A 57,671-nucleotide genomic window follows, 5' to 3' on the forward strand; every position below is an offset into this window, starting at 1 on the left:
CGTTGACTTCCATACCAGCGTATTTACTGCGCCAGTTGTAAAAAGTGCCATTGGATATGCCTAGGCGACGGCAAATGTCCTCGACCTTGGCTCCAGCCTCGTGCTCTTTGATGGCCTTGATGATTTGATCTTCGCTGTAACGTTTTTTCATTTTGAGATCTCCACTTGACCCATTTTAATGGAAATCTCATCGATGTCATGGTTCTATTCGTGGGGGAGAGGTCACATAGACTCCAGCAATAACAACGAGGGTACATACAAAGTACACCGGTAAATTTAGCGATTTCGTTAGCTTAATTTCAGTCATTTATTAACGGGTCTCCTACCCAAATTCTGATATAAAATCTATTTCTCAATGAGCGTTACCCATCCTAGCTCATCGATAATCAACTTTAGATCTTTTGATGCCAACTCACAGCCATAAAGTGCTTGAGGAAAGAAAATTGAAGTACAGCCCCTAAGGTGACCATTATTCTGCTCAATATTTAAGCTAAAAGAACCCTCTTTTGCAGTGATAACCAATCGTTTCTCGTCCACACCTAATTTGATTTCAGCTGAGTCTGTCATTACTAATCGTCGCTTAAGATCTACTTGAGCTTCATCCGGCGCCGTCCAATAATGGTAAAGAGACCGAATCGTGAAGATAATCAAGAACGGTAGTGCAAATGCGGCAATTAGAGGACCAGCCCGATACTCAGGGGGTGGAGGGAAGGTCATAAACCAGTATAATATGAGCAGATAGAGTACAAAATACCCACCAACCAACTTAGGATTAAGCTTTTTGTTAAACTTAATTTTCATCATAATTGAATTTCAGTTGCGCATTCATGTTGATGGATTCCTTTATCACTTGGCTATTTCCTTCAACCAGAGCTTTGTTTCTGAAGTCAATCTTGCCCAGTGAAATGATTTATTACAACAAAAAACCAAAGCCCTTACCTTATTCTTCGTACTAGATTAATTATCAACCAAGCTATATAGGTAACGACCAAGAAAACGGTTCCCCATAGAAAATATATGATTTCAACCATGTACAAACTACCTGGTCTAGCTGCGATTAATAACAGGGTGATAATTAAAACAGGCGTCACTATGCCTACTTTAATCACCACATTTTTACTTTTATTCCGTAGTATAAAGGCCGTCAATAAAGGCAGTGGAAAGCAAAATACTATCAGTAAAGCATAGTCAAAATAAGTCATCTCACACCCTGCCTATAAGCTTTTCATGAATTAAAGTAATATCGCCTTCGCGAAAATCCGTTATAGAATATCTACCTTAAGTTTCCCCGGAGCCAGCGTTCCTTTGCATTAAATTGATCTTGGAGAATTGGATCTGGCCTCACCGAAACCGCCGCCGAGTCCGATCTTAGTAAAATCTCTGGTAGAGGTCACTGGCTACAAGGTGTGACCTGTATTTGAGCAAACTAAGGGACTTAGTTCTGAGCTAGGGTGTTGAATAAAAAAGGGCGCTAGGAGCGCCCCCTGATTTAAGTCAGTAATTAGTATGGGCGAATAGCGACTGGACAAGTTGGGCAAGCCTGCCAAGTCTTGTCAAGTGGTATAGCGCCTGATGACTCTCGATAAGCAAACCTGCGCTGTTGAGGGCGAAGCGTATCAGTAACTCTTATAACTACTATCAGCGGCTGCGAATACGGGTGGTAAATACCAGTATCTTGAATTATTTCGGTAGCTCCCAATCTGACGGAAAGCGAACTGCTTCCCCAATCATCAACCTGATGAGCTCTAACCTCAATTATTTCAAAATCCTCCTCCTCTTCTTCGTCGTCGCTTAGTATCACAAACTGAGTTGTTTCTAGTTCGCTTTGCGCTTCCACAAACTCAATATATCGGCGGTAATTATCTAATCTAACTTCAACTTCGTCCGGCTCTACACCCAGTGCACTAGCGAGCAGTTCCTGTCGACTCTCGAATACCGCCTCCATCTTAGTCGCAAGTTCGGGTGGAACTGCTTGACCACGGGCGACATACTCTGAGGCTTCAATAAATTCCTCAGTTTCGTAAATAGGCTTAATATCAACTGCTGACTTACCGGTTGCTAATTCACGCTCAACAACTTCGACGAAATGGAGATATTGAGGCAAGTCGCGAAATCCCAACAGCCGAGCACGGTTCTGATCCTCCCTACATTGCTGTGCATATTGCACAGACTGATTACATTGCCTTTCTGCCTCCGCTACGGTGAGGCTCTCAAAAGCTTGTGCGTTAACTCCGCTCGTCCCTAGAACAAGCAAGCTAAGTGGTAGTGCTGTTAAACCTACTTTAATCAACATGATGAAATCCTTTATAATCATTTTGAAATATGACATTCAATTGAATGCAGACACATAATTACAACAAAAAAGCAACAGTTCAAGTTTTTATTTATATCATTTATCGTTTTTTGTTGTGTTTATTGCGTCCACCATTTAAAACTAACTTCAGGCTGCAGTGGTTTATTGAGTTCTGGCGATTTTTAATCGTTACAAGCACATCCCCTACCCTTTGTGGCAGATTTTACTTTTCGCTATAAAACTGTCACCGCAGGCCTTACCTGTAGTACAAGTTCGACAGCATCGTGTTTGCTAGATTTGAGAACCGTCAGTTAGTTGGCTTACGGTTTCCCCTGCGAACCCAGCGCAGTCACCAGCATCCAGCTGAACAACAGTCTGATCGATTTGGAAGGAATTGATTGGGTTGGTTTCTTCGGCTTAAACTGCCGTCATCGTGAACCAAAGTGCGAGACTCAAAACCATGAGTGAGATTTTCATGTTGTTTCCTGTCTTTGTGTCGAACGCAAATCCAGTACCACACTCGTGACCTCAGAGTGCCAGCCTTTTTCTCACCTACCTACTATTTAACCATCACCCTGTATTTTCAACGAAATCTTGTGTGTAGTACTGCGTATAAAAAACCACTTCGCGAACCATGCCTTTTTTATGCCTGTTTCATTAACACATGTGTCCCCATAAAAACTCATTAGCCCCCCAAATTAGACCTCGTAATCGCGGCTACTTGGTTGCTGTGAGTGTAAAAATAAGCAGGCGGGTTTGGCCACCCGTCTTAGGAAGACCGGTCTTCAGTCCTTTCAACTAAAATTAGGAACTGAAATGAAAAAATGTAAAAGCGACGGTTTTGTGATAACTCACCGAGTTCATACGGACAAGGAACCAAGACAATTCGAGCTACCTGGCACCCGAATCTAACGCGGACAAAGAAGTTATAAACTCCACGATTGAGGAAAGCAGCGATAAATTGCTCATCATTTACTCTGAGAAAAACTAGCGACTAATGTTAAAGCCGAGGGCCAAAGCTGCGCTAATCTCATTTACCAAGGTAACTAGAGAATAAATAAAAACAAATGATATATATATGTTGCAATATAGTTTTTTAGTTGTTAAAAAACTATAGAGTCAATGATGATTCGTATACTTCAAAGGAAATTTTGATGAAATTATTAAAGACAGGACTTTTATTTCTATTCATAGCTAGCGCGACTGCCGCAGCGTACGAACCTGAACGCAATGCCTCATGCTACGCCTGTTCAGCTTACGAAAAACAAAACATAGCTCTTACTAAAGCATATAGCCTAGGGGCCGCATAAAGTAGGATAAATGTTATTGACCTATCAAATGCTTCTGTAATTACTTTTCGTTATCAAAGCGCCTCATATCAAGACGGATTTGGAGATGTCTTAGGCCCTGGAAGCGAAAGCATACTTATAGCCCCTTCTAGTCAGTCGGTAAGGAATGCAACCCGAGAAGCGGCTGACTTCGTCGCAAGTCAAGGGATAGTATACCCAAGTGGAAGAGAAGGCATTCGAAATTCTGCCGATTTCGTAAATCACGCTCAAAAAAACAGAGTGATTGATGATTGGATTAATGATGAAAATCGATTTACTTGGTACGCGACTAATCTGCTTTCAATATTTGGAGGAGCTGCCTTTGATATTCTCAAGGGAATACAAATCCGAGTAAGATTTGAAGATGGATCCGAAATAGAAATCAAGAGCTTCGACTGGAATGGTCCAAATAAGACCTTTAATATGGTATATGTCGAGGGTTCAGCTTTAGATGCTGATAGTAACGAAGTTCCAACTAGGATCGGTGATTATACCAAGACTTTTTTTCTAACTGAAAGGCACGTAGAATCCTGGATAGAGAATGCCCAACGCAATGGCGTAAGCGTAGTACGAAGCTATACTCGCACGGGCACGCCTGATCGACCACTTCAAACGTCATGTCCGCCAGTCGGGAATAACAGATATAGATGTGAGATAGTCCCTCGTTCAGAAGATGCTATAGGACCGGAGTAATTAATTTATGAACATTATTGAATTAACTAGAAGCGGAGACATTTCTTATCTATGGTTATGGCTTATTGGAAACTTAATTTTTATCACTCCAATAGCGCTACTCGTAGCAAAGAAAAAAATCGTTTAACTCCGAGTATTATATTATTAACTGTTTTACCTGGAGTAAATATATATACGCTATTTTTCCTGATGCTAATGAGGAAAGCTCCCAAGTCTAATAATGAAGTGGCTCCGCATTAGCGATAGTCGTGCTTTTAAAATGATCTATATATGACTTATTAACCCCTGAATTCAGGATTAATAGCTTTATCCCAAACATTTTAGGCAAACAAGATTAGTATTTTAGCTCTTTAAATAATGCCGCTGCATGCGGCATTATTTTTGGGTTTTCTTAATATCACTTAACGAATCCCGAAACGCCGCATGATGCAGGCTCAAGACTCGTTGAAGGAAAGCGAAAGCGACACCTAAAGCTGGGTATCAATTTTTCAGATAGTCCGAGATCCCCCCAAAATCCCCCCCCAAAAAAGTAGCTAGGTTTGGCTGTTCTACATAAGACTGTATTTTACTACAGGCAATAAAAAACCCAGCAATTACGCTGGGTTAGTAGACAATATAAGACTTGTCTGGTCTTTGATATGGTGGAGCTGGCGGGATTTGAACCCGAATACGAATCCTTTTAACGACGATGCATTCGAGTTCTTATTCTCTAGTTTCAAGGAGCCATGTTACTTGGCGTGTTACTTTTGGCTGGCGCGTGTTTCTTTTAACGTGTCGGAAAACACCCTTTGCTTTTAACGGCCTAGCCTTGTTTCCATATTGCTTTTATTGAAGTGGTACTCTTTAACTTTTCTTTCAGAGTCGAACCAAATTTGTAGCATTTCGATATCAGTATTTGAGCCGCCAGCAAACAAACCAACTACAGGAATAAATGTCGCTGCATTAGTGGTCGAACGTGCAAAGGTGTAGACGTAAAAAAGCTCACCTTCTGCTGTAATCCCGCTTGAATTGGGGCTGCCAAACATGTTTTTCACTTCCTGCTCAGTCGTAACTCCCTTTTCAATATCTTGGATTTGAGCAGGATCAATTTGAACACCTGCGCTAGCGCATCCTGTTAGCCAAATAATAGTGAGTATTGCGATTATTTTCTTCATAAAGATTCCCTTCTGCTTAGTTGTTAATTTTTCTGATTGTGAATGCTTAACTTCAAGCCATCCTCTCACTTTTTACGGGTACTGAAAACACCCATTTTTTATAGTCAGGAAACTAACCCTAAGATAACCCTAAGGGTGCTAAGGTTTCACTAAGGGTAGCTCTCGCGCGTAAAGATGTCCGAAAACACCCGTTTGGCTCGCGTAGTGACTCTGCAAAAATCTTCACTTGGCTTTTGCATGACCTCTGAAATGATCCAAAGCATTGAGGTAATCTTGAGGTACTCAGTCACTCCCGCGCGCGTACTGGTAGTAAAACACCCTTTTTCCATCGCGTAGCGGCTTCCAAAAGCCTTACCCCTGCTTGTTGACTTGTCCATCCAACTCAGCTTTAACCCCGTGTAAACCTGAATAACCCAGCCGTTGTAAAAACCTTAACAGGCGTTGCGGTGTCCATTCGTTACCCCATGTTGTTTTTAACTGCTGAGCATTGAGCGCGGCGGCGACTTGTTTGTAACTTGGCGGGCTGTATTGGTGTGAACTACTAACGATCAATTTAACCGCGCTCAGAGCGGCATCACGGCGTCTTAATTGCTCATCCCTTGTCATGCTTCACCTCAGAATAAAGGCGCTCAGCGTTCGCCTTGCGCCGTGTGTTTACTTGGTGGCTTTCAGTAACCAGCTATTAGCAGAGAATCGGGCTTTACCTTCTTTCCGTTGCTCCAGCGGCTCGGTATCATAAACGGCTTTGAAGCGCTCGGCATATTCAGCGGCGAGCCTAAGCCTCTCTGCTTTGCTTTGGATTCGTCGAAGTTTTCCAGCTATCCATTCACGATCACCAAAACGCCAGCCGTTTGAGCCTCCATCATAGAAATGAACAGGCATTCCATCATGGGTAACTAAGTCGTTTGCTAAGTCATCATTAGCGGCGCGCTCAGGTTGTCGGATGTGTCGATTTGTCGGAAACGCTGATTTATTCGCTGCTGGTAATGTCGGAATGGTGTCGGAATGTGTCGGAAAGTCAGTAAAGCCGTTACCTTGCTTAATTTTCTGAGCGATTTTAAGCCCCATGATTCACCTCACTGGCTGGCGCGCTGTGATACTCCAAAGCCAGCTCGAAAGCTGGCGATAAGTCTAGCGGTGGTAACCTAAAATCTAACGGCTCGAAAGTGGTTAAGTCGATTTGCGGCAGCGTTTCAAAGTCAATCATTAGCGGCCTCCAATGCACGGCGATTCAATCGCCAGGCTTCGCGCGCCTTTTCACCATTCAAAAGCGTGTCACTCGATAACGGAAAAAGCCAGCCGTTTTCCTCTAGCAATCGCAATGTTTCGCGCGCGTGCTGTGCGCTCTTAACTTTGCGTGTTCCCTTGTTTACTTGGTTTACTGTGATCACGTCCAAGCCCTTACTCATGATCCATTGAATAACATCCTGAGCGGCTACATACTCAGCGCCAGCATTGCCTTGCTTAGTTAATCTCAGCGCCTCGGTTAAATACCAGTCACCCAGAATAATTGCGCGGCTCATGGTGTCACCTGTAACCCGTTCGGCGTTCTGGTTGTCGATAATCGTTAGCACCCCAGCAATGCGTGCGATTTGCTCGGCCACCTTTGCAGCGGTTGCTTTAATCTCGGAGTAGTCACCCGACGGAGCAAGCGCCAGCTCGATCTCGTTGTAAGCATCCACCCAAAGCGCTTTAGCTTCGCCCGTAACTTGCAGATCGCGCGGCTCTAATGTTCCGTCTGTATCTTTGGGTTGCTCAGCTTCCAGTAAGCGCGTCATAAGCTGCTGGTAGCGCTTAACTGTTTGGTTGGTAGTTAGGTCGATTTCTTGGTATTTGCGTCGTCCTGCGAGGCTCTCAGGGGCAGCCATGAGAAAGCGAGCTAAGAACCCTTGACCAGACAACAATCCATCAGAGAGAACTCGCTGAGCAATGACAGGCTGAACCATTAAATGAATGCTCAGACGCGGGTTTTTGATGCTCATGCTTTCACCTTCGCCAGCTCGCAAGCGGTGAATGTCTTTTCCATCCCAAAAGGTTGAAAGCCCAGCAATGCTTTTTTGTGCGTTATCCTTGTTCATGGCATGGCCGCCGAAAAACGTACCGCCTTCATCACTGAATAAACCTTGCGAGCTTTGGCCGCCTGAGAAGCTCTTTTGCAATCCTTCCAGCGTCGGCTCTTGGCATATCAAAGTAGGTGCAAGTGGTGGCTCAGGCGGTGCGCCCAGCTCCATGAGCGCTTTTGCGATTTCCTCGCGCCCTTCCTTACGCTTGGTTTTCAAAACCTCTTGGCGGGCTGCGCTAAAAGCCTCTCGCTCATTCAAATAATAATCGTAACTTTCCTTGTAGCTCTCGAATAATTCGCGCTGGCGCTTGGCATGGGGTTGCGTTGCGACGTTATCCGTTCCGCTCTTTCGGTCGCCGCTCTCACTGATTGTCAGACAAAACAAATTGAGCGGATAGGTGCGCCCGTCAATAATCACGTTTGCGAATGGTTGCGCGGCCAATGCAGCGGCAGCCAATACGCTTTGACCCGCCGTTGCTGGCGCTACCTGAACACCATCAGCGATTGCATGAGCGGCATCACCCAAAACAGCGCCCAGAGCTTCCAGCGGGTACGGCTCAGGCTTCAATTTTTCAGGCGTTAATGGTTGCGGCATCGGATCGTTAAATTCGCTTGGTGGTTTAATAACGGCTGGCTGATTCATGCGGCCACCTCCATAAAAACTTTAGAAATAACCTGTAATCCTTTTTGCTGAGCCAGATCGTTAAAATCCGTTCCCTCGTCGGTGTCGAATTGCGGAATAACAACAAAAGCGCCAGCATCACGCGCGGCAGCCTCGGCTTTTTGAACGCCCACGTTACCAATACTGGTAAAGCGGTCATTGTCGGCGGCTATGATGATTTGAGCGGCTGGCGCTCTCATGCGTAGCGACGTCGCAACGGGATTTAAGTTATTAGCATTAAACGCCACCAAAACAGGTAAACCTGTCGCCTCATGGATGCTTGCGCCAGTAGCAAAGCCCTCGCATACAATCCAAGTTTTTGAATTGGCATGCGTCGAACCTCCCAACGGGCAGAATGAGCCGCTGATTTTTCCACCCTTGCGGAATGTCTTACCGCCGTTCGGGTTGATGAATTGCAGGCTGGTAATCGTCATATTGAAGTCAACCAAAGGGATCACTAATGAATCATCCCAGCAACGGGCAATATGCGGCTGAATGCGTTTAACGGTTAAATAGGGATGCAAGTCGGCGCTTGCCAGTGACTCCCATATTTGCGCGCATTTCTCGGCCACCTCGCGCTGCTCCTGCTCTTTTCTCAATCGCGCTTGGCGTTGCGCTTGCTCGATAATCTGGCGCGTTTCAGGGGCAATCTGAGAGCCTCCACCCTCGATAACGGTATGACTTGCGCCAGCCTTCCACGATCCAAAAACGTGAACGGTAGGTGCGTCGGTATTGTAGTAACTAACCAGCCAGCCGTTTCTTGTTCCGCGTTTGTCGCTCGCTACTTGATAGCGTTGCAGCTCGCCACTATTGAGAACTTCGAGAGGCTCAGCGGGAACTAATCCCGCCGCCTCCATTTCTTGCATTAGTTGATTATTCATCATTGATTGGCCGCCTCCATGTGCTTACGGATGGTGCGGCGCAAGTCTTTGCGTATTGGTTTTTGTAAAGCGATGTAAACAGGTTCTAAGTACCAGCGCCAGCTTTCACTTGGTTGGCCTGAGCGGTACTTACTTATTACCCATCCAAGCCGAATAATTCGAGGGTTAAAGGCTTGGGTTACATTGTGGTGGTTATTCGATTTGTAGCCGAATTTTTCGCCTAACTCATGCGTTAAAATCCCTTGATGCTCCCATACCAGCATCAGAATGCGGCATTCTCTCGATGTGCGAGCCACGCGCATAAGTTGAGTAGGCGGGTAGTCCATCGACGCTTTACAATCGGCAAAGTTTAGTTTAGTGTTATTCATGATCTGTAGCCTCCTTGTAGGTCAGGATCGCTTGGAGAGAAATGAAAGCCAGTAATAGTGTTCCCGCACTAGCTGGCTTTTTTCTTGTCTGAGTTTTCATGCGGCTTCCTCCTTCGCCTTTTCGATTTGCTCCCGAATAAAGTCCTGAATCTGTGTGCGTACCCAGAACACGGAACGGCCACCCAAAGTAATAGGCTTTGGGAACTTGTTTTCATTCATTAGCCGATAAATTGAAGCGCGACTGTAACGCACGGCGTCCATCACTTCATTTAATCGCATCAGCTCGTTTTCAGGTTGGTTTTGCATAATTTTCACCTTCTTGTAAGTAATTCAGAACACCGAAAATCTCGATGTATGAATAGACTACCTAGCTGGTCAGACCAGATCAAACATAAAACATGATAAAATTAGCGGTTATGATACCGAGGGATGCTGCAAAAGTTTTCATAAAACAGAGGCTTTAATCTTGAATGCACGTATGCTTTGGCTTACAAGCTAAACGCTTGTTTAAAAAAAATTAACGCAATTTCAATTAGAACATTTTGGAATAAATGTGTACTTTTTTATTTCTTTGGGTTTTACCGACACCCACCCGACAAGCTCCCGACACAAAAAAGCCCGCATAAATGCAGGCTTCCGACGTTTACGACACTTCCGACGGGTTAAACGGCTTTCAAATTGCGTCGGCCTTTACCGATTGCTAGTGAGCCCTGAGCGGCTTGCTCGATAAACTCACTCCACCATTGCATCATCAGGCGTCGGCGTTGCAGGTAATCGGCGCGATTGTATGCGGCTCTCACTGAATCTTTATCGCGATGCGCCAGCGCTGCTTCGATAATGTCAGGGTCAAAGCCCTGTTCATTTAACGTCGTACTGGCAATAGAACGTAATCCATGAGCAACAAGGCGGTTTTTATAGCCCATACGTTTCAGCGCCATGTTTGCGGTTTGCTCGTTGGTTGGCTTCATTGGGTTTCTGTCACCTGTGAAAATAAACTCACCCGCGCCGCTGATTGGTTTCATTTCAGCCAAAAGAGAAAGCACCTGCTCAGTGAGCGGTATGCTGTGATCATTTCGCATTTTCATGCGGCTGGCAGGAATTACCCAGAGCTGGTTTTCAAAGTCGATTTCATCCCAGCGCGCGCCCGCTGCTTCACTTGGTCGTGTCATGGTGTGAAGTTGGAACTCAATTAAACAGCGGGTAGTGAATTTAATGCTGGCGCGCTGAAGTGTGTGCATCAGCTCAGGCAATTCATCAGGCTTTAAGGCGGGTTGATTTTTGACGGTAGGTGCGTCAAATGCTTTGGCGATACCTTGCAGCGGGTTATGGTGGATAACGCCCGTATTGGTAGCCCAGATCATAATCTCATTGATGCGCTGGCAAAGGCGGCGCAATGTTTCCAGAGAGCCTTTAGCCTCGATTGGTCGCAAAGCCTCAATGACTTGCGGCGCGGTCAGTTTGGCAATCGGGAATTTACCCAGCTTAGGGAAAGCGTGATTTCTCAGTGAGCGCTCTATGTCGTCGGCGTAGTCGGCCGTTACCTTTTTCCGCTTCTTGGTCATCCAATCCATAGCGACGGTTTCAAAAGTAGCTTCATGTAGCTTCTTGTTAGCTTCCTGCTGCTGGCGCTCATGCTCCTGTGGATCGATGTTATTACCTAGCAAGCTGGCAAACTTTCGGCGGCGCTCTCTCGCTTCACTCAGTCCAGTTGCAGGATAATCACCAATCTTTAAGTTTGCGCGTTTTTTGGTGTATGGCCGATAGTAATTAAACAGCCAGATTTTAGCTCCCGACGGTTTAACCCTAAGGTAAAGCCCGCCACCATCAGCAAGGTTAAACTCCTTTTCTTTTGGCTTGGCGTGTTCAACCTGTTTCGCATTGAGTAACTCTTTTCCTCGCGCCATTTCCTTAGCCCCTTAGTTGATTTGGTAACACGGAATTTAGTAACACGTTAGCCGTGTTACCAGTTATGTTACTAAAAAACTAAGAAATAGCGAGGCCAAATAAGACCTTAAAATAGCAATATGGACTGTAAGTTATTGATTTTACTTTCTATTGGGCACAAAAAAAGACGCCCTAAGACGTCTTAATTTGTCGATATGGTGGAGCTGGCGGGATTTGAACCCGCGTCCGCAATAACTCCGCTCTCGGTCCTACATGCTTAGCCATCTCATTTAGTTAACTGCGTAAGTCGCCGAGTGGCAGGCTACTTAGCAGCGATCTCGATTAGTTTTAATGCTTCAGCTACGAGAGAAGCTTCCACACGAGTCTGATTTAGATGACTATCCGAACCTCGTCTCCCAGACTAAGCGCGAGTGGATAGTTAGCGGGTCTTAGGCCGCTAAAGCGTAGTTGTCGTCGTTTGCAACTATAAAGTTGAGGCTTTTTACGAGGCCAGCCTCACCTCGGCATGCACCTTAAGTTTCATTTATCCCGTCGAATCCAGATCAGCCCCGAATTCTGGTATAACTTACTTAAGACTGGTCAAGTGTACCTGAGCGCCAGCTATAACGCCAGATGATTCCGCTCAAGTGCATACTCTGTAACCGTATATATGGACTATAAATTGCCGTTCAAGTTCCATTAGTAAATAGAATGGCGAAAAAATAACCTTGGCTCACAAACTGCAGTCATCACAGCGCGACTGGCCGGTCAGCAAACGGGAAATTTTGTAGCGGTTGCGGGCGAAGAACAGATAGGCTTTATCTGCCAGCCAGCGGATCCCGGGCCAACGCAAGGGAGCAGTTAACCAGCCCCGGCCAACCAACGACCAGGCGGCGTGGGTTACATCCAGACCGTAGAGCATCTCAGCGTTGTCTGTCTTGCCATGCAAAATGCTATCCGCCGCCGTTTTGTCGATGTCCGGATAGCGGGCAGCAAAGCCGTCGGCGTGAATATCTTCAAATGCCATCTGACTCTGTGTGTCCAGTTTGCGTAACTTACGCATTTCATGCACGCACAGCGGGCAACCACCGTCATAGAATATAGTTAATCGGCTCATACTACCTCGCCATCCCCTCCCTAGTCAGAGAGGTTGATTTTACGCCAATTCAGCTCATGTTGGAGTGTTGCTTTGGGCTCCAGCATGGTCGGGTCCAACTCATGGATATCAAGACCGTCTTTTAACCGTAGCGGCAGGTCCTGATGCACCAGGGCTTTACGAGCAACCGCAAGCAATGCATCCGGGTACTGCTCTGCCAAATCTTCCATATTGTTCTCGGTAATACCACCATTGATAATCAATGACAGCCCTTCCACTTCGGAGGCTACTTGCGCCAGCGACTTGTCACTGTCTTTAAGGGCTTTGCGGTTGACCGCTGTATCGGTGGTGTGGACATAGGCCAGCCCGGCATCACGCAATTTCTCTAGCAGGTAACGGAAACCGTCTTCACCCTCTGGCCATTGATAATCGTGGTCAGTGACCGTAATCTGGCTCAAACGCATACCAATTACGAAATCTTCGCCACAGGCATCATGCACGGCTTTCACCAGCAGCAACAAGAAGCGCATGCGGTTGTCGAGGTTACCACCCCATTGATCTTTACGATCATTAAATTCCGTGCTTAAAAACTGGTTCAACAAATAGCCATTTGCCGCATGCAGTTCAACGCCATCAAAGCCAGCGGCTTTTGCGCGTTTAGCCGCACCTACAAAGCCATTCATGATCTGGTTGATATCCCCTTCATCCAGAGTTTCCGGCTTCGTCCAGTGTTCGAGCTTGCCATACATCGACAAGGGCACACCTTTGGGGCGAGCTTCGGATACTCCTTTAGGGTGCTCATAAAACCGGTTGTACTGCATTTGCGCCCCAGCATGCATCAACTGGCAAATAAAAGCGGCACCCGCGCCGTGCACTTTTTCGACCACGTTTGCCCAACCTTCCTGCTGGCTGTCGTCGGTAATACCTGGCTGGTACTGATAACCCTGACTGGCTTTGCGGTCGGTGTACACGCCTTCACTGATGATAAGATCGAAACCACCATCCGCGAACCTTGTGTAGTAGTCTTCCATTAGCTCTGTGGGTTCGCCTTCATGCTCTGCACTGATGCGGGTCATGGGGCCTACCACTAAACGATTTGATAATTCAATATTGCCTAAGGTCGCGTGCTTAAATACTTCTGACATGGACTCTCCTGAGTTCTGTTCCAATCCAATACTAACTGTCGTTTAACGTGCCTCAAGCACTTAATTTTTTAGCAATTTTTGCGATGTGTTCGCCCTGAAAACGAGCACCATCGAGTTCGTTTTCGGATGGCTGGCGTGAGCCGTCACCGCCGGCGATGGTACTGGCACCATAGGGGCTACCGCCGCTAATTTCATCCATGGTCGACTGGCCGGCAAAACTGTATGGCAATCCAACCACAACAAACCCTAAATGCAGTAACAAGGTGTGGAAGTTAAGAATGGTACTTTCCTGGCCGCCGTGTTGAGTGCCTGTCGAGGTAAATACGCCCCCTACTTTGCCAATCAGCGATCCGTTCGCCCATAGCCCACCGGCCTGGTCGAGAAAGTTTTTCATTTGCGACGCCATCATGCCAAACCGCGTCGGCGTACCGAAGATTACGGCATCGTAGTTTTTCAGGTCATCGACCTTGGCGATGGGGGCGCTCTGTTCGACTTTATAGCCAGATTTCTTTGCGACCTCTTCCGGAACCAGTTCAGCAACGCGCTTTATGTCAACGTCCGCGCCACCCTTACGGGCGCCTTCTGCCACCGCCTTGGCCAAGGTTTCGATATGACCATAACTTGAATAATAAAGAACCAGAACTTTTGCCATGTTGCCTCGCAATTCGAATAAGTAATAATAAGTGCATTACTTCAGAAGCTTAGCAGACGGTTTCAATCGGGCAACATGCCCTGACCTAAAACTACGGCCGCACGTAAACGTTTGCTGCCATAGCCAAATGCACGGGAAAAGATTTCCCGCGGGATGGGCAAGTACTGACGAGCGGCCGGGCTTTGCCAGGGCGTATCGTCTTCATCGGGGTCATTGATATACACAAAATCATCATCAATGGCCGTGATCAGAACCCAGTGCGGGGCTTTAAACTGATCAAACTGATAGGTACTGATAAGCGTAATGACCAGCTTACCCTGCTCCAGATCCTGTTCCAACTGGGTCATGTAGTAGTCACTGACATGCACCGGCACTCTGGCCCGCTCCAATGCTTCAATATCAGCCTGCTGAATTTTAATCATCACTTCGCGCTTGCTGTTATTTCGCACCGAATCCAGCAATACCGGACCGGGCTGACTTATCCACAGTTCAACCGCCATGCCGCGTTTGTGCGCGGCTCGGGCCAGGCCGTGCGGGCCGCACCCTCCGTGCCCCGACGTCATATAAATGGTGGTCGCTTCGCGCCATAGCTCGAGCTCTTCCAGTTCCGGGTTATGCAGCGGATAGCCAAAATACTTCATCGCCATCAGCAGGCTGGCGGGACCACAGGTAAACGGGGTGGTCTGAGTTAAATAAGGGACTTGTCGCGGTAAGCGCTCGCTATCAAAGAAATGCAGCTGTTTTTGCAGCACACAGGCGGCGGAATGGTCATCAAAATAGTCGTTCTTGAGGCCAATATCCTGATAACCACGCTGATGAAAGAAGGTCAGCGCTTCGTTGTCGTCAGCTTTTACTTCGAGCCGCATAAATAAACTATGCTCGCGCTGAGCTAAGCGCTCCATATGAGTGAGCAGACGGCTGCCATGCCCTTGCCGACGCTGGCTTTGTTCAATTGCAAAGGAGTACATCCGCGCCAGTTTGGTCGCCTGCCGGTACAGCATAATGGCGTAACCAAGCAGACTCCCCTGATTATCCAACACCCATACTTCCGCTTCGCCCAATTTAATAAAGCGGCGAAAACTGCGTTCGCTTAAAGCGTCGTAGGGAAAACTCTGGGCTTCAAGGGTCGCTAGGGCGGGTACATCAGCTAAGGATGCGAGACGGATCATAGTCATACTGCTATTTGACGCGCTTTCCGTTGTTTGCGCAAGTAGCCGCTGGAAAAAAATGCTGTTAAAATACGCGCCAAATTCCACCCCGTTGAACTGGCTGAGCTGATTCTTGTTTCAGCCACGACAGCAACCGCACAACCTACACCCAAGTATTGCGAGGACCAGCTGTGAGCGAGCAAAAAAAATCGTTAAGTTATAAAGACGCGGGCGTTGATATCGACGCCGGAAACGCATTGGTAGAGCGCATCAAAGGCGTCACCAAGCGCACTGCTCGCCCTGAAGTTAAAGGCAATATCGGTGGTTTCGGTGCTTTATGTGAGCTGCCATCAAAGTATAAAGAGCCACTGTTAGTCTCTGGTACCGACGGCGTCGGAACTAAATTACGTCTGGCCATTGAAGCTGGTAAACACGATACCGTGGGTATCGATCTGGTCGCGATGTGCGTCAACGACTTGATTGTGCAGGGTGCTGAACCGCTGTTCTTCCTCGATTACTACGCCACTGGCAAGCTGGATGTCGATGTGGCGGCGGATGTCGTGACTGGAATCGGTGAAGGCTGTGTCCGTGCAGGCTGTGCATTGATTGGCGGGGAAACCGCAGAAATGCCTGGTATGTACCAAAGCGGCGATTATGACATCGCCGGCTTCTGCGTCGGTGTGGTTGAAAAATCTGAGGTCATTGACGGTAGCAAAGTTGCACCGGGTGACGCCTTAATTGCTGTGGGTTCCAGCGGTCCGCACTCCAATGGCTATTCATTGATCCGCAAGGTACTGGAAGTCAGCGGCGCTGACTTAAACCAGCCGTTAGATGGCAAGCCTTTGGTAGAGCATCTGCTCGAACCAACCCGTATCTATGTGAAATCAGTGCTGGCTTTAATGGCTGAGCAGCCGATCCATGCGATTTCCCATATTACCGGTGGCGGCTTCTGGGAAAATATCCCTCGTGTTCTGCCAGACGGTACTAAAGCGGTCATCGACGGCTCCAGCTGGCAGTGGCCCAGTGTCTTTAACTGGCTGCAGGAAGCCGGCAATATCGATCAGCGCGAAATGTACCGCACCTTCAACTGTGGCGTTGGCCTGGTGATTGCGGTGCCAGCCGAAAGCAAAGACGCGGTAGTCGCCAAGCTCAATAGCGAAGGTGAAAATGCCTGGGTTATCGGCCATATTGAAGCGGCTTCAGCGGATGACGAGCTGGTTGTCATTAATGGTAGTAAATAAATAATGACTGATTCGTCCACAGTACGCAGAAAACGCATCGTGATCCTGATTTCGGGGTCCGGTAGCAATATGGTTAATCTGGCTGAGCATTGCAAAAACGGCAGCATCAACGCGGATGTTATCGCGGTTATTAGTAATCGCGCGGACGCCGCCGGACTGGCGAAAGCAGAAGCGCTCGGCCTCCTCGCTGAAAGCTTGCCGCATAAGGACTTTGCGACCCGTGAAGCCTACGATGAGCGGTTGACCGAACTGGTGGCGGGTTATCAGCCGGATCTGGTTATTCTGGCCGGTTTTATGCGTATTCTTAGCCCTGTCTTTGTCAATGCATTCAACGGACGCTTGCTCAACATCCATCCGTCGCTATTGCCAAAATACAAAGGTATTCATACTCATCAACGTGCGTTAGAGGCGGGTGATAAAGAACACGGTGTCAGTGTTCATTTTGTTACCCAGGAACTCGACGGCGGCCCGGTCATACTGCAGGCCAAAGTCCCTGTCTTCGAAGGTGACGAAATTGACGACCTGCAGGCCCGTGTGCATGAGCAGGAATATCGGATTTATCCGTTAGTGGCAAGATGGTTCTGTGCTGAGCGTTTACAGCTAACCGCGGAAGGCGTGATGCTCGATGGTCAGTTACTTGGCTTGCAAGGGTATGCGGCTGACTAAAGCCGCTACCCCGCTCCGCTCATGCGAATCTTACTCGAACTGCAGGCTGGTTAATTCGATTTGCGCCTGCTCCTTACCTTCTTTTATCTGTTGCATCCGCACCATGGTGTAATTTAACTCGGGTGCAAACCAGAAATAGGTCTGCCGGCGGTCGCTTTCACGCACCCGATCGACGCGAATCGCTTCGATCTCGCCATAGGGTAAATTCAGGGTTTCCGTTTTGACCCGGGCAAACTCATAGTCACGCTGATTCCCTTTCTCATCGACCAGTGAATACATCCAGCTGTCATCGTCGCCAGCAACGTCCAGTTGCAGCTGGTGGAGGACGGCGTTCGGGTCCAGCAGATCAGCGTCCCATTCAATATCGACTTGATTGCCGCTGGCATCCACAATACGTTCGTTCTCGCGATCGAAGCGTACATTCAACGCCCGATCCGATCCGGTACCGCTGCGGGAATAGTCAAATGACTCAGGCACCACCCGCCCGTCCTGCATGCGAAATATCGTTTCATTCTCACGATGATCTGACAAAAACAGCAACGACGCACTGGTCACTGTGTAATAGCGCCACTTGCCATCGTCTAATTGTTCCAGAATGCGTGAGGCATCGCCACGCTCCGAACCTCGACGTGTTAGCACATAGCTGGCTTCATAGGCCAAGGTTTCGGCTCCGGCTGACGCGTCCGCATCGTCCTCTGCCGCCCAGCTTAAGGCTGAGCCCGTTAACATCACGCCGCCAAGCGCGGCAATTGACCAGTGTTGAAGTCGCTTCATAAAGTGTTTTCCCATCAGTCAGATAGCTGAATACCAGCGTGATTTTAGCGTAGCAGTAATCGCTAAATCTCTCCAAGTTATAGCTTCGAGTGTTTTAAGCAGAAAAAATTCCCTTAGCAGAGGTTGGTAAACTTGCAAACTGGTCAGCTTTGATCTACCTTGGAGGGTACTGGTCAGACCTCAAAACTGGAGTAAACAACATGAGTGTCGCAATTTGGATCATCGCTACCCTGCTTGTGCTTGGCGCGTTGATTTATCATCGCAGTTCACTGCGAGTATTCACCTTAGGTACCCTTGTTATGCTTGGCATCGCAACGGGGTTAAGTATTTTTGGCAACACCACGTTAACTGTACTGTGGATTATTGCAGCTGTGCTGTTAGTGCCGCTCAACTTAGGTTTTGTCCGCAAAAACGTGATGACCAAACCAATTCTGGCGATGTACCGTAAAATCATGCCGGAAATGTCGGCCACTGAAAAAGACGCTATCGATGCCGGTACTGTCTGGTGGGACGGCGAGATTTTCCGCGGGTCTCCTGACTGGAAAACTCTGCATAACATCCCTGCTCCGCGTCTTAGCGCTGAAGAGCAAGCATTCCTGGATGGCCCATGCGAAGAAATTTGCGCCATGATGAACGACTGGGAAGCAACCCACGAACTTGCTGATATGCCGGAAGACGTATGGCAGTATCTGCGCGAGCACAAATTCTTCGCCATGATCATCAAGAAAGAATATGGTGGCCTTGAGTTTTCTGCGTATGCACAGTCCCGTGTGCTGCAAAAGCTGGCTGGTGTGAGTACAGTACTGGCGTCAACCGTCGGTGTACCTAACTCATTAGGTCCGGGCGAGTTGCTGCAGCACTATGGTACGCAACAGCAAAAAGACCATTATCTGCCACGCCTGGCTACCGGTGAAGAGATCCCGTGTTTTGCTCTGACCAGTCCGGAAGCGGGTTCAGATGCCGGTGCGATTCCAGACAGCGGTGTTGTCTGTAAAGGCGAATTCAATGGCGAAGAAATCCTTGGTATTAAGCTGAACTTCAACAAGCGCTACATTACGCTGGCGCCTATCGCTACGGTTGTTGGTCTGGCATTCAAAATGTACGACCCGGATGGCCTTATCGGCGATAAGAAAGAACTCGGTATTACCGCGGCGCTGTTACCTCGTGATACCAAAGGTATGGAAATTGGTCGTCGCCACTTCCCATTAAACGTGCCGTTCCATAACGGCCCGATCCGCGGTAACGACGTATTCATCCCGCTTGACTACATTATTGGTGGTCAGGAAATGGCTGGCAAAGGCTGGCGTATGCTAGTCGAATGTTTGTCAGTCGGCCGTGCGATTACCTTGCCGTCGAACTCAGCCGGTGGTGCTAAATCACTTGCTCTGGTGACTGGCGCGTACTCTCGCATTCGTCGTCAGTTCAAACTGCCTATCGGTAAAATGGAAGGTGTTGAAGAGGCGCTGGCTCGTTTAGGTGGTAACGCCTACCTGATGGACTCAGTCACTAAACTGTCAACCACAGGTATCGACCTGGGTGAGAAACCATCGGTAATTTCTGCCATTGCTAAGTACCACATGACCGAGAAGCTGCGTACCGCAATGAACGACGCCATGGACATCCACGGCGGTAAAGGTATCTGTTTAGGTCCGAATAACTATCTGGGCCGTGGTTACCAGGGTACGCCAGTGGCGATTACCGTGGAAGGTGCCAATATCCTGACCCGTAACATGATGATTTATGGTCAGGGCGCAATCCGCTGCCATCCTTTCGTACTGGAAGAAATGGAAGCTGCGCACCATGAAAATGGTAAAGAAGGTCTGCGTCGTTTCGACAAAGCAGTCTTCGGCCATATCGGCTTTGTGATGTCGAACTTCGTTCGTTCACTGTGCTTTGGCTTCGGTGGCAGTGTGTTCATCAAAGCGCCGACCAGTGACTCAACCAAGGCTTACTACAAGCAGCTGACTCGCTTCAGCTCTAACCTGGCACTGATGTCTGACGTTGCCATGGGTGTATTAGGTGGTTCACTAAAACGTAAAGAGCGTGTATCGGCTCGTTTAGGTGACATGCTAAGTTACCTCTACCTGGGTTCTGCGGTACTTAAGCGCTTTGAAGACGAAGGTCGTCAAAAAGAAGATCTGCCGTTCGTTCATTGGGCGATGCAGGATACCCTGCACAAGCTGCAGGAAAGCCAGTTAGCCATGCTTGATAACTTTGGCGGCGTTGGCTCCATGCTAAAAGCTATTATGTATCCGTTTGGTCGCATCGCGAAAGCACCTAGCGACAAGCTGGATCACAAAGTAGCGCGTTTGCTGATGAGCCCGAACGATGCGCGTGAGCGCCTTGGTGAAGGCCAGTTCCTGTCTGAGCGTGGCCAGTACGGCTATGTTGAGAAAGTACTGCGCGATATCATCGCGGTTGAGCCTCTGTATGACACAATCTGTAAAGCAGCAAAACAACGCTTTACCTTCACTCAGCTGGATCAACTGGCGAAGAAAGGTCTTGAGTTGGGCGTTATTAATGCCGAAGAAGCTGCCCTGCTGGAACGTGCTGAAGAAGGTCGCCTCAATGTGATTAACGTCGACGACTTCGCACACGAAGATCTGCTGGCTGGCCGTGGTGCCCGCGAGCATTTTGAAAAGCAACTGGCGGCTAAGCAAGACGCTGCGTAATTGCTAAAGCCAGACAACTGGCTTATCTGAACTAAGTAAAGGGCCGCTTCGTGTAAGTGGCCCTTTTTCTATCAGGCCTGTCATCTGCTTTCATTATTAAGGAGCATACTATGCGTAAATGGATACGCCGTTACATCAGCTCAGCGTCGGGCATCCGCCGCTTGCTGAACTGGTACCGTCCCTATCGCGGGGCCGCTATCAAAGTAACCGCGCTAAGTAAGGACTTTACCTATGCACGGGTAGAAATGCGCCAGCGTTGGTACAACTCGAACTACGTGGGCACCCATTTTGGCGGTTCACTGTACTCGATGGTTGATCCCATGTTCATGCTGCTACTCATGCGCCAGCTGGGACCCGAGTACATTGTCTGGGACAAATCTGCTCATATCGACTTCAAACGCCCGGGCCGCGGCTGTGTTTATGCTGAATTCCGCCTTACCCCGGCGCAGGTTGACGATATTAAAAAGGCGGCAGACCAAGGCGAGCGCGTGCTTCCGGAGTGGCAGGTGGAGGTCATGGATGAACACAACAAAGTCGTCGCCCGGGTTGATAAGACCTTATATGTGAAGAAAAAATCCTGAATGAATGCATTGCTGCAAAAGCTTTAGTCGTAACGCGGCTGACGTTTCGCCAGCCACAACATAAAGCTCACCCCAAGAATGGTAGGAATGGTCCATAAATACGGATTAAACGCCAGGGTTGGCATAAACAAAGCGGCGCCGAACGATAAAAAAGCGGAATACGCAGCAATTCCCGCGCCTATCATTGAGGTAAAATGCTGATAGAGCCATTCCCGCCGTAAACGCCCCGGTGCGGGCTGAGACTGACGCAGAATAAAACGGATATTGCCCGGGACCATTAGAAAGGCAATAAAAGAGACGCCGATAAGGAGCAATTCAGAGTGGCTCCAGCCAAGCCAGAAGATCCAGATAGCTAAAGCCGCCAGAGCACCATGTAAGCCAACTATCCAGGTGGTGTTATACAGATAATGGCGGCCCTTATTACGCACCGTTTTCAAGCCAAACAAGACCAGTACAGTGGAAAGAAAACCAAGATAGAGCATCATCCAGCCCAGGGTCAGCCGTGTCTCAGGCGTGCCATTGACCCATTCCGCTGCGGTGAGATGAAAACTGGCGAGGAACATCGCTGTAAGGCCGGCGGCTATCATACTGATAGCAAAGACCCGCCCTGTAACACGATGCGTTCGCTGCCCCTTTTTTACCATTAACGGCAGCCAAAACGTCACCAGCGCAACAGACCCTGTTGCGACATGAAAAAATACCAGGCCTGCAATTAGCCAATCCACTATTGATTCCCCTTAGTTTCCTTGGCGGGCAGTATGAACCCGATTCAACGAACACATTGCCAGCACTAGGTAAAAACTCTGTAAACAGCATATACAGTGGCGGGAAATTCGCTATTCTCACTATGCAACTGAGCAACGCTCAAGAGCGCTCACTCTTAATTTTTTGTCATGGATGACACCCTGATATGTGTTGCGTTAAGAGTGAGTTTACGGCGCCCCCTCCCCCGGGGCGCTTTTTTTTTGCCCTGCTTTTAATTCTTATACTTGGCCAGCTTTTGAACTGGCTGTCAACTCATCCAGCGTCAGCGCCCAGTGCTCAACCCAGCCAGGCAATTGCGGCGATTCAAGGTGCGCATTGCCGGTAGCGTCCATCAATTGCTGAGGCGTCAGGCCGCCCTTACGGTTCCAGAACATGCCCCGAATCACCACAATAGCCGCCACATTGTTCTTTGCGTCCAATATTTTGTGCTCTATGAACGCCCACTTGTGGTTCCAGCCAAGCAAACGCGTCTCCACATAAAAGCGATCGAATGCCTTTAATTGCCGCATATAACGCGCGGTCACATCGCCAATAACCGGGATCGCTTTATGTTTACGTGCCACTTGCAGACAGCCGGAACGGATAAACCAGTCTACCCGGCCTAAGTCGGCAAAACTAAGATAACGACCATTGTTGACGTGCATATTGACGTCCAGATCATTGGGCAAGGCGCGTGAGCGGACGCGTAAAGTTTGCAGTGGACTCACCCGCCCCTTACGTACCCGTTTAAGCAGTATCCAGAGTAAACGTAGTAATAAATTCATAACTATCTAAATCCGCTGAAATAATGCTTTACGCTAGCATAATCAGGGGGCTATAAGCGAGGTCTGACCAGAAATTACAAACAATTCATTTGGACGTCTAGACAGCCTTACTTCCTTTTGCTAGGCTTGACTGGCTCGATTGAGCGCCGCCGATTTAACACCTGCAACTTGCGGGCGGCTAATAAATACCGCTAAAGCGCGCATTGCGCGCGAACCAGACATTTTTGGAGTTCGCCATGAGTATACAATTAGAAATATCCCGCCCTACTCAACCCGATCAGCACTGTGTGAAGTGCCGTCAGCCTCATCAGGCCGGGCAACACCGGGTGGTCCATAACCAGCAAATTTCACTATTCGCTAATTCGACCCCGTTGTTTGACCAGCCTTATGGCACCGAAGAAGTACGCCTGAGTGATGGTTGGTTTTATTTAAGTCTGCACTGTCCGGTCAAACCCGTGCTGCAAACGCTAAAAGCCGAGAAGCTGCCGTGGTTGTGTCCGCACTGCGCCGGCTATGAGGGTATTAGTAACCTCGATGCCCCGGGGGCCACCATTCTTAATGATAACGGTGAGCAACGGGCGACCGGCGTTCACCATCTGTTCGACAAACAGCGGCATGAACAGCAGGCGGAAAAACTGCTGTAGCCCGTCAGTCGACACTGTCCTGCAGTACAAAAAAGCCTGCAATAATGCAGGCTTTTTTAGGCGGTCTGGGTGACAACGCGGCTATTTCAGTAAGCCAATCTCTCGCAACCGCTCATTCAGGTACTCGTCTGCGGTGATCGGTTCAAACTGCTTTGGGTTATCCTCGCTATGGCAGGTTTCCAGCGCATCAATCACCACATCCGGATTGAAATGAAGGAAAAACGGAATCGAATAGCGTGACTTATGGCTGTATGGGGTGGGCGGATTAACTACCCGATGCGTCGTTGAAGGCAGCACACCATTGGTCAAGCGTTGCAACATATCGCCAACGTTGCAGATAATGGCTCCGTCAATAATGGTTACCGGAATCCACTCCCCGGATTTTGAAAGCACTTCGAGGCCAGGTTCACGAGAACCCACCAGTAGTGTAATCACGTTAATATCTTCATGCGCGCCAGCCCGCACTGATGGCGTACCTTCGTCAATAATAGGTGGGTAGTGTAGCGGACGCAGGATTGAATTCCCTGAGTCGACACGGCTTTCAAAGTAATCGCGCTCTTCACCCAAATACACAGCAATGCCTGCCAACACACGGCGACCAAGCTTATCCAGCTCGTTAAACAGAGATAGCATTCGGGTTTTAAATTCGGGCACTTCGGCTGGCCACACATTGGGCTGCAACTGGGGGTATTTTGGTGTGCCTTCAATCTCGCGCCCAACATGCCAGAATTCTTTCAGGTCGACATGGGTGGCGTCTTTCGCAATTTCAGTCCCGAATGGGGTATAACCCCGCGCCCCGCCCTGACCAGGCATATGATACTGCTTTTTTATTTCATCTGGTAAAGCAAAGAGTTCACGGCTAATATCAAGCGCATCATGAATGATGTCGTTATCAAGACCATGCTGAGTAAGAGCGACAAAGCCGTTGACTTCATAACCTTCGCCAATCGCCTGAACGAAGCCTTCGAAATCACTATCGTAACGGCTCATGTCAACATGTGGGATAGAATTCATAAAAATACCTTTGCTACACTACAAATTTCATCGGCGCATTGTAACCGAATGTGATTCACGGCACACTTGATTCATACTAATTTATGCATTACTGCTGAGTTTTGAAATAATGAGCGAAACATCAAAGAACCCCTCAATGTTTGAACTGCGTTGGTTCAAAACCTTTATCTGGACCCTGGCGACTTTCTTCGCCATTTTGTTCGTGCTGCCGTTGGCGTACGAACTGTTCGTCATAGCGACGCCGGAAATGGATGCCAGCGCAGAGCGAAATTCACGTCAACTGGTCCAGTTTACCTCCAATATATTTTCCTGGGTGGCCCTGTTTTTAGGCTGTCTGGTGGCATGGAACCAGCGCCAGACCCATATCCGCCGGGAACGCCTGCATAAACGGGTGATCGAACGCACTCGCGAAAAACGTCGTCAGGCGCGCGAAGCCCAGTACGAAAAACTGTACGGTAAAAAGCCGCCAAAAGGCCGCTCAGCCTCTTAGATTAAGCACCATCACCATGCGAGGACACATTATGCGCTCTCTGATTAGTTTACTGATCCTTTCTGCTGGTCTGCTATACAGCGGACTGGTTACTGCCCAGGCGACGTTCCCAAACTATGTCGAGCCCTCGTACAGCAACCTGACTCTGGCGTATACCCAGGCTGATTTCGAAGACTACAGTCCAACCGCGGATGATCTTAGTATCCGTTTTGAACAACGACTCATGCCAACTATATATGTCAGCGGCCAGTTCCATGAATTCAGCGAAGCAGTAGACAACCATGCAGTCGGACTTGAGCTGGAAGACGCTCAGCTCGGTATCGGCTGGATGGACCGCTCGCAGGTTGGGCCTCATGTCGACGCATCCGTGCTGATTGGTCGTGAGACCTACCGACGGCCCAACATGGCCCTGCCCGGCAATCAGTTCTATGACGAAAGCAATTATTTTGGCTTGCAGATAGGATTACGTGAAGTACATGGCCCACTGGAACTCCATGCGGGCGCCGCTTACCTTTTTCATGACAGCGAGCAGGACAACCAGATACGCTGGCATGTCACTGGCTATATCAACCTGTGGGCCAACTTGTCAGTTGGCTTACGCTACCAGGACAACGACTGGTATAGCTTACGCAGTGTAGAACTGCGCTTACGCTGGTAACCTTAGCCAGTTTATTGTTGAGAAGCACCGGCAGGCGACATACACTTAGCACTACTTCGATCGCAGTGACTATGATGTATAAGAGCTTATGAAAAATTTACCTGCTGTTATTTCCCTCAGTGCTTGTCTCGCTTCTGCCGCCTTCTCCGTGTCTGCGCAGTCTCTGAATCTGACTCAACCGAGTTACACCCATTTCTCCGGCAGCATTGGGGAAAACTCCCGCGGCTATCGCAGTTATAACCTTGATACTGAGTATGAGATTGGCCACAAACTGTTCGTTACCGGCACTTATCAGCACGTTCGGCAGCGTTTCAACGATGACACCACCTTCCGTGAAAGCATTATTGACCTTGGCATCGGCCGCTACTTTACCGTCTATGATCGCACCACACTCGATGTCTCTGTGTCGCTTGGCAATTTCACCCAAAGCAGCAATCCGTTCAGTGCCTCGGGCAACACCTTCTATACCCTGAACAGTGGCCTCCGCCGCCGGCATGACATGTTCGAATACCGCCTTGGCTACCGTTACATCGATATGGAAAGTTTCGACAGCAACCATGGTATTGTCGCTTCCGCCCATATCTACTTCACCCCGCAAACTGCTTTAGGTGTTTATTTTAACGACGTTTACTCCAACTCCAACTGGAGTTTGGGCATGCGCTTTTTGTTCTGATCCGACCTGCTCCAGACAGCTTACTATCATCCCTGAGCGCCATTTAGTCTGGACTTCCACGGTAAAACGGGTACTGGTCAGTACCCGTCAGCTCATGTATGCTTAGCCAGTTTTGAACATTTACTATAACGATGCTTTGTAAAAGCACTGCGCTATTCATACGGGGAATATCCAATGAGTGATAACAACACCGTCGCCGAAAATAAAGACGGCCTGCTCAACCGTATCCTGAATAAAGTCGAAGTTATTGGTAACAAACTGCCTGATCCGGCAGTGATGTTTGCCGGACTGCTCGTCATTATCTGGGTACTCAGTCTAATTCTTTCTCAGCTATCATTCACTGACACACACCCGTTAACGGGTAATGAAGTTGGTGTAAATAACCTGCTGGCAGCGGAGCCAATGGCAGAGTTTCTGTCTACGATGGTAACTACCTTCATGCACTTCGCCCCGCTAGGTGTGGTTTTAGTTGCTATGCTGGGGGTCGGCGTCGCAGAACGCAGTGGTTTCATTAATGTAGCCATCAAGCTGATGCTTAACGTGACACCAAAGCTACTACTCACGCCAGTGCTTATTTTAGTGGCGATTATCAGCCACACCGCAGTAGATGCCGGATATGTATTGGTAATTCCTTTGGGCGGAATTATCTTCTATGCCGCAGGTCGACATCCATTAGCGGGTATCGCCGCAGCATTTGCCGGGGTGTCCGGCGGTTTTAGCGCGAACTTTGTGCCGAGTGCCATCGACCCAATGCTAATGACTTTTACTCAGGAAGCGGCGCAGCTCTTCGACCCATCGGTCGTCCTTAATCCATTAAATAACTGGTACTTTACGGCAGCATCCAGTTTTATCGTTGTTGCTGTAGGTTGGTGGCTGACAGATAAAGTCATTGAACCACGCTTACAGGGCACCGAAATTGATGGTGACGTCGACGATATCCCTGTTATTGAAGAAGTCAGCCCCCGCGATCGTAAAGCGTTCTATGTTGCCTCTACGGTCATAGTGATGCTGATAGCACTGTTGATTGCCGCAGCCATGCCGGAAAACTCCGCATTACGCGACCCTGTGACTGGCGATCTGGCGGTCGCAGGTGCCCCGCTCATGCAGTCCATCGTAGCTCTTATTTTCCTGTTCTTCTGGATCCCAGGGATTGTGCATGGTTTCATCGCCGGTGCCTTCACGTCCAGTCGCGATGTAGTCATAGCGATGAGTAAAGCGATGGAAGGTATGGCTTACTACATGGTAATGGCTTTCTTCTGCGCACTCTTTATCAAAGCTTTTGGCGACTCGAATATTGGTGTCATTCTCTCAATTAAAGGTGCTAACTTCCTGCAGTCATTGGGAATGCCTGGCGTACTGACCTTAGTAGGAATTATTTTCCTGGTTGGCCTGATAAATCTGTTCGTCGGCTCAGCAGCGGCAAAATGGGGTCTGATTGCTCCAATTTTCGTTCCAATGCTGATGCAGCTTGGTCTATCTCCTGATCTGACCCAAGCCGCCTACCGGGTCGGTGACTCAGCAACTAATATTATCACGCCACTATTGCCATACTTCCCACTCGTTGTTGTTTACTGCCAACGTTATGTGAAGGGAACCGGCATAGGTACACTGGTTTCCTTGATGTTGCCATTCTCGGTAGTACTACTGGTAGTCTGGTCAGCGTTCTTAATCCTTTACTGGACCGTCGGTGCCCAGATTGGCCTGCCTTTGGGTCTGGATGCAAACTATATCTATCCGGCTAACTAACGAATAGCTTAGAATTTAACCGTTTAAAAGAGCGCCCTTGTGGCGCTCTTTTTCATTCTATTTGCATGCTATGATACCGGCTAATGCCCCTTTTGAGTTGAACGAGGTTACCACCATGTCATCCTTGCCCGGTTTTATTAGCATGTATTCGGAACTTGTTGCGGCGCCCTCGGTGTCATGCCTCGACCCGTCCTGGGATACCAGTAACAAAGCGGTCATCGACAAACTGGCTGGCTGGTTCGAAAGCTTAGGTTTTCAGGTTCAGGTTAACCAGCTTGATGCTCAGCAAGGCAAGTTCAATATGCTCGCCAGCTATTGCCCGGCGGGTAACAGTGACGGCGGTTTACTGCTGGCTGGCCATACTGACACGGTGCCGTGGGATGAAGGCCGCTGGACCCGGGACCCGTTCAAACTGACAGAAGCCGATGGCAAGCTTTACGGTTTAGGCAGTGCCGATATGAAAGGCTTCTTTGCCTTTATCCTCGAGGCGTTGCGAGATAAAGATCTCAGTACCCTGAAAAAGCCGTTACGTATTCTCGCCACTGCCGATGAAGAAACCACTATGGCAGGTGCACGCGAACTGAATAAATTTCCCGACTTAAAGCCTGACTACGCGGTTATTGGCGAGCCCACCAATATGGCGCCCGTTATTATGCACAAAGGCCACCTGACGGAGTGTGTGCGGGTTACCGGACGCAGTGGCCATAGTTCCAACCCTGCGGCAGGACTCAACGCGATCGAAGTCATGCATGAGGTGATCAGCGAACTACTCGCCACCAAGCAGGAGATGGCCGCAAACTACCAGCAACCCGCATTTGAAGTTCCCTACCCAACTCTGAACCTTGGGCATATTCACGGAGGGGATGCGGCCAATCGTATTTGCGCCTGTTGTGAGCTGCACCTTGATATGCGGCCTCTGCCAGGGATGAACATTGATGACCTTTACAGCATGCTCAACAGTCGGTTACATGATGTGCAGCAGCGCTATCCTGACGCCATTGCAGTGCATTCAATGCATGCTCCTATACCTGGTTATGCATGCCCGGCCGACTCGGCTATCGTCAAGCTGGCTGAAGAACTCAGCGGCGAAAAAGCGCAGCCCGCCAACTATTGCACCGAAGCCCCCTTCGTGCAGGATCTTGGCTGTGAAACCATCATCATGGGTCCAGGGTCAATCCGCCAGGCGCATCAGCCTGATGAATACATTACCTTAGCGGAAATTAACCCTTCACAACAACAACTTAGCCGTTTAATCGAACGGGTCTGCGGCAACTTAGCATAGGAAAAATAACAGAACATGGATTTTGCAAAGTTCACTCTACTCTGCGGCGTTGATGAAGCTGGGCGGGGTCCGATTGCCGGCCCGGTCGTTGCTGCCGCGGTCATTCTCGATCCGGCACATCCGATCGAAGGGGTCACCGATTCAAAGAAGTTAAGCGAGAAGAAGCGTCAGCTACTCAGTGAGAGTATTAAGCAGCATGCACTCTACTGGGCCATCGCGCAGTGTGATGTTGAAGAAATTGACCAGCTGAATATTCTCCACGCGTCGATGCTGGCGATGAGCCGTGCGGTCGCTGCGTTACCAGTGGCGCCAGAGCATGTGCTCATAGACGGCAACAGACTGCCTGACTTAAAGGTGCCCGCCACCGCGATTATTAAAGGTGACGCCAGTGAAGCCTGCATTGGTGCGGCTTCGATTCTGGCTAAAGTCGAACGTGACCGGCAGATGCTCGAATGGCACGCAAAGTACCCCGTATATGACTTTGCCCGACACAAAGCCTACCCGACCCCGCAGCATCTGCAATTAATCCGTGAACATGGGATAACCCCGATCCACCGTCGTAGTTTTCGGCCTGTGCGTGAATTATTGACGGTCTAGTTTCCGTCTAGACGCCGCATAGCCGACTGACCAATAAAAACAAAAGCGAGTTCCTGATGAGTAAAATAAACGGCAAAACGATTTGGTTAACGGGTGCGTCCTCCGGTATCGGCTTGGCACTGGCGGAGCAATTAGCCGCCGAAGGCGCCAACCTGGTGCTGACGGCCCGCAATGAAGATAAATTACGCGAGATAGCGAACCGCTTGCCAGGCACTCACCTGGTATTGCCGCTGGATTTATCCCGCCCGGAAAAAGCGGTTAACCGCGCTGAAGCCTTTCTGGACGACATTAAGGTCGATATTCTGATCAACAACGCCGGCATTTCACAACGCAGCCTGGCGTTGGAGACTGATTTTGAAGTCTACCGGGACCTGATGGAAGTGAATTATTTTAGTGTGGTGGCGCTGAGTAAGCTGATTGCACCGCGTTTGGTTGACCAGGGTGATGGTCACATTGTGACCGTCGCCAGTGTAGCCGGCAAAGTTGGCAGTAAACGACGTTCAGGGTATTCCGGAGCTAAGTTTGCGGTTATCGGGTTTATGGACTGTTTTCGTGCTGAACTGGCGGACAAAAACGTGCGCTGCTTAACCGTGTGCCCGGGGTTTGTTCACACTCAGATTGCACATAACGCATTAGTTGGCGACGGTTCAGCGCTCGGACAAGCCGACCCTGATAATGCAGGGGGTATTTCCGCCGCCCAGTGCGCCACTGAAATAATCGCCGCCATCAAAGCAGATAAAGATGAGATTATTGTCGGCAAGGGACTATCGAAAGTTGCCCCTGTGCTACACCGTTTCTTACCGGGCCTGGTACGGCGGATGGTTGCAAAGCGAAACTAGTCTTGCGGGTTTAAATCCAGCGACGGACCTTTTGCTGATAAGCCAGATACGCTTCACCGAAGTGTTGCGACAACGCCCGTTCTTCCGGCTGGATCTGAAAACGATTCATATAGAGGACGAACAGCGGCAACCACAACACCGCGGTGAGTGCGCCTAACCACAGCGCGAACCCGGTCAGTGCCAGCAAAAACCCCAGATACATCGGATTGCGACTAACCTTGAAGACCCCTTCGGTTATTAAGGTGTTGCTGTCTTCCGGCTTAAGCGGATTGACCGTGGTCTGAGCCGCATAGCAGGTGCGCACGCCAGAGACTGCTATCTGGAAACCAGCAATGGCAAACACCAATGCGATAGCAAGCTGACCAGCAAAGGTAACCAATACCAGCGGCACGTATGCGGTAACTAACCACATACAGGCCGCTGTCACTACCACCACCAGCAAGGGTGGAATTTTCAGTTCTAGTTTATTCACAAGCTACCCAAACGTTATAAGTCCTTGTTTACACCATGGGTTTGACGCCTTTGCCACTATGCCCCTGGCGATTCCAGAAACCGATAATACCACCAGAGCGAACCATCAGCCAGGTGAGACCAACCAGAATAAGTCCAAGTATAAAAGCCAGGATGCGCGAATACCGGGTGCTTGAATAAACCCCACCGTCGCCAACCGGAACCGGGTTTCGTGATGCAATTGGCAGCCCATAGCGCTCTGCCATGTCTTTTACGCCGATAAAGTGAATGGCGGGCACGCCCTCGCGTAAAAAGTATCCCATCACTGTATCCACAGCAAACGCTCGTGCCGGGGCGTTACGCAATAAGCCGGGTGCAAATAAACTATCGATACTCGGAGGGCCGACGATGGTGGCGCCGCCACCTACGTTGATAAAGGCTTTAAACGGACGACCCGACGAGTGTTCACGATAGAGCGCAATGCGGTCGGCAACTGCCTCCTGGTAGTTACTCGGCTGAATGTAACTCGCCCCGCTACGTTCAATAGCTTCGCGGATAATACTGCGGCCTTCTGCCGATAAATCTGCGCCACGGTCTTCGACACCGCCTATCGAGGCAGCGACAGGCCGTAGCGTCAACAGATCCGCATCACGAAGCTCACGCTCCATATCCAGCCACAGCAAACCTGGTAAGTTAGCACCATATTGAGAGGACGACCCCGACGCGATAATAACGGCTTCTGCACCTAATGCCTCAATCGCAGCGTAGACAGCTATATTCAACGCTGGAAACGAACCGGATACAGCGACCGCAACTAAATCCCCCTCTTCCACCTCGGCATCCGCCAATAATTTCACCGCAACTGCGCCCCAATTGGGGTTGACTGAGGTTTGCTTTGACTCCAGACCGCCGATGGTCGTTGTGACTTCGCTACTCGATGGTCCTATCAAACCTGATCGCTGCGGGTCAGTTTCCGGGTTTATCGGCCGCAAATTGCTGCGCACCGAACGGATCACATCATAGCTGTCGCGAACCGTGCCTGAGGCCGCCACCATCGTTGAATAATGCTCTTCAATCACCGGATCCCGCACCTGGATTTTTTCAGCCGCGAGTAGGATAACAATCGCCATGGCCGCGAGAAAAATAAGTCCCCAGGCTGGAACCTGCGACGAACGCCAGTAAATCTTGGTGTATTTACTCATACTCTGTCTCCTTACCAACCTGGCATTTGTATTGTTTGCTGCGCTTCATAGGCCATCAGCGCATCGGGCATCAGAATGATTAAAGCCAGACGCACCAGCACCGCGGTAACGGCCAGACCACAGAGGGTCTGCAGTACGCCTTGCCGGTCAAACCAAATCGCAATCAGACCGGGGATGATATAACCGATAATGCTGGTTTCCATCACCGCCATCATAAAACCTGACTCCAGCTGAGCGACCTGTGCTTCCGCTTCACCGGTCTGGCCAATCATTTCCAGATCCGCCCAGGAGACCAGACTACCGAGGAACAAATCGATTAACCCTGCAATCAGGTAACCCGTCAGGATCATAATAATCGTCTGACGACGGCCATAGATAACCACATAGGTCGACACCATACGCACAATAAGAAAGGTGACGAACGCGGCGAATAAGGTTACTGCGACGCTGAGCGGACTCATAAGCTGCAGGGCCATATAGCCCGGCACAACCAGTCCTCCCGCTGCGAGTCCAAATGTGGTGCTTAGTACCAGGGTAAAGAACAGGCCGATGCCGATGGCAACAGCAAGAATATTTAGCGCTATCATAAGTCTTCCTCTTTCAACGCACGGTTCTGGAAAAAGCGCGCGACGTCTTCACCGCCACCATGAATATTGCACATACCGACAACCAGGGATCTATACCCGCATTCTTCAAACAGAGTTTCGATAATGTCAGTCATTGCGCCCTGTTCCATCACCACAATTCGGTTTGGGTCAATCCCGGCTCTGACCGCCATACGCACAAACATCAAGGTGCCGGACCCCATCACCACGTACTTATCCGGTGCTGTCCAGTTCACGGCAGCTTCTGCCATTTGTTGAGAGCGATGCGGCCGGTCCGCGCGGCAGTTAACCAGCGCGATACGCCGACGACCTTCGCCATGACGTTTGATTAAACGCTCCCAGATATGGCCTGTGGATTCGGGATCATTGGCGGCAAATGCATTGACGAAAATCATATCCCGATTGAAGTACTCAAGGTGCAGGATGCGCATTGCACCGGCTTCAGGTTCAAGGTCGATCATGCCTTGCAACGCTGCTTGTCTCTCAACCCCGAGGTGTTGGCAGACCTTCAGAGCCAACGCGATATTCTCGGCATGCTCGCTATACTGGAACTGGCTGAGAATATCGTCGCCAATCGCTTTGACTTCAGTCTCGCTGACACCGTGCAGATCGCTTTTGCGATCCTCGGTTGAAGTGCGAAAGACATGCAATAAGTCTCGTTCAGCCGTAAACAAAGCCCCTTTCACTGGTGTACTGCCAGCTAGTGCTAATGCCACGTCTTCCTCACCCGGCCCCATCACATCAAGGTGGTCAGGTCGCGCATTGGTGATGACACCAAGGTTTGAACGGACCATTTTCAGTTCAGTGAGCGACTGATAATGAGGCTGCAACGCCATGCACTCAACCACGACAATGTCCGGACGGAACTTTGCCATTCGCGCCATCAGTCGCATTTGCTCAATAATATTCGCGCCGCTAATCCGGTAGAGTGCAAATTCACGCCCTTCCGGATCAGTGAATGCGGCGGCTGAACCAGTGGTTTTTGCACAGACCCGCTTGCCGCCACCGCGTAACCCAGCAGCAATAAGTCTGGTTACGCTGGTTTTGCCGCGGGTCCCGTTGACATGAATACGAACTGGTATGGATTTGATTACTCGCCGGTGATGCCAGGCTTCAACAGCACCGGCAACCACCAGCACAAGCCAAAGCGCCGCCATAACCAGCAGTGTGTCAGGTATGGCCACATTGATTCCCCCAAAAAAGTAAATACTGCTCTATGGTTATAACCACTGCTGTCTAAATTGCCAGCGGATATACAAAGTATTTACTTTCTAAAAAATCAAATATAGCCAATAAATCAAGTTATTAGAGAAGAGCTCTCGGCCACTCCAGACTAGCTGTTTTGGGCCAGATAACGGTCCAACGCATTGGCGAATTGCTGCCGATCGCGGGCATGCAACGGCGGTGGCCCCCCGGTATGCTCTCCACTGGCGCGCATGGTGTCGTTAAAATCGCGAATATTCAAACGCGCCCCGACATTACCGGAATCGAGAATTTCACCTCGCGGTGTTATCACCTGGCCCTTTTTCGCTATCACCTCGCTGGCCAGGGGAATGTCCGCCGTGATGACCAGGTCTCCGGGTTCACAGCGCCGTACAATTTCATCATCTGCTTCGTCAAAACCACCAGCCACCTGAATTGACTTTATCAACGGGGTTTTGGGTGTCGCCTGATAGTGGTTGGCGACTAAAATTAATGGCAACTGCTTACGCACCGCAGCACGGAACAGAATATCTTTGATAACACGAGGACACGCATCGGCGTCGACCCAGATGGTCATAACCCTGCTCCTTCGTTGATTGAGTGAGTGGAGTCCGGTTGGTAAAGGTTTAGCGTTATGTCGACCGTCACTGTCATCGAGGTAAGCGCAGAGAGACGTTCAAGGCCGTCTCGCCCGGCTTTGTGCTGATGAGGGGTCATTGCTACCAGATCCTGAATGCTATCCTTAGTGGGTAGAGCAATCGAAAAACAAAGCCGTTCAGACTCAATCAGCTGCCAGCCCGCGCGGCTATTGGTCGACTCGGCTTCAGCGTCACGCGCGTTGTTATAGAGCACCTGACGCAGTTCATTCAGATGCCGGCTGGCGGGGTCAACTTTGAGTAAGTATCCGGTTGGCTTCAGCAGCCGCAAAAACTCATTGTCGACTGCAAAGCCAAAGGCGCAAATAATAGCGTCCAGACTGCCACTGGTTAAGGGAATACGCGCATTTGAGGCAACCAGATAGGTTGCTGTTTTATGCCAGGGTGCAGCAGCGCGCACCGCCCATTTGGAAATATCATTGCCCAGTAATTGCAAACCGGGGCGTTTAGCGGCCAGCTGACGAAGATAATAGCCTTCCCCACAGCCCGCATCGAGCACAGCGCCCGGATCAGCAACACACTGCAACATCCGACCGATAGCATCAGCTAACGGCTGATAGAATCCCTGTTCGAGAAACCGCCGGCGAGCCTGAACCATCGCCTTGCTGTCACCCGGATCTTTAGAACGCTTGTGCTGGGCAGGCAATACATTGATGTATCCCTGGCGAGCTTGATCAAACTGATGTCCGTGCGAACAACACCAGCTCCCCTGCCCGAATACCAACGGATTTTCTGCCGCCTGAGTGTGGCCTGAAAAACCACTGTCTAAACAGACCGGACAACAAAGTAATTCTGTCATTGTTGTGACCACAGGTGTTCATATTGCTGCCACCAACTTAACGCGATCGCCCGGTTTTGGGGATTCGCCCGGGGGTTTAACACACTTGGCAGACGTAAATAATTATCCCCAATATCCTCGGCTAATGCCTCATCCTGGCTTGCCAGTTGCAGGGCGTATAATGCCAGCATCACCTCATACTCGTCCGGCGAGTCTAAACGCTCTATCAACGGAGGGATTGCCTGCTTGCCGATCTCACCGAGATTCTCCGCAGCGGTGTACCAAATTTTCTCATTCTCACCATCGCCATAGCTGTCTACGAAATCGCGATCAGCCAGCCGACGCAGGTTATAAGACAACGAATCAGCAGCGGAGTCCGCTGTTGGCGGTGTATCCACTGTGACCTCTGGGTCCTCACTCTGCTCAGACGACGGCGACGAACCACAGCCTGCAAGTGCGAGGGAACTGACGATGGTTACTCCGAGCAGTAACCGACATAAAGCGCGTTGTTTCATTGTTTTCTTGAACCCTTACTGGTGTGAAGTTAACTGCATCCGGCGCTGGATTTCGTTATACTGAGCCACATAATCCTTAGTTTACAGGTCGACCTTTGATGAAAGTAGTCGTTCGATATTTTTTTCGCGGTGTCCGCGCCGTTCTCACGCCCGTGATGTTGATTAGTGAAACACTGACGACGCCAAAACCTATGCAGCGAAGTGCACAAGGTCAGCAGGAGGTCGATAAAGCATGTCGTGATCTGGCGCTCTATCAGTTTCGCGCCTGCCCCTTTTGCATTAAAGTACGCAAAGAAATGCGTCGCCTGAATTTACCGATTGAAATCCGCGACGCACAACTGGATCCGCGGCACCGGGAAACCCTTATTCAGGGTGGCGGCAAAAGCAAAGTACCTTGCTTACTGATCCGTCATCAGGACCGCGAAGAGTGGCTGTACGAATCCGATGACATAAAAACCTACCTCAACGACCGCTTTGCAACTATAGAGTAAACGGCAGCTTGCGCGGGGAATTCTAGCTTCCATTCGGCCGACTGGCAAAGTATCCCTCGCGCAACGGCAGTCCGGCTCGCAGTAACTCCCTGACTTCATTGAGGACATTGAGCTGGATATCTTCCCAGTCACTGCGCAGCGCATAACCATAGGACACAAGCAGTTCTTCCAGCTGAATTAAGGCAAACCAGAAGGTCCGCTCCTCGCCAGAGCAAGTCGGCAAGGTCATGCCAGCAAAACGGTCACACCAGTCCTCACAAAGCCGATTGAGTTCAGCCAGAACCGATTGATAGCCCCCTTGTGGATGATAGCTCGCATCCAGCAAGGTCAGTAAACGCAGCCGCTGCTCGTTCATAAAGCACTGATAGTCATCCATGACCATTCCCCAGGTTTCATCGACAGACTACTTAGTCTAGCTTCAGCGGATCAAACTGCCTGCAGCAACCTGTAGGTTTCAGCGGATTTCAGGCACAAAAAAAGCAAGCCCGAAGGCTTGCTTTCTGGAATCTGTTCAGTCCGACTTACAGCGGAGTGATGTTTTCCGCTTGAGGACCTTTAGGGCCTTGAGTTACAGTGAACTCAACGCGCTGGCCTTCAGCTAAAGTTTTGAAGCCGTTGCCCTGGATTGCGCTGAAATGAGCGAATACATCTGGACCGCCGTCTTGCTCAAGGAAGCCAAAACCTTTTGACTCGTTGAACCACTTTACTGAACCTTTGATAACTTCTGACATACTGGTAATTCCCGTATAAAAATTTGAAAAAATCGTGCGGATAAAAATAAAACTACTTGAAACTACAGGACGAAGAAATTACGAGTAATCAGACATCGAAGTGGAGGATCAATTAAATATTTCTTAACCGACGAGAGTCAGTTTACTCCCTATCGAGCAGAAGTCAAAACTTATTTCTGTATTTATTTCAAGGCGGCTGTGCACCTTAGGCCAGTCCACTGCTTTGCAGCAGGTTGCGCATATGCGATTGCCAAAACTCGACTGGTTGAGCCAATGCGTTGCGCCCCACTGAGATTTCAAACACGCAATGATTGGCGCCGTGCTGGCGTGGCATGGGTAACATCAGCACGTCATGCTGCCGCGCGTAGGCAATAACCTGAGTCATCAACTGACTCGGGGGAAGCTCTATGCGGATATGAAACATCGCGCACTGAGGCTCTGCAGGAATTAGTTCAATGCCTTCGATCTCAGCCAGCGCAGGCGCCAGTACAGCCGTATAGCTGACCGCTTCGCTGATAGCGTCGAGGTTATCGTCCATGCCCTGCTGTGCAGCCAGCACGTAAGGATAGAACGCGTACAGGTTACCCCCTGCTCGTCGAGCCCAAACCCGCGCTTTTTGGATGAAGTCCGCATCTCCCAATAAGGCAGCCCCGGCGATACCACCAATGTCTTTGTAAAAAGAAACATACAGCGAATCGGCTAATTCCGCGATATCCGCCAGGCTACGTTGATAGGCGGCCGCGCACTGCCAAATCCGCGCTCCGTCTATATGCAATGCGATCTGATGTCGTTTCGCCCACTGCGCTTGCTCGTGCAGAGACTGCCATGACGGAAGAGCTCCACCAAGTTCGCGCAATGGCAACTCATACACCATCGCGGCGGGTCTTTGCTGGGCTGGCCAGGCTTTGCAGTCGCTCAGGCGCGCTGGACGGTCTGCCGGACCGTACTGAAGCTTTTGCAACTGCCATAATTTTCGGTAGCCGCTTTCTTCGTGCAGCAATAAATGACTGCTGGGATGCAACGCCACCCGGTTATTATGTCTCTCATCACAGTGAATACGCAGGGCAAGGGGCTGAGCCATGGTGCCACTAGGCAAGAACAAAGCGGCTTCTTTGCCAAATCTGGTAGCCAGATCGTGCTCGAAGCCCTCAATGAGTTCGCCCTGTCCGTAATAGTCCGCCTCAGGCACGTTTTTCGCCCGTTCACTCAAGCCGAGTAAGACCTCACTCATGCTGCGCTGGGGATGGCGCAAGATAGAAAATTTAACCTGCCGGGCGGCATCTTTATAAGCTTGTTGTAACCTTGCATCGGCAAAGGCCATTCTAAGTCTCCGTTAAATTCTGGCTACACTGATAAGCCAAACCACGCACCGACTAGCGCGGTGACCAGCATAGCACCGGCACCCCACAGAGCGACACGCATTGCACCTTTGATGACTGATGCCCCTCCTGTTCGGGCCGCAAATGCGCCCAATAAGGCCAGAAACAATAGACTAGAACTGGCAACGCCTGCAACAAGTTGTGAAGGTGGTAACAACCAGCTAGCCACCAGCGGCAACGCCGCTCCGATACTAAACGCCGCTGCCGACGAGGTGGCTGCCTTTAATGGCCGCGCCTTGAAGTTAGGGTTAATGCCCAGTTCATCACGCGCATGCGCAGCCAGCGCATCCTGGTTCATTAACTGACTAGCCACGTCCCGCGCCAGAGAACGAGACAAACCCCGGTTGATGTAAATCTGAGTGAGTTCTTCCAGCTCAAACGCGGGATCAGCGTTTTGATGATCCCGCTCAAGCTCGATATCTGCTCGTTCCAGATCAGCCTGGGAGCTGACTGAAACGTATTCGCCGGCGCCCATCGACAGTGCTCCGGCCACCGCGCCAGCTACACCGGCCAACAGAACAGCCTCTTTGCCCGCGGCTGCGGCAGCGACCCCAATCACCAGGCTGGCGGTTGACAGAATACCATCGTTGGCCCCGAGTACTGCCGCCCGAAGCCAACTCGCCCGGTGAATACGGTGTCTCTGCTGCAATCCTATATACCTCTTATGGTTCGAACCAGACTACTTTTCTTTGTGCTCTCCGGCATGTGGTTTACCCGTTCCTGGTTCGGCTTCGTGCGGCGTCGTTTTCTGTTCAGCAGCAGGTTTAGGCTGGGTCTTGCGTTGCTCTTCCTTGCTTTTCTTTGGTTTCACAGCGCCCCCGGCCTTGGCGGCATCAACATCACCACGAGGCTTACTTTCCTTCGGATACTCCTCTGCATCCTGCACAATTTCCCGTGTTTCCGGGTCGGCCTGCTTCTGTGCCTTGGTTTCTTCGGTTCGACCGCTAAATTTAGCGCCTTCCGACGCCGTTGATTTTTTCTCCTGCGCTTTCATTTTCTGATCACGAGTCGGGTCTACACCCACTGTTGAATCTTTGTCTGGCTGATTCGAGCCTGAGAATAAACGTTTCCAGAATCCCATCACTGTACCTCATTTTTCACTAAGAACATCCTTTAAAAGGCTAGTGCAATTCACAAAAATGGCGAATTGAAGACACAAAAAAGCACACCCGAGGATGTGCTTTTACATTCAGTGATGACTGGCGCTAAGCGAGTTGACTCATGCCATTTCAACTAACATGCTGGAGGGGTCTTCAAGAAACTCTTTCCAGCGATTATTGAAATTCGCCACCGTCGCGCCATCAATAATCCGATGATCGCCTGACCAGCTTGCCGTCATGATATCGCGGGCAACCACTGCGCCCTGCTCATCAAAACGAGGCAGACTTTGCACCTTACCTAAGGCAACAATAGCGGCTTCGGGCTTATTGATAATGGGCGTGGTGACCGTACCGCCTACCACTCCGATATTAGAAATGGTGATAGTACCGCCTTTCATATCAGCCTGAGCGACTTTGCCGTCACGCGCTGCATTGGTCAGCCGGGTGACTTCCTCCGCCACCTGCAACAAGGTCATATTCTGCACACCTTTGATGTTTGGCACCATGAGTCCAATTTTGGTCGCCACAGCCATGCCGATATTGTGATCCTCGAAATAGGTAATCTCACTGGCTTCATCGTTCAACTGAGCATTCATAATCGGGTATTCTTTAAGCGCCAGCGACAGCGCTTTGATAAAGAATGGCATCAACGTCAGTTTAACGCCTTTGTCGGCGTACTTCGCTTTCAGCTTCTTATGCATGGCACGAAGTTCAGTTAAATCAAACTCTTCAGCATAAGTAAAATGCGGAATGGTACGCACCGATTCAGCCATTAATTTGGCCATCGCCGCTTTAACCCCTTTCAGTGGTTCAGTGCGGCTGCCACCTGTGGCTTTAGACGGACTCGAGGTCGCTTGCGCTGGGGCTGGTTTATCCTTGCCGCCCTCAACATAACTCTGAATATCTTCTTTCAGAACGCGCCCTTTGCTACCACTGCCAGGTACTGCCGCAATATCAATGCCAGCTTCGCGGGCACGCCGGCGTACCGCAGGGCTCGCCAGTGCCTTACCTTGCGAAGCTGCTTTAGGCGCTTCTGTGGCCGACGCTGCTTTGTTGCTGGCCGCGGTGTCAGAGGATGCTTTAGCAGGTGCATCAGCGGCGACATCTCCAGTACCCTGTAAGGCAAATAAAGGGTCGCCCACTTTGGCGATTTCACCTTTAGCATGGTAAAGCTTGCTCACCACGCCATCTGTCTTCGCCGGGATCTCGACCACGGCCTTATCAGTCATGACTTCAACCACAACCTGATCTTCTTTTACCTGGTCGCCCTGTTGAACATGCCATTCAACGATCTCGCACTCGACAATGCCTTCACCAATATCCGGCAATATAAAGTCATTGCTGTGACCACTGCTTTGAGGGGACTCCTCACTAGCGGTCGCTTTTATTTCGTCGGCGCTGGAATCCGCAGGTTCTTTTGGCTGTGGCTTACTCTCAGCAGTCTCTTCTGATGATGACGAGCCTTCTTCATCGATCGCAAACAATGCCTCACCGACTTTCGCGACGTCACCTTTCGCATAATAATGCTTAACCACAACGCCATCAGACTTCGCCGGAATTTCTACCACGGCTTTATCGGTCATCACCTCAACCACAACCTGATCTTCTTTCACGCTGTCGCCTTCAGCTACCACCCATTCAACGATTTCGCACTCTACAATGCCTTCGCCAATGTCAGGTAAGATAAAATCTGTACTCATGCTCAGGCTCCTTAGTAATTCAGTGAACGCTTAATGGCTTCGTAGGTTTTCAGGTGGTCTGCCATGTACTCTTTCTCGTGCGCCAGTGGGTACGGCGTATCGAGGCCCGAAACCCGCGCAATCGGCGACTCCAGGTAAAGGAATGCTTTTTCCTGAATAGTAGCAGCCACTTCTGAGCCGAACGCCATCGTATGCGGCGCTTCCTGAGAAATAACCAGGCGACCGGTTTTCATCACTGACTCAGCGACGGTATCCGCGTCCCATGGCAAAATGCTACGCAGATCGATAATTTCACAGCTAACACCATCTTTCTCAGCCAGCTCTGCTGCTTTCTCAATCACTTCGATCTGCGCACCCCAGCCAACCAGAGTAATGTCGCTACCTTCTTTCACCACCTCGGCTTTACCCAGCGGAATGGTATATTCCTCTTCCGGCACTTCACCAACCGCGGCACGGTACATCCGCTTGGGCTCCATAAAGAGCACTGGGTTCGGATCGAAAATCGCACTTAGCAACAAGCCTTTCGCTTCATATGGGTTGCGTGGAATAACAATTTTCAGGCCAGGAGTATGGGCAAAGTAGGCTTCTGGTGACTGCGAATGGTAGTGACCACCATGGATACCACCGCCATAGGGTGTACGTATAGTCAGGCCACCCACATCAAATTCGTTGCCCGAACGGTAACGAAACTTCGCCGTCTCGTTGACGATCTGATCGAATGCCGGAAAAATATAGTCGCCAAACTGAATTTCCGCGACTGGCAGGCCACCCTGAGAGGCCAGCCCGTTAGCAAAGCCAATAATACCCTGTTCAACCAATGGGGTATTAAAACAGCGGCTACGCCCGTATTTTTCTTGCAAACCACTGGTGGCACGGAAGACGCCGCCGAAATGGCCGACGTCTTCGCCAAATACAGTGACTTTTTCATTCTTTGCCATCGCCACATCAAGGGCACTATTGATGGCCTGTAATAAATTCATCTTCGCCATTATTATTTCACCCCTTCTGATGTCTTCGGATACGCGTCCGGATACTTACGAACGTGCTCTTTCAGTTGCTCAAGCTGCTCTTTCAGCTGCTCGGTGGGGGTGTCATACACATCATTGATGATTTCATCAATGTGCGGAACTGGAACCTTCTCTGCTTCTTTCAGCGCCGCCAGTACTGCTTCTTTTACTTCCTGCTGCTGGGCATCGGCATCGTCTTCATTAATCCAGCCTTTGCTCAGCAGGTAATTGCGAAAACGCTTCAACGGACACTTATCACGCCAGGCCTGTTCTTCATCACGGGTACGATAACCGGTCGGATCATCAGAGGTAGAATGCCCGGCCATACGATACGACATCGCTTCAATCAGCACAGGTTCGTTTTCCTCAACCGCTAAACGGCGTGCTTCCTGCGTGGCTGCATAGACAGCCAGAATATCATTGCCGTCGACACGAATAGTTTTCATACCATAGCCAACACCACGCGGTGCAATACCGTCACCAGCCAGCTGTTCGCTGATCGGCGTGGAGATAGCGTAGCCATTGTTGCGGCAGAAGAAAATTGCCGGCACTTTCAGCACCGAGGCCATATTCAGCCCCGCATGGAAGTCACCTTCTGACGCCGCACCTTCACCAAAGTACACCAGCGTGCATAAGCCTGAGTCTTCATGCTTTTGCCCATAGGCGTAACCTGTGGCCTGCGGGATCTGTGTGCCCAGCGGCGATGAGATAGTCATAAAGTTCAAATCGGCACAGCCGTAGTGAACTGGCATCTGACGTCCTTTACCGAGGTCTTCCGCATTTGAAAACAGCTGGTTCATGAACTGCTTAATGGTGAATCCGCGAAAAGCCAGTGACCCTTGTTCACGGTATTGACCCATGATCATGTCGTCAAACTTAAGTGCCGCTGCAGAGCCTATGCTTGCCGCCTCTTCGCCCAGTGACGAAAGGTAAAAGCTAATCCGGCCCTGGCGCTGAGCGGCAATCATGCGCTCATCAAGGACCCGAATAAACTGCATGGTACTGAACATTTTCAGTGCCAGGTCTTTATCTATTTCAGGCAGAGTAACGCCTTCGTGAGGTTTGCCATCTTTATCCAGCAACTGGAACATCGGAATGCGCAGTGCATGACCGTCGATAACCTCAACTGAGGTCACCACATCAGGCTGTTTCGTTGTTTGTGTAGCCATAACCTTCTCTCTTTCGATCCGCAGTGCAGCGAAAGCCGTGCTGCGGTCTGAACGTGGATGCTGTTACAAATGTGCGCAACTTTACCTTTACGTCAACTTGGTTGCAAACGGATTCGGGCTTTGCCCCATGCGCCAGGTGTTCACTGCGCAATACAGTTCACAGCAAGCCCCCAAGCGCCGCGCCATGCGCCATTGTTGGCTGAAACTGGCAGACTGCTCAGACCAGATTTAGTTGCCCGGGATCTACTTCTTTTACCGTGATCAACGCGCGTTGACCGAGCGCAACCTTGGCATTCGGAAAAATAATGGCCTCGCCTTTTTCCAGCACCGGGTACGCTTTGCCGCCATCACGGGCGAGAATGTAACCGGGTTCGAATTCAGTAAAGTTTGCCACGTCATCAGCGAAATTGAGTTCAAAGTCCTGCTGGGTACGATTTATACTGCGCAGCACCTGATAGATATGGTGCCGGGCCGGGTCAAACTCACCCATGGCAAGGTCCTGACCGGCAATCAACTGGCGCAATGTGCTGCGGCAGGCGGCAAAGCTCTCTACTGGATTTTCACCAAAGGGGCGGACTTTCCCTAACTCGACCGTAAAGGCATCCGCATCGAACTGCCGCACACTAAAATACGAAAAAGTCGTGGTGGGGCCTTCGTGCAGTAGCACAGTATCCACGCCCATGGCAGCCAATAGCTGTAGTTGCGCCTTCTTATAGGGCTTGCCATGGGTGAACGGGTAGACTGCAAACTTTTCGTGCTGTGAATCGCGAATCGCGGTGTGCATGTCATAATGCAGCCGTTGCCGCTCGCCAGCGGGCGCCTGTTCGAAAAAACGCTGCACATAGCCTTCAATCGCTTTAGCGCGTACACGTTCATTGTTGCTCAGGCCCTCACCTTCGCTATGAGCACCACTGAACAGACGGTTCATGTTTTCATCGACAAAGCGCTTACCGATATTAATCGCTGCCGGATTGGCAATAATGAACATCACCCGCACCGCAGGCGTAAGTGATTGCTCACGAATGGCTTCAATCAATTCATCACAAATCTCGATTGGAGCCGTTTCATCACCATGCACTGCGCAGCTCAGCACCAAGTCGAGTGGACCCGTTGTTGCTGGCGTAGAATTTGCCGGGGTAAACACAATCACCCCGCTGTCCCAGACTTCGACTCCAACACCATTGTCCAGGGTGGTGGCAGTGAGTAAGTCGGCGGTACTTTCAATGCCCCATTCGTTGGCGCGGGTAAACTGCAAAAAATTCTCGTTGTTGAGCACGCTGATCTAGTCCCCTTGTTTGCTATCTTTTAATTCATTTTCAAATTCTTCCAGTCGGGTACTGGTTGCCTTCAACTGCGCTTTACGCTCGTCTTCCGGCATCGGTCCGGGTTCAAAACCTTTGGTCGCCAACAGGGCCCGCAACACCCGCGAACGATATTCACGGCGATACAACACACCCACAACCACGGCACTGGCAACAATAAAGAATAGCGGATTGGTAAACCAACAGAGGTAAGCCAGAGCAAAGTAATAGGCGCGCAGGCCATAGTTGTATTCATGTCCGGCCTGATCGAGGACTTTCGCTGTGTTGCGCGCATAGCGGTCGCGAGCTTCTTCACTCACCGTGGAACGACTCATGTTAGGCGCCATACCGAGTAACACAGAGACAAAACCAAACTGGCGAATGGACCAGGTGAACTTGAAAAACGCGAACACCAAAATAGCAGCAAGGCCGGCGAGTTTAAGAATAACCAGATTGGCGGTCTGTTCGGCGGTGAAAGGTAACTGGTTGATAACACGCACAAACGCATCACTTGAAGCTAACACGGTGAAAACACCTGCCAGTACCAGAACAGTGGATGACGCAAAAAAGGTGACATTGCGCTCAACGTTACCAATCAGGCTGGCATCCGCGATGTGGTTATCTTTGTGCGTCACTGCATACATCCAGTCGACCCGCAGGCTGCGCAAAATGCTGGAGAGGCAATGGATATGACGGGCTCGTTTTTTAGCGAACAATGAATAGCCAACCCACAGCACTACAAACCAGGCTAAGGCGACAATATCGATCAGGGGAAGCTCATTCATGCGGGGGTCCTTGCGCTTAGGTTGATGCCTTTATTATGCTTTCGCATCATAGACCTAAGCGCCCCCCGCATCAAGGGCTGAAGCTAGTTAGAGGAATCCGTCCCCGGCTGATTCAACGGCTGGCTTAAGGGCTGATCGGCGGGCCCTGGCCGGGACTTCCTGAACAGACGCTTAACGTCATCCAGAACCAGGTATAAGCATGGGATCAGTAACAGCGTAATAACCGTGGCAAATAAAATACCAAATGCCAGTGATATCGCCATCGGAATCACCAGTTGTGCCTGAATGCTCCGTTCGAGAACGATCGGAAGCAGACCAGCAAAGGTCGTCAGCGAGGTCAGTACGATCGCACGAAAACGTGCACAACCCGCATCCACTACCGATTGTTTCAGGCTCATACCGTCTTCCCGCGACTGATTGACATAATCAACCAAAATCAGGCTGTCGTTGACCACAACCCCCGCTAACGCAATGATACCAAACAAGGACAGAATACTAACCGGCATACCGATAATCAGATGCCCGGCGACCGCCCCGATGATACCGAACGGTATCACCGACATGATAATCAGCGGCTGGCTGTATGACCGCAAGGGAATGGCCAGCAGTGCATAGATACCAAACATCGCAAATACAAAGCCTATTGCCAATGCGCCTAAGGCGTCCTGCTCGTCCTGACTGGCGCCTTCGAGGCCGAAGCGAACATTGGGGTACTTCGCTAAAATATCATCCAGCTGTTCGCTGCGAATATCACCAATAATCGCGAAAGGTTCGACCCGGGACTTATCGACCCGTGCCCGCACATTCACCGAGCGCACACCATTGACCCGATTAATCGAACTGTAGCCGTCGGCTTCAATAGCTTCGGCAACCGCAGTAAATGGCACTTCACGACCATCGGCGGTACGCACTTTCAGTGCTTCCAAATTACCAATCGACTGTCGCTCAGACAGTGGGTAACGAACCATCACCCGCACTTCCTCGTCATCACGCTGGATGCGTTGCGCTTCTGCACCATAAAACGCGTAACGAACCTGGGTCGCCAGATCCTGCAAGGTAATGTCTAATTGATCGGCCGTTGGCTTCAGTACCAGCTGAATCTCTTGCTGGGGTGCGCCGAACGTATCTGAAATATCAAATACCCCATCGTACTCCGCCATGGCCGTTCGCAGTTCCAGCGCAGCTTGTGATAACTGATCCAGATCAGATCCACTTAACTGAAACTCAATGTCGTAACCACCGCCTCCGCCGATACTACCTTCAAAGTTGAGGCTCTTAATCCCAGCCATTTCCGGTACTTTCTCGCGCCACTGGTTCACAATCATAAAGCCATCGATTTCACGTGACTCACCTTTTTCCAGCTCGACAAAAATGGTTCCCTGTTCGGCCGAATTAATAAAGGTATTTACATGGCGTACTGCAGGTTCGCCATGTTCCTGCTGATACTCTGAGTCGATGTCGTACAGCGCATTGCGGATTTGGCTGAGCGACTGAATGGTTCGCTCTTCGTTTGTGCCGGGCTGCATTTCCAACGACACCTGAACGAAGTCACTGGGAATATTGGGGAAAAACACCCAGCGCACCACGCCGCTGTTTATCAGTCCAATCATTAAAATAAACAAAGCGAGAAACGTCGCCAGCGTGGTATAGCGGAAGTCGACACATTTTGCCGCAAATGGGCGGTAGCGTGTTTCAACGAAATGTTTCAGTTTGTCTGCAAAGCCGTTGCGAAAGCGCTGAAAACCATTCTGCTTTGCTTCTGCCGTGCGCGAGAACTTCATATGGTTAATATGCGCAGGCAGGATCCACTTCGATTCAATCAGCGAGAAACCAAGGCATAAAATAACCACCCAGGCGATCGACTGCCAGATCCCGGCCATAGCCCCATCCACCATTAGCATGGGGACAAACGCCACTATCGTCGTTAACACGCCAAAAGTAGCCGGAACGGCCACCCGCTTGGCTCCACGAATGACGTTTTCCTCACTTTTGCCATACTTCTCTATTTCCGAGTACGTGCTCTCGCCAATGATAATCGCATCATCGACCACAATACCGAGAACCAGAATAAAGCCGAATAAGGAGATCATATTGACCGACACATCAATCGCCGATAGCTGCATTAGCATAAAGGCGCCAAGAAAACACACCGGCAGCCCCACCATGACCCAGAACGCCAGGCGAATTTGCAGGAACAGGCTAAGCGCGAGAAACACCAGTAAGACACCGATGTACATATTGTTCAGCATCAGGTCCAGGCGCCCTTGCAGGTAGTACGAACTGTCGCCCCAGTGGGCCAGTTCAACGCCCGCAGGCAGGTCATTGCGTTTATTGTCGACGTAGGATTTCACCGAACGGGCAATCGCCAGATCGTTCTGATCGCCGATTGATTCAACGCGAACAAAGGTTGCTGGTTTATCGTCAAACTCGGCAAAACTACGTCGCTCGACAAAGCCATCCTGAACCCGTGCTATATCGCTTAGCAGCAGTCTGGTACCGTCATCCCTGCGTACCAGCACAATGCGCTCAAACTCATCTCCGATATAGCTTTGGTTCTTGGCGCGCAGTAAAATATCGCCATTGGGGGTACGGATCGACCCGCCAGGCACATCCAGTGACGTGCCGCGGATGGCTGCGGTGATATCGTTAAAGGTTAATCCATAGCGCTGCAAATCCGCTTCGGCCACCTCGATCGAAATTTCGTACTCGCGAGCCCCTACCACTGCCACCTGACTTATTCCAGGCTGGCTGCGCAGTTCATCACGGACTTCATTTGCCAGTAATTTACGCGCCCGTTCGTCGAGATCTCCATATACCGACAACCAGATAATTTGCCTTTGCATGCGGGTACGGTAAATATTCGGCGGTTCTATCTGCGCCGGAAAGCTGGTGATACTGTCGACCCGCATGCGGACTTCGTCCATCACTTCCTGAATCGGATAGTCGTTCTCCAGTTCAACTGAAATCGATGCCAGGCCTTCGCGCGCTGTACTGCGCAGTTTCTTGATTCCCTGAGTGTTATCCAGCGCATCTTCGATCCGAATGATAACCCCCTGCTCCACTTCCTGGGGCGCGGCGCCCGGAAACGGCACCTGGATCGTGATCATGTTCAGCTCGACAGTCGGGAACATCTGCTTACGAATGGTCAGTACCGACATGATGCCGCCAATAATAATGAACGCCATCAATAAATTGGCAGCTACCGTATTACGGGTGAACCAGGCAATAAGACCCCGCTCAGGCGGACGCTGATTTGGCTGTTGCTCACTCATCCGCAGCGCCCTCTACCGCTTCGTCTGACTCTGTGGAGGCGTCGCTGGGGTCTTGTTCTTCAGCTGCTTCCTCTACTTCCTCATCCCCTTCGATACGCACTCGCTGACCACTAATCGGATTATCCAGTTGGGTCAGCATGACCCGTTCGCCAGCCGCCAGACCTTCTCTGACAAAAACCGTATGGCGGTCCCGCCGCTCGACCACAACTTCACGTTGCTCCAGTGTGCGTGGGGCCTCATCTGAAATCACCCAGGTCATATTATTTGAATTCACAGCGTAGCGCGGAAGCTCAACCAGATTCTCGACTCGGATCCCTTCGACCTCTGCTTCAACAAAACGACCAAAATTAAGCACCCGCTCGTGGCTGGACCCCTGGCGGTTATAAGGGTCCTGCACCTCGACTACGGCATAGGTGACCTGACTGCCGGCATCAACTACCCCTTCGGTTCTGACTATTGTCCCTGGCCATTCATAGCGGCGTCCTGAAATCGACGCTTTCAGCGTCACCGCCGGCCCTGATTTGTCTTCAACCAGACCCGTTGGAATATCGAGAAATGCCATGTCCTGATCGGTTAACGGCAAGCGAATTTCTGCGATATTGGTGCCGAGTATGTTGCCAACCACTGAATTGGTGGAGACGTATTGACCCAGGGTAACCTCGCGGCTTTGCAACACACCATCAAAAGGCGCCCGGATCCGCGTCCGCTCAAGATTTCGCTCCGCCTGTGACAACCGCGCGTCCGCCGATTGCAGTTCAGCCAGTGCACTGGCCAGTTGTGGTTCTCGTAATCCCAATGACGGAATCTCTCCGGCCTCGATAGAGCGCCATTCTGCTTCTGCTACGCGGCCCATTGCACGCTCTTCCGCCACCGCGGCCTGGGCGCGGGCCAGATTTGCCCGCGCTTCTTCGCGTGCGACTTCGTAATCAGAGGGGTCAATCTGCAAGAGCACATCACCAGCGTTGAAAAAACCACCCACCACGAAACGATTATCGACATGAACCACCTGACCACTCACTTCGGCGACCAAAGTAGTGTCATATTTAGGTAATACGTTGCCCTGCGCAGCAATGCTAAACTGATGACTGTCTGGTTGTACCACCTGAAAGTCTACCAATACAGGGAGTCGCTCAGCGCCCCCTCGCTCAGGTGCCTGGCGCATACTGGCCAGCAGAACCGCGATCAGGATCGCGACAACGAGAATGACAATGGGTAAAATAATGCGTTTCTTAGAGGCCATGGCGTTATACTATTATTAGAAGTTGAAGGTATTATGAATGAGTTACCCATCCTGTGTCAGCCGACAAGGCGTAACCATTTGTAAATCAGACAAGGAAAGATGTAACTAACTGTGTCAATTGTCCAACACTCATACGAACCTGCTCTCATGCTGACAGGTGGCGGCGCCCGCGCAGCCTACCAGGTCGGCGTATTAAAAGGCATCGCCAGCATGGTGCCTCGTGCTCATCCCCTGCCATTTCGGATTCTGACCGGTACCTCGGCTGGCGCACTGAACGCAGCCAGTCTGGCCTGCTATTCATCCAATTTTCATCTGGCGGTGAAGAAACTAGAGCAGGTATGGAGCAACTTTTCCACCGATCAGGTCTATAAATGCTCGACCGGCGAAGTCTTCGGCCATCTGATGAGTCGGGTCGGTCGAATTTTTCAGTCCGAAACCGCTGAGAACCCTGCCTCCAGCCTTTTTGACAATCAACCGCTGCGGGAACTTATTCATCGGGTGGTCGATTTCAGAAAAATTGACCGCCAGATACAGCGTGGCTACCTGCGCGCTATTGCCATCAACGCGTCCTGTTATAACAGTGGCCACTCGATCTCGTTTTTTGAGGGCGCATCCCATTATAAGAACTGGAAACGCGCCAACCGCGAGGGTGTTCGCAGCCGGCTGACGGCTGAGCATCTGATGGCATCTGCCGCTATTCCGATGATTTTCCCCGCTATCGAGCTGCAACATAAGTTTTACGGCGACGGCGCTATTCACCAGATATCGCCATTAAGCCCGCCAGTGCACTTGGGGGCGAGTAAAATCCTGGTGATAGGTGTCGACCAGCCGCACATGGAGGATCATCTGCAGCGGCATTACGTGCCGTCCAGCGCCACTATTGCCGGGCACTTACTGGATACTATCTTTGCCGATACCCTGAATTCCGACGTCGAACGTATGCAACGTATCAACAGCACCATTCGTCAATTGCAACGGGCTGGCAGTGAACACCCGGAATTACGCCTGGTTGATACGCTGATTGTCAAACCGGAACTGGATTTCAATCAAATGGCGCACAGTCATTTTGAGCGTATGCCCAGTGCAGTGCGGCGCCTGCTTGGGCTGGTTGGAGTCGACCAGGATACCCCCTCCAGCATCGTCAGCTACCTGCTCTTTGAAAAAGAGTACTGCCGGGAACTAATCGATATTGGTTACCAGGATGCGCTGAAACAGAAAGATGAAATTCATCACTTTCTTGAACTTGGCGGCCGGCCCATACGATAAACCATATAGCTTGCGCTGGCTCAATAACAACTACGCAAACTTTGCTAGATCTTTACACAGCCTGATCTACAATTAACGTTTACTTTCTATACTCTAACTATGTGCACCTACGAAAAAACTCCTAGGAACCATCTTGTTCATAGGACGTTTAGGGGGCTAACCGATCATCGGCCTTTTAAGATAAAGGGTACGATAAAGATCATAGTGTGCAGGATTGTGAGGTCAGGGTATCAGGCAAGGCTGCTTAAAATGTCCGCAGGGCACACCCCACCCACAATGATGTATGAATGTATAACAATGCCTCGGTAAAGCAGTATAAGTTGTAAAGCAGGCTCTATAGGGATGGACAAGCTAGTGAATGCATCAGCAACACACACCGACTTTGCAGGCAATACGTATTCAGGTACTGAGCTGTTATTGCAGCAACTGCAAAAAAGCCTCGAGTTAGAATCTATTTTAAACTCGTACTATACCTTTATCCAAAGCGAGCTCGACCTGCTTAGCCTCAGCTACCAACACCAGGATATTCAATCGGTATTAATGCGCCATGTGGCGGGGCTGGAAGCACCTTGCAAGGTCCATCAACTGCGCTTGAATGGCAACTTTCTCGGTGAACTGCATTATTATTTTTCCACCAGCCCGAGTAAGCAGCAGCTCAGTTGGCTTAAACACTGCGAAGTAAATTTGCTTTATCCGTTGCACAACGCGCTTCAATTTCGCCGCTTACGCTTTCAGGCAGTGCGCGACCACCTGACCAACCTGGGCAACCGCGTCTTACTGGACGAAGTGCTACAGCAACTACTGACCGAACACGAACGCCACAATCAGCGCCATGCGCTGGTATTACTGGATCTGGATAACTTTAAAGCGGTGAATGATATCCACGGGCATCAGTGCGGCGATCATGTACTGGCTGAATTCGCCGCGATCCTGCAACAACAGTTGCGTGGCAGCGACCGGTTGTTCCGCTATGGTGGGGATGAGTTTCTGGTCATTGTTGACAGCCCGGATGAAATTACCTTGCAGAGGATCTTCCGTCGTTTACAGCTATCCATCGACAGCCATCCGTTATTACGCGAGCATGCTATCACCTGCTCGGCTGGCGCAGTATTCGTCAAGCCCTCACATGATGCAGAAAGCCTTCTTGAAGATGCCGACAAGTCGCTTTACTGCGCCAAACGAAACGGTCGTAATCAGTTAGTAACGCCGGCTACGCTTGCCCTGACCCAGTTCGGGTAAATATGTCGCCGGGCCCGTTGCGCGCACTCAATTTGATGATTGATACCGAGTAACGGCACCCATAACAGCTGGTGGCCGTCGGTAACAACCGGCCAGCGTTGGCGTTGCCATTGTGCAATGCCCTGCTTTTTTAATAAGCGATGCGCTTTATGCAAAGTACCACCTGGCCGACGCTGAAAACTATCAGAATGGCGCAACAACCGCACCTGCAGCGACGCGTCTGCGTCCACCATAACTTCCTGCGTTCCGCTGGCTGTCAATTCGCCTAGTCCATCCGGCAATTGGAGCGTCTCTTCACCATCCCAGGCCAGACTAAACTGGCTTAAGTCCGCGAATAACGGAAGTACCTGCACACGGTCACGATGACTGCGCAATTGCCACTGCGACCAGCGCACCTCAACCTTGCTGCCCTGCATCTGCTGCAGCATCTGCGAGAGTACCGCTTCGCTGGGCATCGCAGCGCCCTGACGCTGAATGAACAAGCGTAACAACGCGGCCTGGTGAACAGGTGACAGCTTGTCGAATCCGCTGCTATCTAAACCGTTCTGATCCAGGCGTAACTGCAAATCCGACTCCAGCAGGCTCTCCAACAGCGCCTGTTGTTCCCCGCACAGCCGTGCAGAACGTGCTACGGTTTGCTCGAACTGCGGCCAGCGGGCGCGCAATTCAGGGACAATCTCGTGACGCAAAAAATTACGGTCAATGCGGGTATCCAGATTGGTATCATCCTCCACCCACTGCAGTTGACGCGCCTTCGCGTACTGATAAATTTCATTTTTACTGTGCCCAAGCAATGGGCGACACAGCCGGCGCTGCCCGCTGAACGGTGCCACAGCCGCCATCGACGCGAGTCCTTTCGGCCCGGAACCGCGTTTAAGCTGCAATAAAAATGTTTCAGTCTGATCACTGAGGTGCTGACCAAGCAGAATCACGGCGTTGTCGTCAGTCAGTTCGGTCAGGCGCTGATAACGGGCATCACGCCCCTGCGCTTCTTTACTCTGGCGATTGCTGAGCGGAACATCCAGTGGCTCGACAATGTAGTCAATGGAGGAACGCTGGCAGTACTCACGCAGAAACTGCGCCCACTGCGGCGAGTCCGGGTGAAAATAATGGTCCAGATGAATAGCAAGGTAATGATGTTGAGGGTGTTGCTGCCGGTAGCGCAGGGTTAAATCAAGCACCGACTGGGAGTCAGCGCCACCACCTAACGCAACGACAATGGAGGACGGCCCTTGCAGTTGCAAACTGTCAAGGGCCGCACAATAACTTTGATAAAACTGGTCACTAATGGACTTAACAGTAGCCAAAATTCATTAGTTTCTGGTAACGGCTGTCAAGCAAACTGTCGGTATCCTGCCCCTGCAGACGGTCAAGATCATTCAGTAGTTGTGCTTTTAAACGACTCGCCACTTCAATATGGTCACGATGCGCACCGCCCAAAGGTTCTGCAATAATGGTATCCACCAGACCCAGTTCGTGGGAACGCTGAGCAGTAACACCCATGGCATCGGCAGCCAGTTCGGCCTTACTTGCACTTTTCCACAAAATCGAGGCACAGCCTTCCGGAGAAATAACGGAGTAAGTGCTGTACTGCAGCATATTAACTTTGTCACCAACGCCTATCGCCAGCGCGCCGCCCGAACCACCTTCACCGATCACGGTACAGATTGTTGGCACTTTCAAACGCGACATTACTTTAAGATTACGCGCGATGGCCTCACTCTGACCACGTTCTTCGGCTCCGACACCCGGATACGCACCAGGGGTATCGATAAATGTCAGAACAGGCATCTTAAAACGTTCCGCCATTTCCATCAGACGCAATGCTTTTCGATAACCCTCTGGTTTCGGCATGCCGAAGTTACGACGTACTTTTTCACGGGTTTCGCGGCCTTTCTGCTGACCAATCACCATCACCGGTTTGCCATCCAGACGGGCAATGCCACCTACGATGGCTTTGTCATCCGCAAAGGCTCGATCACCTGCCAGCTCATCAAAATCGGTGAACATATGCTGAATATAATCCAGCGTATACGGACGCAATGGATGACGAGCCAACTGCGCAACCTGCCAGGATGACAGGTCAGAAAAAATCTTTTCGGTCAGCTCAATACGCTTCTTTTGTAACTGTTTCACCTCTTTTTCAAGGTCAATGTTCAGATCACCTTTAGCGCTGACACTGCGTAATTCATCGATCTGCGCTTCTAATTCAGCGATAGGTTGTTCAAAATCCAGAAAATTCAGGCTCATCAGTACATTCCAACTTTCGATTAAAAGACCAGCTTGACCTGGCTGGTGCCCAGTATATCCCATAGTTCGTAAAGGACATCGTCTTTCGGTTCAATAAACCAGTTACCACCTGGTTTCAGATCCACACTGGCATTCTCTAACTGACATTGTAAAACAATTGGGCAGGTTCCCCCAGCCGCACTTTGCAATGCCTGTTCGATACGAGTCAGCTGCGGTTTAGCCAGTGTGGCAAGATCGAGCTGAATACTCAGACCTTTAACGTATTGGGCACGCGCCTGCTCTACTGTCATTACTTCATAAGCGGTCATTGTATTGCCACCACTGAAGTTATCAAATCGGACTTCTCCTTTTACCCACAAAATTGAGTCTTTTTGCAGCAAGTCCTCATATTTTTCAAACTCCTGGCTATACAGTCGCATATCCATTCGCATACTTCTATCATCGAGCGTCACGATGGCCCAGCGCTGGCCTTTCTTATTGACCATCATCCGCACATCCAGCACCAGCCCCGCCGCACTGACGTAATTACCACGCCCGGTTTCACCCAGATCGGCTAAACGGCCACTGGCATAATGTTTCAGCTCGCGCCGATAGCGGTTAATTGGGTGACCCGTTAAATAGAGTCCTAACGTCTCTCGCTCAGCCTCAAGCCACATCGGTTCCGGCCATTTTGACACCTGTACAAATTCAGCATCAATGTCATCTGTCGACTCAGCGCTTAATACGCCAAACAGATCTGCCTGCCCCATGGCTTCGTTTTTCGCTGCCTGATCCGCCTGTTTCATTGCTTTTCCGAGTGTTGCCATAAGCGTCGCCCGGTGCGGTCCAAGGTTATCCAAAGCACCCGCTTTAATCAGTCGCTCCATAACCCGGCGATTCAGTTTTTTGAGGTCGACCCGACGGCAGAAATCAAACAAATCCCGAAATGGCCCGTCCTCATTACGCGCGGTAATAATAGACTCTATCGGCCCCTCGCCGACTCCCTTGATAGCGCCAATGCCATAAACAATACGCTGCTCGTCATCGACACTGAATTTATGTTCGCCTTTATTCACATCGGGCGGCAAGATGGTTAACCCCATGCGTTCACATTCGTCGACCAGGGTAACAATCTTATCGGTGTTATCCATATCGGCCGACATCACCGCGGCCATGAACTCTGCGGGGTAATGAACCTTCATCCACAAGGTTTGATAGGAGACCAGCGCATAAGCTGCAGAATGCGACTTGTTAAAGCCGTAACCGGCGAACTTCTCTACCAGATCAAAGATTTTAATTGCAAGTTCCGGGTCAATTCCATTATCAGCCGCGCCTTTTTCGAACACTGCGCGTTGCTTTTCCATTTCTTCCGGTTTTTTCTTACCCATCGCCCGACGCAGCAAGTCAGCGCCACCCAGGCTATACCCGGCCAGCACCTGAGCGATTTGCATAACCTGTTCCTGGTAAAGAATAACCCCATAGGTCGGTTCCAAAATCGTCTTCAGGGAGTCGTGCTGATATTGTGCATCGGGGTAAGAGATTGCTTCCCGGCCGTGCTTACGGTCAATGAAGTTGTCGACCATCCCTGATTGCAGAGGGCCCGGCCGGAACAGCGCCACTAAAGCGATAATGTCTTCGAAACTATCCGGCAGCAGGCGCTTGATCAGCTCTTTCATTCCGCGTGACTCAAGCTGGAATACAGCAGTCGTCTCGGCTTTTTTCAGCGACCGGAAACATTCCTTGTCATCCAGGGGAATCGCCACAATATCAACGGGTTCACGGCCTTCCTTACGCAACCTCGGGTTCACCATATCCAACGCCCACTGGATAATGGTCAGGGTGCGTAAACCAAGGAAGTCGAATTTAACCAACCCGGCAGTTTCAACATCGTTCTTATCAAACTGAGTAACCGGAAAGTTTCCATCTTCATCGCAATAGAGCGGTGAAAAGTCGGTAATTTTAGTCGGCGATATCACCACCCCACCGGCGTGCTTACCAGCATTTCGGGTTACACCTTCAAGACGCCGGGCCATATCAATGACCTCTTTAACGTCTTCGTCTTCGTTGTATAACTGAGGCAGACGAGGCTCTTCTTCAAAGGCCTTGGCCAGAGTCATCCCGGGAGCGCCAGGAATAAGCTTGGAGATTCGGTCAACAAACCCATACGGATGCCCAAGTACCCGGCCAACGTCACGCACCGCTGCTTTTGCGGCCATAGTACCGAACGTAATGATCTGAGACACCGCATCGCGGCCGTATAGATCAGCCACGTGGTCAATTACCTCGTCACGCCGATCCATGCAGAAATCGACATCGAAATCGGGCATCGAAACCCGCTCCGGATTCAGAAAACGCTCGAAAAGCAAATCGAATTCAAGCGGATCGAGATCGGTAATTTTCAGCGCATAGGCGACCAGCGACCCCGCACCCGAGCCCCGCCCCGGCCCCACCGGAATATTGTTGTCTTTACTCCACTGAATAAACTCCATCACGATCAGGAAGTAACCAGGGAAGCCCATGTCATTGATAACTTTCAGCTCGATTTGCAGGCGCTCATCATATTCACCGCGTTGAGCGGCCCG

General features: G+C 50.4%; 56 protein-coding genes and 1 other RNA gene (1 of these 57 running past the window's edge). 15 read left to right on the forward strand and 42 right to left on the reverse strand.

All coding sequences use genetic code 11. The features are described 5' to 3' along the window. The 16 genes from CWE12_RS10635 to CWE12_RS10710 all read right to left on the reverse strand — a co-directional run. Positions 1-151, reverse strand: a 151-nt coding sequence (locus CWE12_RS10635; protein WP_133306976.1) for a transposase, incomplete at its 3' end; no start/stop codon positions are given. Positions 152-345: 194 nt separating this feature from the next. Continuing rightward, entirely contained in the window at positions 346-804 is a 459-nt protein-coding gene (locus CWE12_RS10640) for a hypothetical protein (protein WP_126789702.1), read from the reverse strand. Between the two features lie 697 nt (positions 805-1,501). Continuing rightward, entirely contained in the window at positions 1,502-2,293 is a 792-nt protein-coding gene (locus CWE12_RS10645; RefSeq protein ID WP_126789703.1) for a hypothetical protein, read from the reverse strand. Between the two features lie 2,815 nt (positions 2,294-5,108). Then, positions 5,109-5,468, reverse strand: a complete 360-nt coding sequence (bamE, locus tag CWE12_RS10650) for an outer membrane protein assembly factor BamE domain-containing protein (RefSeq protein WP_126789704.1) — start codon at positions 5,466-5,468, stop codon at positions 5,109-5,111. 351 nt (positions 5,469-5,819) lie between these two features. Beyond that, a complete protein-coding gene (locus CWE12_RS10655) occupies positions 5,820-6,074 on the reverse strand; it encodes a hypothetical protein (RefSeq protein WP_126789705.1) in 255 nt (84 codons plus the stop codon). Positions 6,075-6,122: 48 nt separating this feature from the next. Beyond that, positions 6,123-6,536 (reverse strand): hypothetical protein, encoded by a 414-nt coding sequence (locus CWE12_RS10660; RefSeq protein WP_126789706.1) that lies wholly within the window; start codon positions 6,534-6,536, stop codon positions 6,123-6,125. A 131-nt stretch (positions 6,537-6,667) separates the two neighbouring features. Then, complete coding sequence (locus CWE12_RS10665) at positions 6,668-8,173, reverse strand: YfjI family protein (protein ID WP_126789707.1); 1,506 nt, start codon at positions 8,171-8,173, stop codon at positions 6,668-6,670. Continuing rightward, positions 8,170-9,075, reverse strand: a complete 906-nt coding sequence (locus CWE12_RS10670; RefSeq protein ID WP_126789708.1) for a toprim domain-containing protein — start codon at positions 9,073-9,075, stop codon at positions 8,170-8,172. Before CWE12_RS10670 ends, CWE12_RS10665 begins: the two co-directional genes overlap by 4 nt. Further along, a complete protein-coding gene (locus CWE12_RS10675; RefSeq protein ID WP_126789709.1) occupies positions 9,072-9,440 on the reverse strand; it encodes a hypothetical protein in 369 nt (122 codons plus the stop codon). The genes CWE12_RS10670 and CWE12_RS10675 overlap by 4 nt, the downstream gene beginning before the upstream one ends. A gap of 96 nt (positions 9,441-9,536) precedes the next feature. Next, positions 9,537-9,746, reverse strand: a complete 210-nt coding sequence (locus CWE12_RS10680) for a helix-turn-helix transcriptional regulator (protein ID WP_126789710.1) — start codon at positions 9,744-9,746, stop codon at positions 9,537-9,539. A 356-nt stretch (positions 9,747-10,102) separates the two neighbouring features. Beyond that, entirely contained in the window at positions 10,103-11,344 is a 1,242-nt protein-coding gene (locus CWE12_RS10685; RefSeq protein ID WP_126789711.1) for an integrase domain-containing protein, read from the reverse strand. A gap of 196 nt (positions 11,345-11,540) precedes the next feature. Next, positions 11,541-11,895: a transfer-messenger RNA gene (gene ssrA, locus CWE12_RS10690) on the reverse strand. Between the two features lie 162 nt (positions 11,896-12,057). After that, positions 12,058-12,441, reverse strand: coding sequence for a thiol-disulfide oxidoreductase DCC family protein (locus CWE12_RS10695; RefSeq protein WP_126789712.1), 384 nt, complete (start codon positions 12,439-12,441; stop codon positions 12,058-12,060). Between the two features lie 20 nt (positions 12,442-12,461). Beyond that, positions 12,462-13,565, reverse strand: coding sequence for an oxidoreductase (locus tag CWE12_RS10700; RefSeq protein WP_126789713.1), 1,104 nt, complete (start codon positions 13,563-13,565; stop codon positions 12,462-12,464). 52 nt (positions 13,566-13,617) lie between these two features. Next, a complete protein-coding gene (wrbA, locus tag CWE12_RS10705) occupies positions 13,618-14,217 on the reverse strand; it encodes an NAD(P)H:quinone oxidoreductase (RefSeq protein WP_126789714.1) in 600 nt (199 codons plus the stop codon). 62 nt (positions 14,218-14,279) lie between these two features. Continuing rightward, on the reverse strand, positions 14,280-15,386 hold the full coding sequence (locus CWE12_RS10710; protein WP_241984193.1) for a GNAT family N-acetyltransferase/peptidase C39 family protein: 1,107 nt from the start codon (positions 15,384-15,386) through the stop codon (positions 14,280-14,282). Between the two features lie 170 nt (positions 15,387-15,556). Between CWE12_RS10710 and purM the strand changes: the two genes are divergently transcribed. Both purM and purN read left to right on the forward strand, forming a co-directional pair. Further along, a complete protein-coding gene (gene purM / locus CWE12_RS10715) occupies positions 15,557-16,606 on the forward strand; it encodes a phosphoribosylformylglycinamidine cyclo-ligase (protein ID WP_126789716.1) in 1,050 nt (349 codons plus the stop codon). Between the two features lie 3 nt (positions 16,607-16,609). Then, a complete protein-coding gene (purN, locus tag CWE12_RS10720; protein ID WP_126789717.1) occupies positions 16,610-17,272 on the forward strand; it encodes a phosphoribosylglycinamide formyltransferase in 663 nt (220 codons plus the stop codon). 30 nt (positions 17,273-17,302) lie between these two features. On the opposite strand, the gene CWE12_RS10725 is transcribed toward purN, so the two are convergent. Then, positions 17,303-18,046: a DUF3108 domain-containing protein gene (locus CWE12_RS10725; protein WP_157981964.1), complete on the reverse strand. Its 744-nt coding sequence runs from the start codon at positions 18,044-18,046 to the stop codon at positions 17,303-17,305. 200 nt (positions 18,047-18,246) lie between these two features. Between CWE12_RS10725 and fadE the strand changes: the two genes are divergently transcribed. Beyond that, on the forward strand, positions 18,247-20,718 hold the full coding sequence (gene fadE / locus CWE12_RS10730) for an acyl-CoA dehydrogenase FadE (protein ID WP_126789719.1): 2,472 nt from the start codon (positions 18,247-18,249) through the stop codon (positions 20,716-20,718). A 110-nt stretch (positions 20,719-20,828) separates the two neighbouring features. Next, positions 20,829-21,299 carry a DUF4442 domain-containing protein gene (locus CWE12_RS10735; protein WP_126789720.1) on the forward strand — a complete coding sequence of 157 codons (471 nt, stop codon included), beginning with the start codon at positions 20,829-20,831 and terminating at the stop codon, positions 21,297-21,299. 23 nt (positions 21,300-21,322) lie between these two features. Here the strand turns inward: CWE12_RS10735 and CWE12_RS10740 are convergent, their stop codons facing one another. Then, positions 21,323-22,024: a DUF2306 domain-containing protein gene (locus CWE12_RS10740; RefSeq protein ID WP_157981965.1), complete on the reverse strand. Its 702-nt coding sequence runs from the start codon at positions 22,022-22,024 to the stop codon at positions 21,323-21,325. A gap of 258 nt (positions 22,025-22,282) precedes the next feature. After that, positions 22,283-22,828: a thioesterase family protein gene (locus tag CWE12_RS10745; RefSeq protein ID WP_126789722.1), complete on the reverse strand. Its 546-nt coding sequence runs from the start codon at positions 22,826-22,828 to the stop codon at positions 22,283-22,285. 236 nt (positions 22,829-23,064) lie between these two features. Between CWE12_RS10745 and CWE12_RS10750 the strand changes: the two genes are divergently transcribed. Then, entirely contained in the window at positions 23,065-23,472 is a 408-nt protein-coding gene (locus CWE12_RS10750; protein ID WP_126789723.1) for a hypothetical protein, read from the forward strand. Positions 23,473-23,553: 81 nt separating this feature from the next. Here the strand turns inward: CWE12_RS10750 and CWE12_RS10755 are convergent, their stop codons facing one another. Beyond that, entirely contained in the window at positions 23,554-24,486 is a 933-nt protein-coding gene (locus CWE12_RS10755; RefSeq protein ID WP_126789724.1) for an isopenicillin N synthase family dioxygenase, read from the reverse strand. A 136-nt stretch (positions 24,487-24,622) separates the two neighbouring features. Between CWE12_RS10755 and CWE12_RS10760 the strand changes: the two genes are divergently transcribed. The 7 genes from CWE12_RS10760 (at position 24,623) to CWE12_RS10790 (ending at position 30,771) form a co-directional block, all read left to right on the forward strand. Next, positions 24,623-24,976, forward strand: coding sequence for a hypothetical protein (locus CWE12_RS10760; protein WP_126789725.1), 354 nt, complete (start codon positions 24,623-24,625; stop codon positions 24,974-24,976). Positions 24,977-25,007: 31 nt separating this feature from the next. Then, positions 25,008-25,634, forward strand: coding sequence for a hypothetical protein (locus tag CWE12_RS10765; protein WP_126789726.1), 627 nt, complete (start codon positions 25,008-25,010; stop codon positions 25,632-25,634). 88 nt (positions 25,635-25,722) lie between these two features. Then, positions 25,723-26,307: a hypothetical protein gene (locus tag CWE12_RS10770; RefSeq protein ID WP_126789727.1), complete on the forward strand. Its 585-nt coding sequence runs from the start codon at positions 25,723-25,725 to the stop codon at positions 26,305-26,307. Positions 26,308-26,481: 174 nt separating this feature from the next. Then, the gene (locus CWE12_RS10775; RefSeq protein WP_126789728.1) at positions 26,482-28,053 is read left to right on the forward strand and encodes an AbgT family transporter; all 1,572 of its coding nucleotides are present in this window, start codon (positions 26,482-26,484) and stop codon (positions 28,051-28,053) included. A gap of 115 nt (positions 28,054-28,168) precedes the next feature. Continuing rightward, positions 28,169-29,335, forward strand: a complete 1,167-nt coding sequence (gene argE, locus CWE12_RS10780) for an acetylornithine deacetylase (protein ID WP_126789729.1) — start codon at positions 28,169-28,171, stop codon at positions 29,333-29,335. Positions 29,336-29,350: 15 nt separating this feature from the next. Continuing rightward, positions 29,351-29,932 (forward strand): ribonuclease HII, encoded by a 582-nt coding sequence (rnhB, locus tag CWE12_RS10785; RefSeq protein ID WP_126789730.1) that lies wholly within the window; start codon positions 29,351-29,353, stop codon positions 29,930-29,932. 56 nt (positions 29,933-29,988) lie between these two features. Continuing rightward, entirely contained in the window at positions 29,989-30,771 is a 783-nt protein-coding gene (locus CWE12_RS10790) for an SDR family oxidoreductase (RefSeq protein ID WP_126789731.1), read from the forward strand. 10 nt (positions 30,772-30,781) lie between these two features. Here the strand turns inward: CWE12_RS10790 and CWE12_RS10795 are convergent, their stop codons facing one another. From CWE12_RS10795 to CWE12_RS10825, 7 genes are all read right to left on the reverse strand, one after another. After that, entirely contained in the window at positions 30,782-31,243 is a 462-nt protein-coding gene (locus CWE12_RS10795) for a methyltransferase family protein (protein ID WP_126789732.1), read from the reverse strand. Between the two features lie 28 nt (positions 31,244-31,271). Further along, positions 31,272-32,423: a poly-gamma-glutamate system protein gene (gene pgsW / locus CWE12_RS10800; protein WP_126789733.1), complete on the reverse strand. Its 1,152-nt coding sequence runs from the start codon at positions 32,421-32,423 to the stop codon at positions 31,272-31,274. A gap of 11 nt (positions 32,424-32,434) precedes the next feature. Beyond that, entirely contained in the window at positions 32,435-33,010 is a 576-nt protein-coding gene (gene pgsC, locus CWE12_RS10805) for a poly-gamma-glutamate biosynthesis protein PgsC (RefSeq protein WP_126789734.1), read from the reverse strand. Further along, a complete protein-coding gene (gene pgsB, locus CWE12_RS10810) occupies positions 33,007-34,212 on the reverse strand; it encodes a poly-gamma-glutamate synthase PgsB (protein ID WP_126789735.1) in 1,206 nt (401 codons plus the stop codon). The genes pgsC and pgsB overlap by 4 nt, the downstream gene beginning before the upstream one ends. A gap of 149 nt (positions 34,213-34,361) precedes the next feature. Beyond that, positions 34,362-34,808 carry a YaiI/YqxD family protein gene (locus CWE12_RS10815; protein WP_126789736.1) on the reverse strand — a complete coding sequence of 149 codons (447 nt, stop codon included), beginning with the start codon at positions 34,806-34,808 and terminating at the stop codon, positions 34,362-34,364. Continuing rightward, positions 34,805-35,686, reverse strand: coding sequence for a putative RNA methyltransferase (locus CWE12_RS10820; RefSeq protein ID WP_198675743.1), 882 nt, complete (start codon positions 35,684-35,686; stop codon positions 34,805-34,807). The genes CWE12_RS10815 and CWE12_RS10820 overlap by 4 nt, the downstream gene beginning before the upstream one ends. Beyond that, positions 35,683-36,180, reverse strand: coding sequence for a HEAT repeat domain-containing protein (locus CWE12_RS10825; protein ID WP_126789738.1), 498 nt, complete (start codon positions 36,178-36,180; stop codon positions 35,683-35,685). Before CWE12_RS10825 ends, CWE12_RS10820 begins: the two co-directional genes overlap by 4 nt. Positions 36,181-36,278: 98 nt before the next feature. Between CWE12_RS10825 and CWE12_RS10830 the strand changes: the two genes are divergently transcribed. Beyond that, positions 36,279-36,671, forward strand: coding sequence for a glutaredoxin family protein (locus CWE12_RS10830; protein ID WP_126789739.1), 393 nt, complete (start codon positions 36,279-36,281; stop codon positions 36,669-36,671). Between the two features lie 22 nt (positions 36,672-36,693). On the opposite strand, the gene CWE12_RS10835 is transcribed toward CWE12_RS10830, so the two are convergent. The 12 genes from CWE12_RS10835 to CWE12_RS10890 all read right to left on the reverse strand — a co-directional run bounded on the left by CWE12_RS10835 (position 36,694) and on the right by CWE12_RS10890 (position 50,355). After that, positions 36,694-37,047 (reverse strand): hypothetical protein, encoded by a 354-nt coding sequence (locus CWE12_RS10835; protein WP_126789740.1) that lies wholly within the window; start codon positions 37,045-37,047, stop codon positions 36,694-36,696. A 145-nt stretch (positions 37,048-37,192) separates the two neighbouring features. After that, positions 37,193-37,402 carry a cold-shock protein gene (locus tag CWE12_RS10840; protein ID WP_126789741.1) on the reverse strand — a complete coding sequence of 70 codons (210 nt, stop codon included), beginning with the start codon at positions 37,400-37,402 and terminating at the stop codon, positions 37,193-37,195. A 205-nt stretch (positions 37,403-37,607) separates the two neighbouring features. After that, the gene (locus CWE12_RS10845; RefSeq protein WP_126789742.1) at positions 37,608-38,723 is read right to left on the reverse strand and encodes a threonine aldolase family protein; all 1,116 of its coding nucleotides are present in this window, start codon (positions 38,721-38,723) and stop codon (positions 37,608-37,610) included. 23 nt (positions 38,724-38,746) lie between these two features. Beyond that, positions 38,747-39,430: a VIT1/CCC1 transporter family protein gene (locus CWE12_RS10850; RefSeq protein ID WP_476723724.1), complete on the reverse strand. Its 684-nt coding sequence runs from the start codon at positions 39,428-39,430 to the stop codon at positions 38,747-38,749. 30 nt (positions 39,431-39,460) lie between these two features. Then, on the reverse strand, positions 39,461-39,862 hold the full coding sequence (locus CWE12_RS10855; RefSeq protein ID WP_126789744.1) for a hypothetical protein: 402 nt from the start codon (positions 39,860-39,862) through the stop codon (positions 39,461-39,463). Between the two features lie 138 nt (positions 39,863-40,000). Then, the gene (locus CWE12_RS10860; protein WP_126789745.1) at positions 40,001-41,581 is read right to left on the reverse strand and encodes a dihydrolipoyllysine-residue acetyltransferase; all 1,581 of its coding nucleotides are present in this window, start codon (positions 41,579-41,581) and stop codon (positions 40,001-40,003) included. 11 nt (positions 41,582-41,592) lie between these two features. After that, complete coding sequence (locus CWE12_RS10865; protein ID WP_126789746.1) at positions 41,593-42,570, reverse strand: alpha-ketoacid dehydrogenase subunit beta; 978 nt, start codon at positions 42,568-42,570, stop codon at positions 41,593-41,595. Between the two features lie 2 nt (positions 42,571-42,572). Beyond that, the gene (locus tag CWE12_RS10870; RefSeq protein WP_126789747.1) at positions 42,573-43,757 is read right to left on the reverse strand and encodes a thiamine pyrophosphate-dependent dehydrogenase E1 component subunit alpha; all 1,185 of its coding nucleotides are present in this window, start codon (positions 43,755-43,757) and stop codon (positions 42,573-42,575) included. Positions 43,758-43,974: 217 nt separating this feature from the next. Continuing rightward, the gene (gene astE / locus CWE12_RS10875) at positions 43,975-45,033 is read right to left on the reverse strand and encodes a succinylglutamate desuccinylase (protein WP_126789748.1); all 1,059 of its coding nucleotides are present in this window, start codon (positions 45,031-45,033) and stop codon (positions 43,975-43,977) included. A 6-nt stretch (positions 45,034-45,039) separates the two neighbouring features. Then, positions 45,040-45,843 carry a DUF599 domain-containing protein gene (locus CWE12_RS10880; protein WP_126789749.1) on the reverse strand — a complete coding sequence of 268 codons (804 nt, stop codon included), beginning with the start codon at positions 45,841-45,843 and terminating at the stop codon, positions 45,040-45,042. Positions 45,844-45,926: 83 nt separating this feature from the next. After that, the gene (locus CWE12_RS10885) at positions 45,927-49,115 is read right to left on the reverse strand and encodes an efflux RND transporter permease subunit (protein ID WP_126789750.1); all 3,189 of its coding nucleotides are present in this window, start codon (positions 49,113-49,115) and stop codon (positions 45,927-45,929) included. Continuing rightward, complete coding sequence (locus tag CWE12_RS10890; RefSeq protein WP_126789751.1) at positions 49,108-50,355, reverse strand: efflux RND transporter periplasmic adaptor subunit; 1,248 nt, start codon at positions 50,353-50,355, stop codon at positions 49,108-49,110. Before CWE12_RS10890 ends, CWE12_RS10885 begins: the two co-directional genes overlap by 8 nt. Before the next feature lie 111 nt (positions 50,356-50,466). Between CWE12_RS10890 and CWE12_RS10895 the strand changes: the two genes are divergently transcribed. Together CWE12_RS10895 and CWE12_RS10900 are read left to right on the forward strand one after the other, a co-directional pair. Beyond that, positions 50,467-51,621, forward strand: coding sequence for a patatin-like phospholipase family protein (locus CWE12_RS10895; protein ID WP_241984194.1), 1,155 nt, complete (start codon positions 50,467-50,469; stop codon positions 51,619-51,621). A 342-nt stretch (positions 51,622-51,963) separates the two neighbouring features. Continuing rightward, the gene (locus CWE12_RS10900) at positions 51,964-52,860 is read left to right on the forward strand and encodes a GGDEF domain-containing protein (RefSeq protein ID WP_126789752.1); all 897 of its coding nucleotides are present in this window, start codon (positions 51,964-51,966) and stop codon (positions 52,858-52,860) included. Here CWE12_RS10900 and tilS read toward each other — a convergent pair. The 3 genes in view from tilS to dnaE are tightly spaced (at most 20 nt apart) and all read right to left on the reverse strand, a layout consistent with a single transcriptional unit that may run on beyond the window. Next, complete coding sequence (gene tilS, locus CWE12_RS10905) at positions 52,815-54,167, reverse strand: tRNA lysidine(34) synthetase TilS (protein ID WP_126789753.1); 1,353 nt, start codon at positions 54,165-54,167, stop codon at positions 52,815-52,817. The genes CWE12_RS10900 and tilS overlap by 46 nt on opposite strands. Then, complete coding sequence (accA, locus tag CWE12_RS10910) at positions 54,154-55,110, reverse strand: acetyl-CoA carboxylase carboxyl transferase subunit alpha (protein WP_126789754.1); 957 nt, start codon at positions 55,108-55,110, stop codon at positions 54,154-54,156. The genes tilS and accA overlap by 14 nt, the downstream gene beginning before the upstream one ends. Positions 55,111-55,130: 20 nt before the next feature. After that, positions 55,131-57,671 carry the 3' portion of a DNA polymerase III subunit alpha gene (dnaE, locus tag CWE12_RS10915; RefSeq protein WP_126789755.1) on the reverse strand. Its footprint extends 942 nt past the window's final position, so the window shows 2,541 of its 3,483 coding nt (coding positions 943-3,483); its start codon lies beyond the right edge, outside the window; the stop codon is at positions 55,131-55,133.

This window comes from Aliidiomarina sedimenti (assembly GCF_003986955.1).
In the GTDB taxonomy this organism is placed as follows: domain Bacteria; phylum Pseudomonadota; class Gammaproteobacteria; order Enterobacterales; family Alteromonadaceae; genus Aliidiomarina; species Aliidiomarina sedimenti.

Coding starts and splice junctions, on each gene's coding strand:
- CWE12_RS10750 (WP_126789723.1), top strand. CDS start 23,065: ATGAGTATACAATTAGAAATATCCCGCCCTACTCAACCCGATCAGCAC.
- CWE12_RS10830 (WP_126789739.1), top strand. CDS start 36,279: ATGAAAGTAGTCGTTCGATATTTTTTTCGCGGTGTCCGCGCCGTTCTC.
- pgsC (WP_126789734.1), bottom strand. CDS start 33,010: ATGATAGCGCTAAATATTCTTGCTGTTGCCATCGGCATCGGCCTGTTC.
- purN (WP_126789717.1), top strand. CDS start 16,610: ATGACTGATTCGTCCACAGTACGCAGAAAACGCATCGTGATCCTGATT.
- fadE (WP_126789719.1), top strand. CDS start 18,247: ATGAGTGTCGCAATTTGGATCATCGCTACCCTGCTTGTGCTTGGCGCG.
- CWE12_RS10765 (WP_126789726.1), top strand. CDS start 25,008: ATGCGCTCTCTGATTAGTTTACTGATCCTTTCTGCTGGTCTGCTATAC.
- CWE12_RS10775 (WP_126789728.1), top strand. CDS start 26,482: ATGAGTGATAACAACACCGTCGCCGAAAATAAAGACGGCCTGCTCAAC.
- bamE (WP_126789704.1), bottom strand. CDS start 5,468: ATGAAGAAAATAATCGCAATACTCACTATTATTTGGCTAACAGGATGC.
- CWE12_RS10855 (WP_126789744.1), bottom strand. CDS start 39,862: ATGGGATTCTGGAAACGTTTATTCTCAGGCTCGAATCAGCCAGACAAA.
- CWE12_RS10790 (WP_126789731.1), top strand. CDS start 29,989: ATGAGTAAAATAAACGGCAAAACGATTTGGTTAACGGGTGCGTCCTCC.
- CWE12_RS10645 (WP_126789703.1), bottom strand. CDS start 2,293: ATGTTGATTAAAGTAGGTTTAACAGCACTACCACTTAGCTTGCTTGTT.
- argE (WP_126789729.1), top strand. CDS start 28,169: ATGTCATCCTTGCCCGGTTTTATTAGCATGTATTCGGAACTTGTTGCG.
- CWE12_RS10640 (WP_126789702.1), bottom strand. CDS start 804: ATGATGAAAATTAAGTTTAACAAAAAGCTTAATCCTAAGTTGGTTGGT.
- CWE12_RS10700 (WP_126789713.1), bottom strand. CDS start 13,565: ATGTCAGAAGTATTTAAGCACGCGACCTTAGGCAATATTGAATTATCA.
- CWE12_RS10835 (WP_126789740.1), bottom strand. CDS start 37,047: ATGGATGACTATCAGTGCTTTATGAACGAGCAGCGGCTGCGTTTACTG.
- CWE12_RS10655 (WP_126789705.1), bottom strand. CDS start 6,074: ATGACAAGGGATGAGCAATTAAGACGCCGTGATGCCGCTCTGAGCGCG.
- rnhB (WP_126789730.1), top strand. CDS start 29,351: ATGGATTTTGCAAAGTTCACTCTACTCTGCGGCGTTGATGAAGCTGGG.
- CWE12_RS10745 (WP_126789722.1), bottom strand. CDS start 22,828: ATGAATTTATTACTACGTTTACTCTGGATACTGCTTAAACGGGTACGT.
- CWE12_RS10770 (WP_126789727.1), top strand. CDS start 25,723: ATGAAAAATTTACCTGCTGTTATTTCCCTCAGTGCTTGTCTCGCTTCT.
- CWE12_RS10900 (WP_126789752.1), top strand. CDS start 51,964: ATGGACAAGCTAGTGAATGCATCAGCAACACACACCGACTTTGCAGGC.
- accA (WP_126789754.1), bottom strand. CDS start 55,110: ATGAGCCTGAATTTTCTGGATTTTGAACAACCTATCGCTGAATTAGAA.
- CWE12_RS10710 (WP_241984193.1), bottom strand. CDS start 15,386: ATGATCCGTCTCGCATCCTTAGCTGATGTACCCGCCCTAGCGACCCTT.
- CWE12_RS10885 (WP_126789750.1), bottom strand. CDS start 49,115: ATGAGTGAGCAACAGCCAAATCAGCGTCCGCCTGAGCGGGGTCTTATT.
- CWE12_RS10685 (WP_126789711.1), bottom strand. CDS start 11,344: ATGGCGCGAGGAAAAGAGTTACTCAATGCGAAACAGGTTGAACACGCC.
- CWE12_RS10825 (WP_126789738.1), bottom strand. CDS start 36,180: ATGAAACAACGCGCTTTATGTCGGTTACTGCTCGGAGTAACCATCGTC.
- CWE12_RS10760 (WP_126789725.1), top strand. CDS start 24,623: ATGTTTGAACTGCGTTGGTTCAAAACCTTTATCTGGACCCTGGCGACT.
- CWE12_RS10670 (WP_126789708.1), bottom strand. CDS start 9,075: ATGATGAATAATCAACTAATGCAAGAAATGGAGGCGGCGGGATTAGTT.
- CWE12_RS10865 (WP_126789746.1), bottom strand. CDS start 42,570: ATGGCGAAGATGAATTTATTACAGGCCATCAATAGTGCCCTTGATGTG.
- CWE12_RS10815 (WP_126789736.1), bottom strand. CDS start 34,808: ATGACCATCTGGGTCGACGCCGATGCGTGTCCTCGTGTTATCAAAGAT.
- CWE12_RS10840 (WP_126789741.1), bottom strand. CDS start 37,402: ATGTCAGAAGTTATCAAAGGTTCAGTAAAGTGGTTCAACGAGTCAAAA.
- CWE12_RS10665 (WP_126789707.1), bottom strand. CDS start 8,173: ATGAATCAGCCAGCCGTTATTAAACCACCAAGCGAATTTAACGATCCG.
- wrbA (WP_126789714.1), bottom strand. CDS start 14,217: ATGGCAAAAGTTCTGGTTCTTTATTATTCAAGTTATGGTCATATCGAA.
- CWE12_RS10695 (WP_126789712.1), bottom strand. CDS start 12,441: ATGAGCCGATTAACTATATTCTATGACGGTGGTTGCCCGCTGTGCGTG.
- CWE12_RS10860 (WP_126789745.1), bottom strand. CDS start 41,581: ATGAGTACAGATTTTATCTTACCTGACATTGGCGAAGGCATTGTAGAG.
- CWE12_RS10880 (WP_126789749.1), bottom strand. CDS start 45,843: ATGAATGAGCTTCCCCTGATCGATATTGTCGCCTTAGCCTGGTTTGTA.
- CWE12_RS10660 (WP_126789706.1), bottom strand. CDS start 6,536: ATGGGGCTTAAAATCGCTCAGAAAATTAAGCAAGGTAACGGCTTTACT.
- CWE12_RS10820 (WP_198675743.1), bottom strand. CDS start 35,686: ATGACAGAATTACTTTGTTGTCCGGTCTGTTTAGACAGTGGTTTTTCA.
- CWE12_RS10755 (WP_126789724.1), bottom strand. CDS start 24,486: ATGAATTCTATCCCACATGTTGACATGAGCCGTTACGATAGTGATTTC.
- CWE12_RS10890 (WP_126789751.1), bottom strand. CDS start 50,355: ATGGCCTCTAAGAAACGCATTATTTTACCCATTGTCATTCTCGTTGTC.
- CWE12_RS10735 (WP_126789720.1), top strand. CDS start 20,829: ATGCGTAAATGGATACGCCGTTACATCAGCTCAGCGTCGGGCATCCGC.
- CWE12_RS10725 (WP_157981964.1), bottom strand. CDS start 18,046: ATGAAGCGACTTCAACACTGGTCAATTGCCGCGCTTGGCGGCGTGATG.
- CWE12_RS10675 (WP_126789709.1), bottom strand. CDS start 9,440: ATGAATAACACTAAACTAAACTTTGCCGATTGTAAAGCGTCGATGGAC.
- CWE12_RS10845 (WP_126789742.1), bottom strand. CDS start 38,723: ATGGCCTTTGCCGATGCAAGGTTACAACAAGCTTATAAAGATGCCGCC.
- CWE12_RS10870 (WP_126789747.1), bottom strand. CDS start 43,757: ATGGCTACACAAACAACGAAACAGCCTGATGTGGTGACCTCAGTTGAG.
- CWE12_RS10680 (WP_126789710.1), bottom strand. CDS start 9,746: ATGCAAAACCAACCTGAAAACGAGCTGATGCGATTAAATGAAGTGATG.
- pgsW (WP_126789733.1), bottom strand. CDS start 32,423: ATGAGTAAATACACCAAGATTTACTGGCGTTCGTCGCAGGTTCCAGCC.